Source organism: Microbacterium sp. CFBP 13617 (genome assembly GCF_014839445.1).
Classification (GTDB): domain Bacteria; phylum Actinomycetota; class Actinomycetes; order Actinomycetales; family Microbacteriaceae; genus Microbacterium.
This window is the reverse complement of sequence record NZ_JACYNW010000005.1, coordinates 170344-228014: the sequence shown is the minus strand read 5'-3', so window position 1 is coordinate 228014 and position 57671 is coordinate 170344. Positions and strand designations below refer to the sequence as shown.

Annotated in this window: 51 protein-coding genes (2 of these 51 only partly in view); 28 read left to right on the top strand and 23 right to left on the bottom strand. The window is 71.1% G+C overall.

All coding sequences use genetic code 11. The features are described 5' to 3' along the window. The 3 genes from IFU40_RS16390 to IFU40_RS16380 all read left to right on the top strand — a co-directional run. Positions 1–108: the 3' portion of a TetR/AcrR family transcriptional regulator gene (locus tag IFU40_RS16390; RefSeq protein WP_342343549.1), read on the top strand. The gene continues 639 nt to the left of window position 1, outside the view; 108 of the gene's 747 nt are visible here — the last part of the coding sequence; the start codon falls outside the window, past its left edge; it ends in the stop codon at positions 106–108. Between the two features lie 65 nt (positions 109–173). Further along, positions 174–851, top strand: coding sequence for a phosphatase PAP2 family protein (locus tag IFU40_RS16385; protein WP_070408647.1), 678 nt, complete (start codon positions 174–176; stop codon positions 849–851). A gap of 16 nt (positions 852–867) precedes the next feature. Continuing rightward, positions 868–1671 carry a DUF1206 domain-containing protein gene (locus IFU40_RS16380; protein WP_191926996.1) on the top strand — a complete coding sequence of 268 codons (804 nt, stop codon included), beginning with the start codon at positions 868–870 and terminating at the stop codon, positions 1669–1671. Between the two features lie 20 nt (positions 1672–1691). On the opposite strand, the gene IFU40_RS16375 is transcribed toward IFU40_RS16380, so the two are convergent. Beyond that, positions 1692–2321: a TetR/AcrR family transcriptional regulator gene (locus tag IFU40_RS16375; RefSeq protein WP_191926995.1), complete on the bottom strand. Its 630-nt coding sequence runs from the start codon at positions 2319–2321 to the stop codon at positions 1692–1694. Between the two features lie 172 nt (positions 2322–2493). On the opposite strand from IFU40_RS16375, the gene IFU40_RS16370 reads away from it, so the two are divergent. From IFU40_RS16370 to IFU40_RS16355, 4 genes are all read left to right on the top strand, one after another. After that, positions 2494–4068 carry an amidohydrolase gene (locus tag IFU40_RS16370; protein WP_191926994.1) on the top strand — a complete coding sequence of 525 codons (1575 nt, stop codon included), beginning with the start codon at positions 2494–2496 and terminating at the stop codon, positions 4066–4068. Positions 4069–4099: 31 nt separating this feature from the next. Then, positions 4100–5455 carry an APC family permease gene (locus tag IFU40_RS16365; protein ID WP_191926993.1) on the top strand — a complete coding sequence of 452 codons (1356 nt, stop codon included), beginning with the start codon at positions 4100–4102 and terminating at the stop codon, positions 5453–5455. Between the two features lie 126 nt (positions 5456–5581). Beyond that, positions 5582–6604: a zinc-dependent alcohol dehydrogenase family protein gene (locus tag IFU40_RS16360; RefSeq protein WP_191926992.1), complete on the top strand. Its 1023-nt coding sequence runs from the start codon at positions 5582–5584 to the stop codon at positions 6602–6604. Beyond that, positions 6601–7701 (top strand): PQQ-dependent sugar dehydrogenase, encoded by a 1101-nt coding sequence (locus IFU40_RS16355; protein ID WP_191926991.1) that lies wholly within the window; start codon positions 6601–6603, stop codon positions 7699–7701. The genes IFU40_RS16360 and IFU40_RS16355 overlap by 4 nt, the downstream gene beginning before the upstream one ends. 34 nt (positions 7702–7735) lie before the next feature. On the opposite strand, the gene IFU40_RS16350 is transcribed toward IFU40_RS16355, so the two are convergent. Beyond that, positions 7736–8542, bottom strand: a complete 807-nt coding sequence (locus tag IFU40_RS16350; RefSeq protein WP_055833427.1) for a DeoR/GlpR family DNA-binding transcription regulator — start codon at positions 8540–8542, stop codon at positions 7736–7738. Between the two features lie 233 nt (positions 8543–8775). Here IFU40_RS16350 and IFU40_RS16345 point away from each other — a divergent pair, with 233 nt between their 5' ends. From IFU40_RS16345 to IFU40_RS16325, 5 genes are all read left to right on the top strand, one after another. After that, positions 8776–10068 (top strand): ABC transporter substrate-binding protein, encoded by a 1293-nt coding sequence (locus IFU40_RS16345; RefSeq protein WP_055833430.1) that lies wholly within the window; start codon positions 8776–8778, stop codon positions 10066–10068. A 73-nt stretch (positions 10069–10141) separates the two neighbouring features. After that, complete coding sequence (locus IFU40_RS16340; RefSeq protein ID WP_055935870.1) at positions 10142–11071, top strand: carbohydrate ABC transporter permease; 930 nt, start codon at positions 10142–10144, stop codon at positions 11069–11071. A gap of 1 nt (position 11072) precedes the next feature. Continuing rightward, positions 11073–11945 carry a carbohydrate ABC transporter permease gene (locus IFU40_RS16335; protein WP_235561568.1) on the top strand — a complete coding sequence of 291 codons (873 nt, stop codon included), beginning with the start codon at positions 11073–11075 and terminating at the stop codon, positions 11943–11945. 33 nt (positions 11946–11978) lie between these two features. After that, entirely contained in the window at positions 11979–12842 is an 864-nt protein-coding gene (locus IFU40_RS16330; RefSeq protein WP_055833435.1) for a ketose-bisphosphate aldolase, read from the top strand. A 7-nt stretch (positions 12843–12849) separates the two neighbouring features. After that, a complete protein-coding gene (locus IFU40_RS16325) occupies positions 12850–14103 on the top strand; it encodes an ADP-dependent glucokinase/phosphofructokinase (RefSeq protein ID WP_342343548.1) in 1254 nt (417 codons plus the stop codon). Between the two features lie 65 nt (positions 14104–14168). On the opposite strand, the gene IFU40_RS16320 is transcribed toward IFU40_RS16325, so the two are convergent. Together IFU40_RS16320 and IFU40_RS16315 are read right to left on the bottom strand one after the other, a co-directional pair. Next, entirely contained in the window at positions 14169–15272 is a 1104-nt protein-coding gene (locus IFU40_RS16320) for an FUSC family protein (RefSeq protein WP_191926990.1), read from the bottom strand. Between the two features lie 99 nt (positions 15273–15371). Then, positions 15372–16337 carry an alpha/beta fold hydrolase gene (locus IFU40_RS16315; RefSeq protein WP_191926989.1) on the bottom strand — a complete coding sequence of 322 codons (966 nt, stop codon included), beginning with the start codon at positions 16335–16337 and terminating at the stop codon, positions 15372–15374. 79 nt (positions 16338–16416) lie between these two features. Here IFU40_RS16315 and IFU40_RS16310 point away from each other — a divergent pair, with 79 nt between their 5' ends. Then, positions 16417–16656 (top strand): DUF3072 domain-containing protein, encoded by a 240-nt coding sequence (locus IFU40_RS16310; RefSeq protein ID WP_055833442.1) that lies wholly within the window; start codon positions 16417–16419, stop codon positions 16654–16656. 40 nt (positions 16657–16696) lie between these two features. Here IFU40_RS16310 and IFU40_RS16305 read toward each other — a convergent pair whose 3' ends face one another. Beyond that, complete coding sequence (locus IFU40_RS16305) at positions 16697–17185, bottom strand: MarR family winged helix-turn-helix transcriptional regulator (RefSeq protein ID WP_055935875.1); 489 nt, start codon at positions 17183–17185, stop codon at positions 16697–16699. A 135-nt stretch (positions 17186–17320) separates the two neighbouring features. Between IFU40_RS16305 and IFU40_RS16300 the strand changes: the two genes are divergently transcribed. After that, the gene (locus IFU40_RS16300; protein WP_055833449.1) at positions 17321–17848 is read left to right on the top strand and encodes a MarR family winged helix-turn-helix transcriptional regulator; all 528 of its coding nucleotides are present in this window, start codon (positions 17321–17323) and stop codon (positions 17846–17848) included. Between the two features lie 63 nt (positions 17849–17911). On the opposite strand, the gene IFU40_RS16295 is transcribed toward IFU40_RS16300, so the two are convergent. Beyond that, positions 17912–18223 (bottom strand): DUF7882 family protein, encoded by a 312-nt coding sequence (locus IFU40_RS16295; protein WP_055833451.1) that lies wholly within the window; start codon positions 18221–18223, stop codon positions 17912–17914. Between the two features lie 112 nt (positions 18224–18335). Between IFU40_RS16295 and IFU40_RS16290 the strand changes: the two genes are divergently transcribed. Continuing rightward, the gene (locus IFU40_RS16290) at positions 18336–18653 is read left to right on the top strand and encodes a DUF7882 family protein (RefSeq protein ID WP_055833454.1); all 318 of its coding nucleotides are present in this window, start codon (positions 18336–18338) and stop codon (positions 18651–18653) included. Positions 18654–18693: 40 nt separating this feature from the next. Here IFU40_RS16290 and IFU40_RS16285 read toward each other — a convergent pair whose 3' ends face one another. Next, positions 18694–19032, bottom strand: coding sequence for a DUF7882 family protein (locus tag IFU40_RS16285; RefSeq protein WP_191926988.1), 339 nt, complete (start codon positions 19030–19032; stop codon positions 18694–18696). Positions 19033–19148: 116 nt separating this feature from the next. Here IFU40_RS16285 and IFU40_RS16280 point away from each other — a divergent pair, with 116 nt between their 5' ends. From IFU40_RS16280 to treZ, 7 genes are all read left to right on the top strand, one after another. Next, entirely contained in the window at positions 19149–19289 is a 141-nt protein-coding gene (locus IFU40_RS16280; protein WP_156458694.1) for a hypothetical protein, read from the top strand. 43 nt (positions 19290–19332) lie between these two features. After that, complete coding sequence (locus IFU40_RS16275) at positions 19333–20010, top strand: GTP pyrophosphokinase (RefSeq protein ID WP_055833460.1); 678 nt, start codon at positions 19333–19335, stop codon at positions 20008–20010. Between the two features lie 21 nt (positions 20011–20031). Next, entirely contained in the window at positions 20032–20883 is an 852-nt protein-coding gene (locus IFU40_RS16270) for a transposase (RefSeq protein ID WP_191926987.1), read from the top strand. Then, complete coding sequence (locus tag IFU40_RS16265) at positions 20880–21368, top strand: glutaminase (RefSeq protein ID WP_191926986.1); 489 nt, start codon at positions 20880–20882, stop codon at positions 21366–21368. The genes IFU40_RS16270 and IFU40_RS16265 overlap by 4 nt, the downstream gene beginning before the upstream one ends. A 79-nt stretch (positions 21369–21447) precedes the next feature. Further along, positions 21448–23670, top strand: coding sequence for a glycogen debranching protein GlgX (gene glgX, locus IFU40_RS16260; RefSeq protein ID WP_342343547.1), 2223 nt, complete (start codon positions 21448–21450; stop codon positions 23668–23670). 5 nt (positions 23671–23675) lie between these two features. Next, positions 23676–26081, top strand: coding sequence for a malto-oligosyltrehalose synthase (gene treY / locus IFU40_RS16255; protein ID WP_191916412.1), 2406 nt, complete (start codon positions 23676–23678; stop codon positions 26079–26081). Between the two features lie 85 nt (positions 26082–26166). Then, positions 26167–27918, top strand: a complete 1752-nt coding sequence (gene treZ / locus IFU40_RS16250) for a malto-oligosyltrehalose trehalohydrolase (RefSeq protein WP_191926985.1) — start codon at positions 26167–26169, stop codon at positions 27916–27918. Between the two features lie 143 nt (positions 27919–28061). Here the strand turns inward: treZ and IFU40_RS16245 are convergent, their stop codons facing one another. From IFU40_RS16245 to IFU40_RS16205, 9 genes are all read right to left on the bottom strand, one after another. Further along, positions 28062–28877, bottom strand: coding sequence for a tryptophan-rich sensory protein (locus IFU40_RS16245; RefSeq protein WP_191926984.1), 816 nt, complete (start codon positions 28875–28877; stop codon positions 28062–28064). 128 nt (positions 28878–29005) lie between these two features. Continuing rightward, positions 29006–29734, bottom strand: coding sequence for a glutamine amidotransferase-related protein (locus IFU40_RS16240; RefSeq protein WP_070408634.1), 729 nt, complete (start codon positions 29732–29734; stop codon positions 29006–29008). A 91-nt stretch (positions 29735–29825) separates the two neighbouring features. Then, positions 29826–30941, bottom strand: coding sequence for an ABC transporter ATP-binding protein (locus tag IFU40_RS16235; protein WP_191926983.1), 1116 nt, complete (start codon positions 30939–30941; stop codon positions 29826–29828). Beyond that, entirely contained in the window at positions 30938–31741 is an 804-nt protein-coding gene (locus tag IFU40_RS16230; RefSeq protein ID WP_191926982.1) for an ABC transporter permease subunit, read from the bottom strand. The genes IFU40_RS16235 and IFU40_RS16230 overlap by 4 nt, the downstream gene beginning before the upstream one ends. Beyond that, positions 31738–32655, bottom strand: a complete 918-nt coding sequence (locus IFU40_RS16225; protein WP_070408631.1) for an ABC transporter permease — start codon at positions 32653–32655, stop codon at positions 31738–31740. The genes IFU40_RS16230 and IFU40_RS16225 overlap by 4 nt, the downstream gene beginning before the upstream one ends. Further along, a complete protein-coding gene (locus IFU40_RS16220; RefSeq protein ID WP_191926981.1) occupies positions 32652–33791 on the bottom strand; it encodes an ABC transporter substrate-binding protein in 1140 nt (379 codons plus the stop codon). The genes IFU40_RS16225 and IFU40_RS16220 overlap by 4 nt, the downstream gene beginning before the upstream one ends. 157 nt (positions 33792–33948) lie before the next feature. Beyond that, positions 33949–35943, bottom strand: coding sequence for a CocE/NonD family hydrolase (locus IFU40_RS16215; RefSeq protein WP_191926980.1), 1995 nt, complete (start codon positions 35941–35943; stop codon positions 33949–33951). After that, positions 35901–37880, bottom strand: a complete 1980-nt coding sequence (locus IFU40_RS16210; RefSeq protein WP_191926979.1) for a CocE/NonD family hydrolase — start codon at positions 37878–37880, stop codon at positions 35901–35903. The genes IFU40_RS16215 and IFU40_RS16210 overlap by 43 nt, the downstream gene beginning before the upstream one ends. A 120-nt stretch (positions 37881–38000) precedes the next feature. Beyond that, complete coding sequence (locus IFU40_RS16205; RefSeq protein ID WP_191926978.1) at positions 38001–38723, bottom strand: LysR family substrate-binding domain-containing protein; 723 nt, start codon at positions 38721–38723, stop codon at positions 38001–38003. 34 nt (positions 38724–38757) lie between these two features. Between IFU40_RS16205 and IFU40_RS16200 the strand changes: the two genes are divergently transcribed. Continuing rightward, on the top strand, positions 38758–39147 hold the full coding sequence (locus tag IFU40_RS16200; RefSeq protein WP_191926977.1) for a DUF1304 domain-containing protein: 390 nt from the start codon (positions 38758–38760) through the stop codon (positions 39145–39147). A 105-nt stretch (positions 39148–39252) separates the two neighbouring features. On the opposite strand, the gene IFU40_RS16195 is transcribed toward IFU40_RS16200, so the two are convergent. The 4 genes from IFU40_RS16195 to IFU40_RS16180 form a co-directional block, all read right to left on the bottom strand. Next, a complete protein-coding gene (locus IFU40_RS16195; protein WP_055833497.1) occupies positions 39253–39660 on the bottom strand; it encodes a transferase in 408 nt (135 codons plus the stop codon). Positions 39661–39938: 278 nt separating this feature from the next. Continuing rightward, positions 39939–40715: a DNA-formamidopyrimidine glycosylase family protein gene (locus IFU40_RS16190; RefSeq protein WP_070408629.1), complete on the bottom strand. Its 777-nt coding sequence runs from the start codon at positions 40713–40715 to the stop codon at positions 39939–39941. Between the two features lie 167 nt (positions 40716–40882). Continuing rightward, entirely contained in the window at positions 40883–45571 is a 4689-nt protein-coding gene (locus IFU40_RS16185; RefSeq protein WP_191926976.1) for an ATP-dependent helicase, read from the bottom strand. A 128-nt stretch (positions 45572–45699) separates the two neighbouring features. Then, entirely contained in the window at positions 45700–46368 is a 669-nt protein-coding gene (locus IFU40_RS16180; protein WP_191926975.1) for an alpha/beta hydrolase, read from the bottom strand. A gap of 85 nt (positions 46369–46453) precedes the next feature. Here IFU40_RS16180 and IFU40_RS16175 point away from each other — a divergent pair, with 85 nt between their 5' ends. Together IFU40_RS16175 and IFU40_RS16170 are read left to right on the top strand one after the other, a co-directional pair. Continuing rightward, positions 46454–47068 (top strand): NUDIX hydrolase family protein, encoded by a 615-nt coding sequence (locus IFU40_RS16175; RefSeq protein ID WP_191926974.1) that lies wholly within the window; start codon positions 46454–46456, stop codon positions 47066–47068. A gap of 89 nt (positions 47069–47157) precedes the next feature. Beyond that, a complete protein-coding gene (locus tag IFU40_RS16170) occupies positions 47158–49080 on the top strand; it encodes a M3 family metallopeptidase (protein ID WP_191926973.1) in 1923 nt (640 codons plus the stop codon). Between the two features lie 57 nt (positions 49081–49137). Here IFU40_RS16170 and IFU40_RS16165 read toward each other — a convergent pair whose 3' ends face one another. Then, positions 49138–50205, bottom strand: a complete 1068-nt coding sequence (locus tag IFU40_RS16165) for a beta-eliminating lyase-related protein (protein WP_191926972.1) — start codon at positions 50203–50205, stop codon at positions 49138–49140. 119 nt (positions 50206–50324) lie between these two features. Here IFU40_RS16165 and IFU40_RS16160 point away from each other — a divergent pair, with 119 nt between their 5' ends. Continuing rightward, entirely contained in the window at positions 50325–53522 is a 3198-nt protein-coding gene (locus IFU40_RS16160) for a DEAD/DEAH box helicase (protein ID WP_198424695.1), read from the top strand. Positions 53523–53589: 67 nt separating this feature from the next. Further along, positions 53590–55125 (top strand): MFS transporter, encoded by a 1536-nt coding sequence (locus IFU40_RS16155; RefSeq protein ID WP_191926971.1) that lies wholly within the window; start codon positions 53590–53592, stop codon positions 55123–55125. 75 nt (positions 55126–55200) lie between these two features. Here IFU40_RS16155 and IFU40_RS16150 read toward each other — a convergent pair whose 3' ends face one another. Together IFU40_RS16150 and IFU40_RS16145 are read right to left on the bottom strand one after the other, a co-directional pair. Then, on the bottom strand, positions 55201–55899 hold the full coding sequence (locus IFU40_RS16150; protein WP_191926970.1) for an SDR family NAD(P)-dependent oxidoreductase: 699 nt from the start codon (positions 55897–55899) through the stop codon (positions 55201–55203). Positions 55900–55984: 85 nt separating this feature from the next. Beyond that, positions 55985–57382, bottom strand: coding sequence for a DUF6421 family protein (locus IFU40_RS16145; RefSeq protein ID WP_191926969.1), 1398 nt, complete (start codon positions 57380–57382; stop codon positions 55985–55987). Positions 57383–57489: 107 nt separating this feature from the next. On the opposite strand from IFU40_RS16145, the gene IFU40_RS16140 reads away from it, so the two are divergent. Continuing rightward, positions 57490–57671, top strand: partial view of an Lrp/AsnC family transcriptional regulator gene (locus IFU40_RS16140; RefSeq protein ID WP_181016003.1) — the beginning only. It continues 307 nt past the right edge of the window; 182 of the gene's 489 nt are visible here — the first part of the coding sequence; its start codon is at positions 57490–57492; the stop codon falls past the right edge of the window.

The window sequence follows — 57671 nt, the reverse complement described above, 5'->3', positions numbered from 1 at the left end:
GCGGCCGCGTTCGCCGCGCTCGTCGACGAAGATCCCGACGACCCGGTCGCCACCCGCGCGTTCGAGCTGGGGCTCGACATGCTCATCGCCTCGGCGCGTCCGCACTGAGGAGTGGTTCGACGCCGCGGAGCAAGACCTCGCCGTCACGGCATCGGACCTGCGACGATTCCGGGATGGATGCCACCACCGACGCCGCCCTGCTGCCCGACCGGCCGCGGGTCGATCACCGCCGTCCGATCGCCCTCGTGGTGGGTGTCGTCGCTGCGGTGCTCTTCGTCGGACTCCGCTTCGCCGTCGAGCTGAGCGGATCGGCGCCGCTGCCGATCGACCAGTGGTGGGACGACGCGATGGCGGACCTGGCGAACCCGGTCGCGGTCATCGTCGCCTGGATCCCCGCGATCGTCGGCGGCACGATCGGCATGATCGTCATCGGGGTCGCGACCACGCTCGTCTTCTTGCTGCGGCGGCGCCCCTGGGACGCGCTCGCCGTCGCGTCCTCCATCGCCCTGGTCGTGCTGATCGGGGCGCCGCTGGCCGCGGTGATCGCCCGCGCCCGGCCCGCGGATTCGCTGGCCGAGACCGTGGCCACCTCGTTCCCCTCGGGGCACACCGCCGTGGCGACCACCATCGCCGTGGTCCTCGGCCTGATCCTGCGCCGAGGCTGGGTGTGGGCGGCGGGGGTGGTGTGGGTCGTGGCGATGATGTGGAGCCGCACGTACCTGCACGCGCACTGGTTGTCCGACGTGACGGCGGGCCTGCTCGAGGGGATCGCGGTCTCGACCCTGGTGTGGGCGCTGGTCGAGGTGTGGCGCGTGCGTCGAGCGCAACGCCTGGTCGCGACGGGCGAGTGAGCGTTATCGTTCGCGGATGACCTCCGCATCCGCCGCTGCCGGCAAGGCCCAGGATTCCCGCGCTTTCGAGGCCGCCGCACGCGTCGGCTACGTCGTGCTCGGACTGCTCCACCTGCTCATCGGCGTGATCGCCGTCGGCATCGCCACCGGTGGGGGAGGTGACAGCGCCGACCAGAGCGGCGCCCTGCAGCAGGTGCGCGATGCTCCCGCCGGTCTCGCCCTGCTCTGGGTGATCGCTGTCGGTCTCGCCGCCCTGGCCGTCTGGCAGATCGCGGAGGCCTTCGTCGAGCGTGACTCGGATGCCAAGAAGCGCTGGGCGCATCGCGCGAAGTTCGTCGGCACCGCGATCGCGTACGTGGCCATCGCGGTGACCGCGGTGACGCTGGCGATGGGCGGCAGCTCCGACTCGTCGGAGTCGTCGCAGACTCTGAGCGCGCGCGTCCTCGCGATGCCGGGCGGCGTCGCCCTGCTGGTCGTCGTCGGCGTGGCGGTCGCGGCCGTCGGCGTCGCGTTCGTCGTGCGCGGGTGCACGCGCGCCTTCACGAAGAACCTGTCGATCCCCGCGGGGACCGCGGGTCGCGGCATCCGGGTCTTCGGCACGGTCGGATACATCGCCAAGGGCGTCGCCGTGGGGGTGGCGGGTGTGCTGTTCGTGGTGGCCGCCGTCACGCACGACCCGAACGCCGCGGGCGGGATCGACGCCGCCCTGCGCTCGCTCGCCGCTCTGCCGTTCGGCCAGGTCGTGCTGTGGCTCGTGGGCGCGGGGCTGATCGTGTACGGCCTGTTCTGCTTCGCCCGCGCGCGCTACGCGCGGATGTGACGGTCAGCTCCGCCGGCGCCTCACCCCCGTGAGGGGGGTCGGGCGCCGGCGATGAGCAGCGCCAGACCGCGCTCGAAGGCGCGGGTCGCCACGGGGTCGGACGGATCGTGGTCGGCGAGCGTCGCGTAGGCGGCGGCGAAGCGCGGCACCGTGTCTTCTTGACCCGTCGGGTCGAACATGACCGACGGCCCCGACATGTCGAGCACGCTGCCCAGGATGAAGGACTCGAAGGCCGTCAGCAGAGGCAGGATGTCGTCGCTCGTCCAGCCCACGCGTTCGGCCGCGACCGCGAAGTCCTCGTACTGCGACATGAGCAACGGCGTCGACGACCGGTGCGACATGAGCAGCGGGATGGTGCGCGGGTGGCGCCGGAAAGCGTCGCGGTAGGAGCGCGCCCAGAGCGCGAGGCCCTCTTCCCACTCGCGCTCCCGCAGGAACGATGAGTCGATGCGCGACGACACGAGGGCGCGCACGTCTTCGATGAGGGCGGCCAGGTTCGGCACGTGGTTGTAGAGCGACGTCGGGTGCACCTTGAGGCGGTCGGCGACCCTGCGGATGCTCGCCCCGTCGGCTCCGTCGCGGTCGACGAGCGCGAGGGCGGCGCGCGCGATGGCCTCGCGCGAGAGCTTGGGATGCGACGGCCGGGGCATGTCGACGCCTTCCGATGGGGGTCTGTCCACGCTACGCGACCCGTCGTGTTTCGGCCATGTAAGGCGTGAGTGACGAGTCTGCGAAACCGCCGTCGACGCGGCTCCGGACGCCGTAGATTTCGTAAAACCTACGCTGTATGTTTCATTCAGCTCAGGTCACGAGGAGGTTTCCATGGCAGTCGTCGTCTTCCGCGGCGGAACCGTGCGCATCGACGGGCACCAGCCCGACATCGACCGGCTCATCGTCGTCGAAGGCACGATCGCCGAGTCCTGGCATCCGGTGCCCGACGATGCCGAGCACGTCGACCTCGAGGGAGGGCTCCTGCTCCCGGCGTTCGGCGACGGTCACGCCCACCCGCTGCTCGCGGGACGCGAGCGCCGCGGCCCGGAGCTCCGCGATGCGGCGAGCGTCGCCGAGATCGTCGCGCGGGTCGGAGCATGGGCCGCGCGGTCCGAGGCGCCGTGGCTCGTGGGCGGGAGCTACGACGCCACCATCGTGCCCGGGGGCATGTTCGACGCCCGCTGGCTCGACGAGGCGGTGCCGGATCGCCCCGTGGTGCTGCACGCCTGGGACTACCACACGGCGTGGGTCAACACGGCGGCGCTTCGCGAAGCCGGAGTGGATGCCGACACCCCCGACCCGCCGCTCGGACGCATCGTGCGGCGCGACGACGGTTCGCCTCTCGGCACGCTCGTCGAGCGACCGGCGATCGACCTCGTGCTCGATCGCGCGCCCCACGCCGTCGTCGCCGCCGACGTCGAGGCGCTGGTCTGGGCGGGGGAGCAGCTGGCCGCCCGCGGGATCTCGTGGGTGCAGGAGGCGTGGACCGAAGCGCACGACGTGCCCGCGTGGGTCACCGCCGCGCGGAGCGGCCGGCTCCGCGTCGACGCCGACCTCGCCCTGCGTGCCGACCCCACGCGGTGGCCGGCGCAGCTCGCGGAGCTGCGACGCACCGCCGATGCCGTCGCCGGCGAACCCGGACTCACCTGCCGCACGGTGAAGTTCTTCGTCGACGGCATCATCGAGAACCACACCGCCCACCTGCTGGAGTGCTACCACGACGCCGAGACGCGCGGCCTGCCGAACTGGCAGCCCGAGCACCTGCGCGACGCGGTCGCCGCGTGCGATGCGGCCGGCTTCGACGTGCACCTGCACGCCATCGGCGATGCCGCCGTGCGCGCGGCGATCGACGCGGCCGAGGGGATCGCCGACAGCCTCCGCCGCGGCCGCCGACTGACCATCGCCCACGCCCAGGTCGTCGACCCCGCCGACCTTCCCCGGCTGGCCGACCTCGAGGTCACCTTCTGCTTCCAACCGCAGTGGGCGATGGCCGACGCGGTCATGACCGACCTGACCCTGCCGCGCCTCGGGCCCGGTCGCGAGCGGCAGTACCGCATGCGCGCGGCGCAGGCCGCGGGGGCGCGACTGAGCTTCGGCAGCGACTGGCCCGTCACCTCTCCCGACGTGCTCGCCGGGATCCGCACCGCCGTCACCCGCCAGGACGCCGACGGGGCGCCCGCCGGCGGGTGGCAACCCGACGAACGTCTCACCGTGGACGACGCCCTCGATGCCGCCACGAGCGGCGTTGCCTTCCAGGCCGGCGATCAGGACCACCGGGGGGCTCTGCGCCCCGGAATGACCGCCGACCTCGTCTGGCTCGACCGCGACATCCGTCGCGGTCCCGCCGACCGCATCGCCGATGCCCGTATCCGGGGCACCTGGCGCCGTGGCGTCCGCACCTTCTGAACCGCTCTTTCCGACTCGAACAGGAAATCGCATGTCCTCATCCGACACCTCGCTGCGGCGAGTCATGGGGGTCCCCTCCCTCGTCATCTTCGGTCTGGCGTACATGGTGCCCCTCACCGTGTTCACGACCTACGGCCTCGTCGCCGTCACCACCGGCGGTCACGTGCCGACCGCCTACCTGGTGACCCTCATCGCCATGCTCTTCACCGCCTTCAGCTACGCCGCCCTCGTGAAGGCCTTCCCCCGCGCGGGCAGCGCGTACACGTACGCCCGCCGAGCCTTCGGCGGCCACGTCGGGTTCCTCACCGGCTGGTCGTTGATGATCGACTACCTGCTGCTTCCGCTCATCAACTACGTGCTCATGGGCATCTACCTCAACGCGCAGCTCCCCGGCATCCCGCCGTGGGTGTTCGCCCTCGCCGGTGTCGTGCTGATCACGGGGCTGAACGTCGTCGGCATCACCGTGGTGCGCAACGCCAACCTGGTCCTGGTGGGTCTGCAGCTGGTGTTCGCCGCGGTCTTCGTCGTGTGCGCGGTGCTGCACGTCGCCCAGAACCCCGGCGTCTCGCTGCTGCAGCCCCTGCACGACGCCGGCCTCACCTTCCCCGGCCTGCTCGCCGGAGCCGCGATGCTCGCGCTGTCGTTCCTCGGGTTCGATGCCATCTCGACGCTGTCGGAAGAGGCCCGCGACCCCGAGCGCACCGTTCCCCGCGCGATCATCCTCACCACGATCATCGGCGGGCTCATCTTCACGGTCATCGCGTACGTGTCGACGCTCGTCATCCCCCGCGTCGCCGACCTCGAGAACCCGGATGCCGCCGCCAACCAGATCATGGAGGTCGCCGCCGGTCGCTGGCTCGAGGTCTTCTTCCTCATCGCCTACATCGCCGGCTGCATCGCCGCCGCCCTCGCCTCGCAGGCGAGCGTCGCGCGCATCCTGTTCGCGATGGGACGCGACGGAGTGCTGCCCGCGTTCTTCGCCCGTCTGAGCCCGCGGTACCAGACCCCCGTCGGCGCCGCGCTCTTCGTCGGCGTGGTCTCGCTGGCGGCGCTGGTGGCCGACCTCAACACGGTGGCCTCGCTCATCAGCTTCGGTGCTCTCGCGGCGTTCTCGCTCGTGAACCTGTCGGTCATCAAGCACTTCCTCATCGACGAGCGTCGCCGCGGAGGTGCCGCGATCCTCCGCTTCGGCGTTCTGCCGGCGCTCGGCTTCGCGCTGACCGCCTGGCTGTGGTTCAGCCTGTCGGCTCTGGCGTTGACGGTGGGCCTCGTCTGGATCGGCGTGGGGATCGTGTGGCTCGCGGTGCTGACCCGCGGCTTCCGCCGCCGCCCGCCCGAGGTCGAATTCGACGACGAGGCACCGGCGCCCGAGCGCATCGTCGCCTGACGCCCTCGACGAAGCGCCCGCCCCTCCCCGGGGGCGGGCGCTTCGCCGTGGGGGCGCAACCCCCGGGCCGTTTCCAGGTGCGGCGGGTATTCCGGAAGTCGAACCTTCCGATCGAGAGGAACCGCCATGCGGGGAGTCATCATGCACGCCGCCGGGGATGTGCGCGTCGAGGACCGCGCCGACCCGGTCATCGAAGAAACGACGGACGCCGTCATCCGCCTAGCCGCCTCCTGCATCTGCGGCTCCGACCTCTGGCCGTACCGCGGATCCGACGACGTGGATGCCACGCCCATGGGCCACGAGTACGTCGGCGTCGTCACCGCGATCGGCTCCGAGGTGAAGAACGTCGCGGTCGGCGACTTCGTCGTCGGGTCGTTCATGGCCTCCGACAACACGTGCGAGATCTGCCAGGCGGGCTACCAGTCGCGCTGCGTGCACGTCGTGCCGATGGGGCGCGTGGGCACCCAGGCCGAGTTCGCGCGCATCCCGCACGCCGACGGCACGCTCGTCGCCACCCCCGGTCAGCCCGACGACGACCTCATCCCCTCGCTCCTGGCCGCGAGCGACGTGCTGGGCACCGGCTGGTTCGCCGCGGTGGCGGCCGAGGTCGGCCCCGGCAAGACCGTCGCCGTCGTCGGCGATGGAGCGGTGGGACTGCTCGGCATCCTGGCCGCGAAGCAGCTCGGCGCCGAGCGCATCATCGCGATGTCGCGGCACGCCGATCGGCAGGAGCTCGCCCGGCGGTTCGGTGCGACCGACATCGTCGAGGAGCGCGGAGACGAGGGCATCGCCCGGGTGAAGGAGCTCACCGGCGGCCTCGGCGCGCACTCGGTGATCGAGGCCGTCGGCACGCAGCAGTCGATGGAACAGGCCGTCCGCTCCACGCGCGCGGGTGGTCACGTCGGCTTCGTCGGCGTCTCGCACGACGTGACCCTCGAGGGTCAGGAGCTGTTCCGCTCGGCCGTGCACCTGCACGGCGGTCCCGCTCCCGTGCGGCGGTTCCTCCCCGAGCTCATCCAGCTCATCTGGGACCGCGAGATCGATCCCGGCGCCGTCTTCGACCTGACCCTTCCGCTCGAAGAGGCGGCCGAGGGGTACAAGGCCATGGACGAGCGTCGCGCCACCAAAGTGCTGCTGACGATCCCATGACCACCGCGACGCGGGAACGTCGTGCGGGGGCGGCGGCGGGCCTCGCTCTCGCACTGATCGTGCTCGCCGGCTGCACGGGGGAGAGGACCGCGTCCCCCGCGGCGACGCCCGCGTCGACCCCGACGACCGGAACCCCGGGGTTCGTCGTCCCCGACGGGGGGCCCGAGGTCGTGGCATCCGGATTCACCACCCCCTGGTCGGTGGCCTTCGTCGGGGACACCGCCCTCGTCAGCCAGCGCGACACCGGCGAGATCCTCGAGATCGTGGGCGACGACACCCGCGTGGTGGGGGAGGTGCCCGACCTGGCGGCGCGCGGCGAGGGCGGGCTGCTCGGCATCGCGCACGCCGACGGCATGCTCTACGCCTACGTGACCACCCCCGACGGCAACCGCGTCTCACGCTTCGCGCTCGAGGGCTCGGCCGGTTCCTTCGCCCTGGGGGCGGCTCAGACGGTGGTGGACGGCATCCCCTCCGCGAACACCCACAACGGAGGCCGCCTCGCCTTCGGTCCCGACGGCATGCTCTACCTCACCGCGGGCGATGCCGGCGACCCCGACGCGGCGCAGGACCCGGAGTCGCTCGGCGGCAAGATCCTGCGCGTGACGCCCGAGGGTGACGTGCCCGCGGACAACCCCGTCGCCGGCTCGCCGGTGTGGAGCATGGGGCACCGCAACCCGCAGGGCCTCGGATGGGATGCCGAGGGCACGCTGTTCTCGTCGGAGTTCGGACAGAACACCTGGGACGAGCTCAACGTCATCGAGCCCGGCGCGAACTACGGCTGGCCCGAGGTGGAGGGCGCCGGCGGCGACGACCGGTTCGTCGATCCCGTGCAGCAGTGGGCGCCGGTGGATGCCAGCCCCAGCGGTCTCGCGGTCGTCGACGGCTCGGTGCTCATCGCGAACCTGCGGGGCCAGCGCCTGCGGGTGGTCCCCACCGCCGACCCCACGAGCGCACGGGAGTTCTTCGTCGGGGAGTTCGGTCGCCTGCGCGACGCGGTGCTCGCTCCCGACGGATCGCTCTGGATCGTCACGAGCAACACCGACCGCGGCGGGGGCGGCGACGACGCCGTGCTGCGGGTGCCGCTGACGGCGGGCTGAGCGGCTCGTCCGGTCACCGGAGTCGGAGCGCGCCCTACGGCGTCAGTACCGTGACCCCCGCGTCGGCCAACGCCGCCGCGAGGTCGGGAGAGGGCGGCGCGTCGGTGATGAGGTAGTCGGCCTTCTCGAGCGGGGCGACCTGGGCGAACAGGCGCCGGTCGAGCTTGGAGGAGTCGGCGAGGATCGCCGTGCGATCGGCGCGCTGGATCATCTCGCTCATCATCGTGGCGTCGCCGAGGTTGCTGGTCGAGAAGCCCGAGGCGTCGACCGCGCCCACCGCGATGAGCGCGTAGTCGCAGCGGATCTCGACCTCGGGGGTGTGCGAGTTCATCGCGAGGGTCACCGGCCCCGTCGTCGCCTGCGTGATGGTGCGCACCGCTCCGCCGAAGAGGAAGAGGTCGCGGAAGACGCTGGGGGAGATCTCGGCGGGGATGCGCAGGTTGTTCGTCGCGATGGTCAGGTTGCGGTGGTTGCGCAGGGCGCGGGCGACGGCGAGCGTGGTGGTGCCGGCGTTCAGCACCAGCACCGAGCCGTCCTCGATGAGGTCGGCGGCCAGCGTGGCGATGCGTTCCTTCTCGGAGATCTGCATCTGCAGTCGCACGTCGAGGCCCCGATCGCGGCCGGGAACCGACATGGCGCTGACGGCACCGCCGTGCGTGCGGACGACGATGCCCTCGCGGTCGAGCTGATCGAGGTCGCGGCGCACCGTGTCGATCGAGACGCCGAAATGCGAGGCGAGATCGACGACCGTGACCTGACCCGACTCGGCGACGTAGGCGGCCAGCTCGGCCTTGCGTCCCGCGGGCAGTCGCCTCTTCGTCGTGGCTGTGGCTGCGTCCATGCCGTCATCTCTAGCACAGAGCGGCAACCGAATCGGCACTCGTTGTGTGAAAACGGCATGGAAACGCAGTAAAGACGCGTTTTTTGCTGCTTGTCGCGCAGTTCGATGCGGCAATTGTCACGAATTTGCATCGAACGCTTGACCGACCCCGCAGGTGAGCGCATACTCGTGCTGAAAGCAGCAATAACGCGCACAACAGCGCTAAATACAGCAAATCTCAATGAGGAGAAACGATGGACAACAGCGGGCGCCGGCGTCGGAACGCCATCAAGCTCGTCGGTGTCGCAGCAGCGGCCTCGACCCTCCTGGCCATGGCGGGGTGCTCGTCGAACGGCGCCGCCACCTCGGCAGACGGAGACGTCACGATCGAATTCGCCCAGTGGTGGGAGCCCGAGCTGGGAGACGGCCAGTTCCGTGGCCTCATGGACCAGTTCGAGCAGGAGAACCCGGGCATCAAGGTCGACCTGGTCAGCGGACCGTACGCGTCGACCAAGGAGCAGCTCTTCGCCGGAGCCGCCTCCGGCACCATGCCCGATGTCGTCGGTCTCGACGGCGCATGGGTGAGCGACTTCGCCAAGCAGGGCGTCATCGCCGACCTGACGAAGCTCATGAGCGACTCGGGCTACGACGACAGCCAGCTGGCCAGCCAGATCCAGGTCGACGGCAGCACCTACATGATCCCCGTCGTGAACTTCGTCTACCCGATGTTCACGAACGACGGCATCCTCGCGGAGGCGGGTGTCAGCGCACCGCCGTCGACGCGCTCCGAGTTCGCCGACGCGGCCAAGAAGATCTCGGCGCTCGGCGGCGACGTCTCGGGTTGGGTGCTTCCGCTCTCGCTCGAAGCTCCCAACGGCGTGCAGAACGACGTCATGTCGTGGGCCTGGGCCTCGGGCGGCTCGATGCTGAAGGACGGGCAGCCCGACCTCACCAACGCCGACGTCACCTCGGCCACCGACTACATCCAGCAGCTGTGGAAGGACGGGGTCATCGCCCCCGGCTCGTTCACGATGAAGGAGCAGGACAAGGTCGAGGAGTTCACCAACGGACGCGTCGGCATGATGATCGACTCGCTCGCGCACATCAACCTCATCCGCGAGTCCAACCCCGACCTGACCTTCTCGATCTCGGCGATCCCCGCCGAAGACGGCTTCACCGGTGAGCGGGGCATCCCCTACGCCTCGTGGGGGATCGGCGTCGCCGAGAACTCCGAGCACAAGGACGCCGCGTTCAAGCTCGTGCAGTTCCTGATGGGCACCGACGTCAACAGCGAGCTGTCGACGATGGCCAAGGCCTTCCCCGGCAACACCGAGAGTGTGCCGACCTTCGTCGAAGACGACGCGCTGTTCAAGACGGCCTTCGACATCTACAAGGCCGGCTACCCCGCCAACGAGTTCACGGGCCTCCCCGTCGCCGAGGAACTCATGCGCCAGTTCGGCACTCAGTTCCAGTCGGCTCTGGACGGTCAGCAGTCGATGAGCGACGCGCTGAAGAAGACGCAGGACGAATGGACGTCGGAGTTCTGATCCGACCCCGAACCGGGATGCCGCACCGCCCCCACGCACGGTGCGGCATCCCGCTCAGCGAAAGCCGCACATCATGACCATGCGCACCCTCACACCCCCCGACACCGAGGTGATCGTCACCGGACGACCGCTCTCGCGCCGCACCCGCCAACTCCGCAAGGCCGGCGAGGCCTACGCGTTCCTGTCGCCGACCCTGATCCTGCTGTTCGTCCTGATGATCGTCCCGATCGTCATGGTGATCGGCTACTCGTTCCAAGACAACGTCATCCTGAACAAGAGTCCCGAGGTCGTGGGCGTCGACAACTACGTCGCGATCCTCACCGACCCGGGCTTCTGGAAGGCGACCGGCAACACCCTCTTCTTCACCCTCACCAGCGTCGCCGCACACCTCGTGCTCGGACTCTCGTTCGCGATGCTGCTGAACAGCCGGCTCATCGGCGCGATCCCCCGGGCGATCTTCCGCGGCCTGTACGTGCTGCCGTGGCTGTTCACCGTCGCCGTCATCGCCGTGCTCTGGCGCATGCTGCTCTCGCCGAACGGCATCGTGAACTTCCTGCTGAACACCGACATCGAGTGGCTCGCCTCTCCATCGCTCGCGCTCGGCACGGTGACCTTCATCAACATCTGGGCCGGCTACCCCTTCTTCATGGTGAGCCTGCTCGCGGGACTCCAGGGGATTCCGAGCGACCTGTACGAGGCGGCGACCGTCGACGGTGCCAGCCCCGCGCAGCGGTTCTGGAACGTCACCATCCCGCAGCTGCGCCCCATCATCGTCAGCCTCGTGCTGCTCGACCTGATCTGGACGTCGCAGCAGTTCGCCCTCATCTGGCTGACCACGGGCGGCGGTCCGATCGACGTCACCGAGATGCTCAGCACCTACACCTACAAGCTCGCATTCGCGAAGTACGACTTCTCGATGGCCTCCACCTCGGCGGTGCTGGTCCTGGCGATGTCGATGATCATCGCGGTGCTCTACGTCCGCCAGCAGAAGGCGAGGGACTGACATGGCCCTGACCACCCCCGCGCGCCCGCGCGCCATGAGCACCGTCGCACGCCGCCGGTTCGCCCAGACCGGCGTGTTCATCGGCCTCCTCCTCGGTGCGGTCTTCGCCGCGGGGCCGGTGCTGTGGATGCTGTCGAGCTCGTTCAAGTCGAACACGCAGATCTTCGAGCTCCCGCCGCGCCTGATCACCGAGACGTTCTCGTTCGACGCGTACATCTCGATCTTCACCAACCCCGAGACGGTGCGCTTCTTCATCAACAGCTACGTCGTCGCGGGAGCCGTGACGATCCTCACGCTCCTGGTGGCGATCCAGGCCGCGTACGCCTTCAGCCGCTTCGAGTTCCGCGGCAAGCGCATCGTCAACGTCATCATCGTCAGCGTCCAGGCCGTGCCGCCCATCACCCTGCTCATCCCGTACTTCGGACTCATGGTGGGACTGGGGCTGTACAACACCTACCCGGGCCTCATCTTCACCTACATGGTGTTCACGCTGCCCTACGCGATCATCATGATGACCGGGTACTTCAACACCCTGCCGAAGGAGCTCGACGAGGCCGTCCGCGTCGACGGGGCCGGATCCTTCACCGCCCTCTGGCGCGTGCTCGTGCCGATCTCGATCCCCGGGATCGTCTCGGTGGGCATCTACACGTTCATGATCGCGTGGAACGAGTTCCTCTTCGCGCTGACCCTCACGCGCACCATCGACATGCGCACGGTGCCGATCGGCATCCAGTTGCTCATGGGACAGCACTCGTACGAGTGGAACCAGATCATGGCGATGAGCATCCTCGGCTCGATCCCCGTGCTGCTGCTCTTCCTGTTCTTCCAGCGTTTCTTCATCAGCGGCCTGACGGCCGGCTCGGTGAAGAGCTAAGCCACCCGACCCCACCCAACAAGGAGAATCTCCGTGCTCTACACCGGCAAGTCCATCCTCGACGTGGCGAACGCCCACAGCTTCGCCATCCCGGCCTTCAACATCAGCGACTGGTCGATGTTCACCGGGATCATGGACATCAGCGAAGAGAAGTCCGCTCCGGTCATCATCGCCATCCACCCCGACGAGGTCTCGCACATCACGACCGACCTGATCGCCGCGATGCGCTCCCGCGCGCACCGCTCGAGCGTGCCCGTCGCCATCCACTGGGACCACGGCGGAACCTACGAGCAGATGATCGTCGCGATCCAGTCGGGCTTCACCTCGGTGATGATCGACGCCTCGCTCGAGCCCTTCGAGCAGAACGTCGCCCTCACCCGCAAGGTCGTCGAGGCCGCGCACGCCGTGGGCGTGCAGGTCGAGGGCGAGCTCGGCACCATCGGCGCGAACGACAGCTACGGAGAATCCGGCGCCGCCGAGATCATCTACACCAACGTCGACGACGCGGTGCGCTTCGTCGAGCAGACCGGTGTCGACAGCCTCGCGATCGCGATCGGCACCTCTCACGGGCTGTACCCGGCCGAGAAGAGCCCCGAACTGCGTCACGACCTGCTCGAGCAGATCAAGGCCGCGGTCGGCATTCCCCTCGTGCTGCACGGCGGCTCGAGCAACCCGGATGCGGAGCTCCGCCGTGCGGTCGAGCTGGGCGTGAACAAGATCAACATCTCCAGCGACATCAAGGTGGCCTACCACGACCGCATGCGCGAGATCCTCGGCACCGACCGGCGCCTGCGCGAGCCCAACGCGATCCAGCCCGAGCCCATCGCCGCGATGAAGATCACCGCGGCGGAGAAGATCGACCTGTTCGGCGCCGCCGGCAAGGCCGACCTGTACTGATCGGACGGTGACCGACGTCATGGCAGAAGACCTCGTCCTCGGACTCGGCGGCACCGTCGACTACGAGATCCGATGGGATGCCGCGGTGCTCTCCGCGCTCGCGCAGGAGCACGGCATCCGTCGAGACGAGCTGACCACCACGACGCCGATCATCGACGAGCGCTCGCTCGTGATCACGGTGCTCGCCTTCCTCGCCACCGGCGGGGGAGGCGAGCGCTTCGTCCTGTCGTCGCGGATCGTCGAGCAGTTCGCGTCCCACTTCGACAAGGAGATCACGCTCGGCGGCACGGGCGTGCGCGCGGGCATCGCGCTCGATCGCATCGGCGTCCCCACCGTGCAGCACCTCGTGAGCATCGACAACAACGTGCGGCGCCTGCTGCCGGCCTCGATGCGGGTGGTGTCGTCGGCGACGCGCGACACCCTCGACCCGCACCTGATCGTGCAGTACCCCGAGGGGACGACCGTGCACCTCGCGGACGCGGCGGTGACCGCTCCGGCATCCAATCGCCTGATCTTCGCCAACGACGCCCCCAACCGCGAGATGGCGATCGCCGAGGGACTCGGTGAGGTGCTCGAGGGAGCCGCGGCGTTCCTGATCTCGGGCTTCAACACCATGCAGGATGCCGACCTGCTCGCGCGTCGGCTCGACGACCTCGATGCGGCGATGGGCCACCTGCCCGCCGACGCCCTCGTGTACTACGAGGACGCGGGCTTCTACCAGCGGGAGCTGTCTGCCCTCGTGCGCGCCCGCCTGCTCGGGCGCATCGACGTGTACGGCATGAACGAGGACGAACTGCAGGAGTACCTCGCCCGGCCCGTCGACCTGCTCTCACCCGACGACGTGGGTGCCGCGCTCGCCGAGGTGCACGGCCTCATTCCCGCGCGCACTCTGGTGGTGCACACGAAGTACTGGGCGATCGCCGTGGGTCCCGCGGCCGCCGCGCACCTCGCGGGTCTCGACAGTGCGGTGCGCACCGCCGCGACCCGGTACCGGCTCGGCGATGCCTGCACGGCCGCCGACCTCAACGAGACCGCCCGTCTTCCCCGCCACGCGGGTGGGGCGGCTGTGGTGGCAGCGCTCCGCGAGCGCCTGGGGGCCATCGGTGTGCCCGCGTTCGTCGTCGACACCGCCCACCCCACCACGATCGGCCTGGGCGACACGTTCGTCGGCGGATTCCTGGCCGCCGTGCCGGCCGCGGCGCGCACGGCGACGGGGGCCGCCCTGGAGCGAGCGCTCGACGCGGCGGCGACCGCGTCCTGACCGGGGCGGACGAGCGCGCACTGCCTTGGGCGCTGCGCGCTCCGCGCGTGGCGAGCGACGCCCCGTCAGCACGTCGCGGTGTCGGCGTCGGGGTCGGAGAAGGGGCCGCACGCGGCGATCACGCGGCGCAGGCTCACCGCCGCCTCCCACGCGTCGAGGGGTTCCTCGTCGGCCGCGAGCTCACGCAGGCGATCGGTGTACCCCGTGAGCGCCGTCTCGGCCTCGTGCAGCTGCGGGCCCGTGCTCTGCGGGTCGGGCGGAGTGACGGCCAGGTGCGACACGCTCTCGATCGCCTGGGCGAGCGCGCGCCGGGCGTCCGGGGGCAGGCGCGTGTCGACGTCGGGTCCGGCGGTCAGGCGGCCGAGGGCGGCCGCCAGCTCGCGGGTGGCGTCGGCGATGCCGGTGAGGGCGTCGAGGCGGCGGCGGTTCAGGTCACGCGGAGCCTGCAGGCGCCGGCCGCGGGGGTTGTACCGGCGACTCTCGTCGGCGAGCTCGACCTCTTCTTTCACGTCGGCGAGGGTGCCGGTGAGACCCTCCGAGGCCGCGTCGGCGGCCGCGGGGTCGAAGGCGTGACCGGCGAGCGAATCGGCGATCGCGCGCAGGGCGTCGCCGAGAGCATCGCGCAGGTGGCCCAGCCGGTCGTCGGCCCGCTGCACCCGCAGCGGGGGCACCACCACGAGGTTCACCACCACGCCGACCACGACGCCGAAGGCCATCGTGATCAGGTACGACGACGAGTAGCCGTCGGGGTCGGCGCCGCCCAGCAGCAGCACGAAGAGTCCCGCGATGGCCACCCAGTCGCGGCCGACGCCGAGCGCGCGCACGCCGGCCAGCAGCACGCCGATCAGGATGACGACCGCGACCGCCACGATGCGCGGCAGGCCCGTTCCCACCACGGCGAGGCTCGCGAGGCCCAGCCCGATGCCCAGCGCGAGACCGACGACCGCCTGCACCCCGCTCGAGGCGGAGCGGGCGACGGTGGGGTACATGCTCACGAGCACGCCCAGCGGGGCGTAGTACGAGTACTCGCTCTGCGCGAAGGGCACGAGGGGCGCGAGATACCAGGCGAGGGCGGCCGCCGCAGCGGTCTTGGCGGCCAGCAGAAGGCGGTCGGGGGTGACCGCGTCGGACCACCACCGTCGCGGATCGAGGGACGGGGACAATCTCATGAGCGATGAGTGCGCGGGCGAGTCGACACCGAACCCATCCTGCGGGCGGCGCGACGCGCGGTCGCGGGGGTTGCCGTGGCGCGGCGGGCGAGGTACCCCTCAGCGGCGCGGGCGGTAGGCCTCCCACAGCACCCGGGTGTGGCGCGCCTTGGCCTTCTCCACGCCCGTCTCGTCTTTGCGTGCCGCGCTGACCCACTCGGCGGCGCGGCTGGCCATGGCGCCGAGCACCATGCGCACGTCGGCGTGCGAGGCCGGGGGAACCACGGCGTCGGCCGCCGGCATCCGGCCCTTCGCCGCCAGCTCGTCGCGCACGTGCCGCACGACCAGGTCGGCCACGCCGACGGCGTGACTGTTCACGACGCAGTGCGCGGCCCCCTCGATCTCCCACCGGCGCGCGGAGCGGGAGCGGGCGACCAGGCGCGAATGCAGCCGGCGCGGCGAGGGGCGGTCGAACTCGCCGCGCACGAGCAGCAGGGTCGCGTGAGCCGCACCGATGCGGTCCGAGATGCGGTAGCGCAGCATGTGCGGCAACGTCTCGAAGAAGTAGAGGAACCCGCACAACAGGTAGGCCGACACCGCCAGCAACGCGATGTGCACGGACTCGCGCAGTGTCGACTGCACGAAACGCACCGCTTGGGTGAGGGCGTGGGCCTCGCTCTCGTCGACGACGGGACTCACGAGCACCGCGTGCGAGAGGTCAGGCCGCCGCGCGAGCACCTCGGTGACCACCTGCGTGCCCATCGAGTGCCCGATGAGCACGGGGTCGTCGAGGTCGTAATGGTCGAGCACCCCCTCGACCTGGTCGGCGAAGAAGGAGGCGGTGGGCTGCTCCCCCGACGCGGGGACCCCGCCGAAGCCCGGCAGGTCGAGGGCGAAGACGTCGCCCTCGTTCGCGAGCAGCGGTGCGAGGAACTCGAAGTACGTCGACGCCACCCCGATGCCGGCCACGAGCACGAACGAGCGCCCCGTCGTGGCCCCGCTGGATACGCGGGTGACCCTGGTTCGCGCGTCGCCGCGCCGATAGGTCTCGACCTGGACGTCGGCGGGTCTCGGGTCGCGGGGCATCGATCCAGGATGCCGTACTCGCCTGGGCGCTCTGTCAATCCCGGGGGCCGTGTCGACCGCGTCGGCCTAGCCTCGACCCATGAGCGATTCCTCCCGAGAAGAAGAGACCCTGGGTGCCGTCCGCGACAGCGACAACCCCGCCGAGAAGGACCCCTCGGACTGGGTCACCGGCGACGAGCCGATGACCGCCCCGCAGCGCAGCTACCTCGACACGCTGGCACGCGAAGCCGGCGAGGAGATCCCCGCCGACCTGAACAAGGCCGAGGCGTCGGAGCAGATCGAGCGTCTGCAGGCCGAGACCGGCCGCTCCACCAACTGACGGTCGCCTCGCGACCCGGGCGTCCCGTCCGACCTGCTGGTCAGGTCGTGCGGGACGCTCTGTCGTGGAGCCGCAGCTCGTCGATGTCGTGGGTCTCACCGCGGGCGATGTCGTCGAGGAAGTCGGCCACGATGCGCCGCTCGGCGGCACCCAGACGCCCGGCGGCCGCGGAGGCCGAGGAGTGGCGCACCGCCAGCACGCGGCGGGCGGGGGAGTCGGCGTCGATGGTCTCGCGCACGACGATCGAACGACGGTCGCCCGGGTACGGTCCGCGCTCCACCCATCCGGCCTCGGCCAGTCGATCGATGAGGGCGGTGGTCGCCGCCGACGAGATGCCCAGCATCTCGGCCAGCAGGCGCGGGGTGACGGGGGCGTCGTCGGCGTCGCGCTGCAGCAGGAACCGCAGCACCTTGGCGTCGTTGGGGCCGATGCCGAGCGACTGGAGTGCGGCCCGCTCGGAGGCGACCCCGGACTCGGTGAGGTCGGTGAGGGCCTTGACGACGTCGTCTGCCGACGTGGTGTCTTCCATCTCGCCTCCCGCGATCTCTCGGCGGCCTAGTGTCTCCGAGGCCGATCAAGTAGACAGCCTCGCTACTAACCATGGTAGCTGTCCGCCTCGCGCAGGGGCAGGGGGCTGGGCGTTTCCCTGTCATAGGATGCCCAGGTGGAGAACGACTCGGGCGAAACGCGCTATTGGTACGGCGCCGCGGACGAGGATCGTCGCCGACGCGCCATCGAGGTGCTGCAGGCGTTCCGCGTGTACCGCGCCGCCGAGGTGGCGATGCGCCGACGCACCCGCGAGTCGATGTCGATGGGCGAGAACGAGCTCCTCGTGCTGCGCTACCTGCTGCGGGCCGCCGGACAGCAGCGTCAGGTCTCACCGAGTGAGCTGACGCGGTACCTCGGTGTCTCGACGGCGTCGACGACCGCCATCGTCGACCGTCTCGAGAAGTCCGGCCACGTCACCCGCACGCCCCACCCCACCGACCGGCGCAGCATCTTCATCGTCGCCACCGCGGCCAGCGACGACGAGGTGCGCGCGACGCTCGGGACGATGCACTCCCGCATGATGAGCGCCGTCGTCGACATGACGCCGGAAGAGAGCGCCGCGGTCATCGCGTGCCTCGGCCGCCTGCAGGATGCCGTCGACCAGGTCGATCCGCACCCGGAACCGGTCGACTCCGAGCGGTGAGTCGCCGACCGACGTCAGCGGGGTGACGCTCGGGGCATCCGGGCGGCAGTCCGCCGGTCCGGGTCAGGACCCCGGGTGCTCCGGCTCGGGCACCAGCAGGAGGCCGCCCGAGGAGTTCGCGGAGTTCGCCAGGTCTTCGACCCACGCGCGGCTCAGCAACGCCGGCTCCGGCTCGTCGAAGACGAAGCGCAGGGGGATCGACGGGTGCAGCCACACCGTGCTGCGACCCACGTCCTGCCCCGGACCGTGCGTCCACGACAGCGTGAAGCTCTCGCCACGGCGGAGCTTGGTGGCGATGACCACCTTGAGGTGCGCGAGCGCGCGATCCTCGATGTCGATCGGTGTCGCGGCGTCTCCGTAGTAAAGCGTTCCCACACGCTCACGCTAGTCGTGTGGAGCGTGGAGCCCGTCGGGGTTGCCTCACCGCCCCGCGCCGTGGCACCGGATGGCGGATGCCGCTCTGCGTTCCTCGGCTAGGCTCGGACGCATGGGCAGATTCATCTACGACACCGTCGCGAACGCCGTCGACATCGATGACCGCACGCTCGCACACCTGCGCATCGTCGTGATGAACAAGCTGCGCCGCTCGGAATCGTTCATGTTCGACGTCGAGGTCGGTGACGGCAGTGGCCGCCGCAGCTTCTGGATGCACCCGTCGGTGCCCATCCAGTTCCACTTCTACGGGAGCCGTCAGCCCCGCATCAACCGCGTGTGGGTCGAAGACCTCATGCTCGCGGCATCCGGACCCAACGGCCTGGCCATCACGCCCGAGCCCAGCGAAGACGCGGGCGTCGAAGAGGGCTGATCGTCGGCGCGGCGCCGAGAGTGCCGCGGGTCGGGCGCGTTCAGTGCGCCGATGACGAGGCGTCGGCCTCGGCGGACGGCGCGATGTCTTCGGCGACGAGCAAGATGCCGCCCGAGGAGTTCGCCGATTCGGCCAGCCGCTCGATCCACTCGCGACTCAGCATCGTGGGTTCCGCCTCGTCGAAGACGAAGCGCAAGGGAATGGCCGGGTGCAGCCACAGCGTGCTGCGGCCGCGCTCCTCGTCGTCGCGGTGACGCCACGAGAGCGTGAAGCTCTCGCCACGACGGAGCTTCGTCGAGATCACGACCTTGAGATGCGCGAGCGCGCGATCCTCGATGTGGACGATCGTGCCGCTTCCGCCGTAATGAATGGTCCCCATGCGGCCCACGATACGCGAGGGTCTCGCCGGATACGCCGAGGATTGCCCGGTGTCAAGACCGCCGGACGGGACGGGGTGCCCCTGAGATCGTGGGACCTTCACGGAAGGAGGGCGCCATGACTCATCCCCCCACGCCTTGGCACCCGGAACCCGGCGACGAATCCGACGATCTCCCCCACGTCTTCGACGGACTCATCGGCATCGACGTCATCGACGGCGAGCTCGTCCCCCGCGCCTCGGAGCCGCCACGCCGCTGATGCTCCCAGGGCCCTCGTAGGCGCGCTGGATAACGTCGAGGTCATGACGGACTCGCTGGACGAACAGCAGATCACCGTCTCGGGTGCGGCGTTGCGAGCCCTGAGGGACGATTTCCAACGGTTCCTCATGGAGTACCGCTTCGGGCTGGCCGAGGTCGAGACAAAGATCTCGATCTTGCGCGAAGAGTTCCAAGAGATGCACGCCTACAACCCGATCGAGCACGTGTCGAGCCGGGTGAAGTCACCCGACAGCCTGGTCGACAAGGTGCGGCGCAAGGGCGTCGAGACCGACTTCGACTCGATCCGCGCAGCGATCACCGACATCGCCGGCATCCGCATCACCTGCAGCTTCGTCGATGACGCCTACCGCTTGTCCGACCTGCTCACCCGGCAGGACGACATCACCGTGCGCGAGGTGAAGGACTACATCGCCGAGCCCAAGGCCAACGGCTACAAGAGTCTGCACGTGATCGTCGAGGTGCCCGTGTACCTCTCGACCGGCCGGGTCGACGTTCCCGTCGAGGTGCAGTTCCGCACCATCGCGATGGACTTCTGGGCCAGCCTCGAGCACAAGATCTACTACAAGTACGACCGGCTCGTGCCCGACGATCTGCTCGCCGAGCTGAAGAACGCCGCCGACACCGCGGCCGAGCTTGACGCGCGCATGGAACGGCTGCACCGCGAGATCCGCGGAGCGCAGCCGGGGGTGGTCTCGCTCTGACGAGCCCGTCAGAATGGAACGATGAGCGACGACGCCGGCCTCCTCGACGAGGTCGCAGCCGAACTGCTCGTCCTGCCGCCCGCGCGATTCACCGCGGCCCGTAATGCGCGAGCCGCCGACGTGGCGGGACCGGTCGGTCGCCGCATCGCGCACCTGCGCAAGCCCACGGTCGCCGCGTGGGCGGTCAACCTGCTCGTGCGCGACGGGCAGCTGGGCGAGGCCGTGGAGCTCTCCCGCGCTCTGCACGAGGCGCAGGACGACCTGGATGCCGCGGAGCTCGCCCGCCTCGGACGTCAGCGGCGTCAGCTCGTCACCGCCCTCGCCCGGCGCGCGGGAGAGCTCGCCGCCGCGGAGGGCACGCCGCTGAGCGGCGCGATGATCGACGCGGTGCAGAAGACCATCAACGCCGCCGTCGTCGATTCCACGGTCGCGGCGGCCGTACTGACGGGACGGCTCGTGGCGCCCGTCGACCTGGCCGATCTCGAGGCCGATGCCCTGGGGGCCGCGGTCGCCGGGTCGGTCCCCGGCGTGGTGCCCGCCGCCGCTCCCCACGACGATCTCGCGGCCCGACGCGCGCGCAAAGCCGCCGAGCGGGCCGTGCGCGAAGCCGAGCGTGCGCGCGCCGAGGCCGATCGCGACCTGGCCGGCGCCGACAAGCGGCTGGACTCGGCGCGAGAGAAGGCCGATCGGGCGAACGAGCGGGTCGACGCGCTGCGCGCCGACCTCGAGCGGGCGGAGGGCGACGCCGCGGCCGCGGCCGCCGCGGTCGATGCGCGTGAGGGCGAGCGCGCCTCGGCCGTCGAGACCGCTCGGTCGGCGGCCCGAGCGCTCGAACGGGCGGAAGCTGCGAGCGATGACGGAGAGGGCGCATGACCGAGTCCACGGTGACGGCGATCCTCGACGCCGCGCGTCGGCGCCTGACCGACGCCCCGCGCGAGCGCATCGGCGAACTGCAGGAGGGGCGGCGGTTGCTCGGCATCCCGCGTGCGGCGCGCATCGCGCAGCGCGGGACGGCGTGGCACCTCGGGGTGCTGCTCGTGATCGACGACGGCGTGCTCGCCACGGGCGACATCGTGCGCGCGCACGAAGAGGTGCGCCGCGGTTTCGCCGCCGAATCGCAACGCCGCCGCGCCGAGCTGTCGGCGGCGGCGGCGCGCGGCGGAGTGCCCGAGGGTGAGACGGTGCACATCGGGTGGCACCCCATCGACCTCGCCGCCCTCGACGCGGCATCGAGCCCCCTCGCCGTCCGCGGGGGAGAGGCGCTCGTGCGCTGGAGCGCGGCCGGGGGATACCAGCCGCTCGCCCGATACCTCGAGGAGCGCATCGAGCTGCTGCGTCATCCACCTGAGCGCGCGTGACGTCCCGCGCATAGTCGGGGGTTCGCCGGGTGTCAACTCTCGCGTCCCCGGTCTGTTCCGCGAGCGACGCTGGTCTATCGTGAGCGACGTGCAGCAGGTATGGCCAGGATCCAGTTATCCCCTCGGGGCCACTTACGACGGTAACGGGACGAACTTCGCCCTGTTCAGTGAAGGAGCGGAGCGCGTCGAGCTCTGCTTCTTCGAAGAAGACGGAACGGAGACGCGCTTCGAGCTCGTGGACGTCGACGCGTTCGTGTGGCACGGCTACCTCCCCAACATCCAGCCCGGACAGCGGTACGGCTACCGCGTGCACGGGGAGTACGACCCGGCCAGCGGCAAGCGCTACAACGCGAGCAAGCTCCTGCTCGACCCGTACGCCAAAGCCGTCGAGGGGCAGATCGACTGGGGCCAGCCGGTCTTCAGCTACGAGTTCGGCGACCCCGACTCGTTCAACGACGAGGACTCCGCCCCGCACATGATGAAGGGCGTGGTCGTCAACCCGTTCTTCGACTGGTCGGGCGATCGCCAGCCCAAGATCCCGTACGCCGAGAGCTTCATCTACGAGGCCCACGTGCGCGGTCTCACCCAGCTGCACCCCGACGTGCCCGAGGAACTGCGCGGCACCTACGCCGGCATCGCCCACCCGGCCGTCATCGACCACCTGAAGAAGCTCGGCATCACCGCCATCGAGCTCATGCCGGTGCACCAGTTCGTCAACGACTCCACTCTGGAAGAGAAGGGTCTGTCGAACTACTGGGGCTACAACACCATCGCGTTCCTCGCTCCGCAGAACACCTACTCCTCGACCGGTGACCACGGTCAGCAGGTGCAGGAGTTCAAGGCCATGGTCAAGGCACTGCACGCGGCGGGCATCGAGGTCATCCTCGACGTGGTCTACAACCACACCGCCGAGGGCAACCACATGGGCCCCACCCTCTCGATGCGCGGCATCGACAACGAGGCCTACTACCGCCTCGAAGACGACGACAAGCGCTACTACACCGACTACACCGGCACCGGCAACAGCATGAACGTGGGCAACCCCCACACGCTGCAGCTGATCATGGACTCGCTGCGCTACTGGGTACTCGAGATGCACGTCGACGGCTTCCGCTTCGACCTCGCCTCGACCCTCGCTCGCGAGTTCTACGAGGTCGACAAGCTCGCCACCTTCTTCGAGCTCGTGCAGCAGGATCCGGTGGTCTCGCAGGTCAAGCTGATCGCCGAGCCGTGGGACGTGGGCCCCGGCGGGTACCAGGTCGGGAACTTCCCGCCCCAGTGGACCGAGTGGAACGGCAAGTACCGCGACACCGTCCGCGACTTCTGGCGCGGCGAGCCGCAGGCCCTCGCGGAGTTCGCCTCGCGCCTCACCGGTTCGGCCGACCTGTACGAGCACTCCGGTCGGTTCCCGGTGGCGTCCATCAACTTCGTCACCGCGCACGACGGCTTCACGCTCCGCGACCTCGTGTCGTACAACGAGAAGCACAACGACGCCAACGGCGAAGACAACAACGACGGCGAATCGCACAACCGCTCGAGCAACATGGGTGTCGAGGGGTCGACCGACGACCCCGATGTGTTGAAGCGTCGCGCGCAGCAGCAGCGCAACTTCATCGCGACGCTTCTGCTGAGCCAGGGTGTGCCCATGCTGCTGCACGGCGACGAGCTCGGTCGCACGCAGGGCGGCAACAACAACGGGTACGCCCAGGACAACGAGATCACGTGGGTGGACTGGTCGAACATCGACACCCCGCTCATCGAGTTCACCGCCGCCCTCGCGCGTCTGCGTAAGCAGCACCCCACCTTCCGACGCAGCCGGTTCTTCGACGGCCGCCCCGTGAAGATGGAGGAAGGCGCTCCCATCCCCGACGTGGTGTGGCTGCGTCCTGACGGCTCACTCATGCAGCCCGAGGACTGGGACAACGGCTTCGGGCTCGCGGTCGGCGTGTTCCTCAACGGCCAGGGGATCCGCGAGCGCGACCGTCGCGGCGAGTCGATCAGCGACGACCACTTCCTCGTGCTCTTCAACGCGGGTGACGACAAAGTCGACTTCCAGCTTCCCGACTTCGAGTACGCCCCCAAGTGGGACGCCTACGTCGACACGGCGGGCGAGCGGGCCAACACCGAGCCGCTGAGCCCCGGCGAGACGCTGCCGCTGGAGCCCAAGTCGCTCATGGTGCTGCGCGAGCACCACCTTCCCGAGCCCGAGATCGACCACTCGGTCGCGGCCTCGCTCACGGCGCAGATCCAGGTCATCGGCAACGACGACCTGCCAGGTCAAGCACCCAAGCCGGAGCTGTGAGCGAGATGCGGCATCCGCTTTCGACCTACCGCCTGCAGATCCGCGAATCGTTCACCCTCGACGACGCCGCCGAGGTCACGGGATACCTCCGTGACCTCGGGGTCTCGTGGGCGTACCTCTCGCCGATCCTCGAGGCCACCCCCGGCTCCGACCACGGCTACGACGTCGTCGACGTCACGCGCGTCGATCCCGCCCGCGGAGGCGCGGAGGGTCTCGACCGCTTCGCCGCCGCGGCGCGCGCTGAGGGGCTCGGCATCCTGATCGACATCGTGCCCAACCACATGGGCGTCTCGGAGCCGCGCTCGAACGCCTGGTGGTGGGACGTGCTGCGTCAGGGGCGCGCCTCGGCGCACGCGACCGCCTTCGACATCGACTGGGAGTTCGGTGGCGGCAAGGTGCGCGTGCCGGTGCTCGGCGACCACCTCGACGCGGTCATCGACGAGATCTCGTACGACCCCACACCGGCCGACGACGCACCCGACGGGCTCATCCGGTACTACGACCACGCCTTCCCGGTCGCACCGGGAACGGGGACGGATGCCGCGGCCTCGGGCTCGCGCGATGCCATCGAGGCGCTGCTCGACGCGCAGAACTTCGAGCTGCGGTTCTGGCAGGACGAGGCGGCCGAACTCAACTACCGCCGTTTCTTCGCCGTCACGACCCTCGCGGGCGTGCGCGTCGAACGGCCCGAGGTGTTCCAGGCGACCCACGCCGAGATCCTCCGCTGGGTGCGCGAGGGCCTCGCCGACGGCCTGCGCGTGGACCACCCCGACGGTCTCGTCGACCCGGGCGGTTACCTCGACCAGCTCGCGACCGCTCTCACCGAGGCCGGCGGCCCGGATGCCGGGTACGTGCTCGTGGAGAAGATCCTCGAGCACGGCGAAGCCCTGCCCTCGTGGTGGAAGACGGCCGGGACCACCGGATACGACGCCCTCGCCGAGATCGACCGCGTGCTCACCGACCCCGCCGGAGAGGCGGCGCTCGACGCGCTCGACGCGCGACTGCGCGCCGCCAGCGATCTCGCACCGCTGACCGGCTGGCACGACCTCATCCACGACACCAAGCGCAAGATCGCCGACTCCATCCAGGTGTCGGAGATCCGCCGGATCGTGCGCGGCCTTCCCGCGTCGCTCCGCGAGGAGTTCGAGGTCGAGGTGCTGCAGGACGCCCTGGCCGAGATCCTCGCGTGCTTCCCGACCTACCGCTCGTACCTCCCCGCCGGTCGCGCGCACCTCGACGCCGCCGCGGGCGAGGCCGAGGTGCGTCGCCCCGAGCTGGGGGACGTGATCGAGAAGCTCGTGCCCGCGCTCGCCGACACCGCGCTCGAGATCGCCTGGCGTTTCCAGCAGACCACCGGGCCCGTGATGGCGAAGGGCGTCGAAGACACGGCGTTCTACCGCTTCACGCGTCTCGGCTCGCTCACCGAGGTGGGCGGCGACCCCGGGCAGTTCTCGCTCGACGTCGACGGCTTCCACGCGGCGCAGGCCGCGCGGCACGCCTCGTGGCCGACCGCGATGACGACGCTCTCGACCCACGACACCAAGCGCGGCGAGGACACGCGTGCCCGCATCGCGGTGCTCGCCGAGATCCCCGAGCGCTGGGCCGAGGTGCTCGAGGAGTTCCGCGGCATCGCCTCGACCGGGCACGGGCCCTTCGATGCCCTGCTGTGGCAGGCCATCGTCGGAGCGTGGCCCGCCACGGCGTCCACGCGTCACGGGCTGTCGGAGTACCGCGAGCGTTTGCACGCGTACGCCGAGAAGGCCGCGCGCGAGGCGTCGGAGGTCACCGGCTGGTGGGAGCAGGACGAGGCCTTCGAGGAGCGCATGCACGCCGTGGTCGACGCGGCCACCGGTCGCGCTGCCGACCGCGTGCGCGCGTTCGTCGACGAGATCTCGGCCGCGGGCTGGTCGAACGGCCTCTCGGCCAAGCTGCTGCAGCTCCTCGGCGCGGGTGTGCCCGACGTGTACCAGGGCTCGGAGTTGTGGGAGCAGTCGCTCGTCGACCCCGACAACCGCCGCGCGGTGGACTTCGCCGAGCGTCGCCGACTGCTCGCCTCGATCGACGCCGAGGGTGCCGCAAGCCCCGCGGTCGATGAGACGGGCGCGGCCAAGCTGCTCGTGACCTCGCGCGCCCTGCGCGTGCGGCGCGAGAAGCCCCTCGACGTGTACCGGGCGCTCGAGGCTGCGGGAGTGGCATCCGATCACGTCGTCGCCCTGGACCGCGGCGGAGTGTTCGCCGTGGCGACCCGTCTGCCGTGGGGCCTGGCCGAGCGCGGAGGCTGGGGCGACACCGTGTTGCTGCTGCCCGAAACGCCGGTCACCGACGTGCTGACCGGCCGCGAGTTCCCCGGCGGCCCCACCCCTCTGTCGGCCCTGCTCGCGACGTACCCCGTCGCCCTCCTGGTCTGCTGACCTTGCGCGTGAGGCGCCGAGAATCGTCGCCTTACGCGCCCCCGAAGCGACACTTCTTGGCACCTCACGCGTAAGGAACGACCTCATGAGCATTGCCGTCTGGGCACCGAAGAGCACGCGGGTGCGGCTGCGCCGGCTCGACGACAGCGGCGACACCGTCGTCGAAGACATCGAGATGGCGGCCGGTGACGGCGGCTGGTGGACGGCTTCGACGCGCCTCGCCGACGGCGAACGCTACGGGTTCGTGCTGGGCGACGGCGACGACCTGCGTCCCGACCCGCGCTCGCGCCGCCAGCCCGGCGGCGTGCACGAGGCCTCGGCATGGTTCGACCCGTCGGTCTACACGTGGAACGACACCGCCTGGACGGGCAAGCAGCTCGCGGGCGGTCTGATCTACGAGCTGCACCTGGGAACCTTCACCCCCGAGGGGACCCTGGATGCCGCGATCGGCCGCCTCGAGCACCTCGTCGACCTGGGGGTGACCCACGTCGAGCTGCTGCCGGTCAACGGCTTCAACGGCACCTGGAACTGGGGATACGACGGGGTGCTCTGGTACACCGTGCACGAGGCCTACGGCGGACCCGAGGCGTACCAGCGCTTCGTCGACGCGGCCCACGCGGCGGGGCTCGCCGTCATCCAGGACGTCGTCTACAACCACCTCGGCCCCTCGGGCAACTACCTGCCCGAGTTCGGCGAGTACCTGCGCGAGGGCAGCCGTAACACGTGGGGAGACTCGGTCAACCTCGACGAAGACGCGGTCCGCTCCTACATCGTCGAGAACGCCCTGATGTGGATGAGCGACTACCACGTCGACGGCCTGCGCCTGGATGCCGTGCACGCGCTGCTCGATCACCGCCCGGTGCACGTGCTGCAGGAGATCGCCGAGCGCACCGACGCCCTGTCGGCGCACCGCGGTCTGCCGCTCACGACCATCGCCGAGAGCGACATGAACGACCCGAAGCTGATCCTGCCGCGCGAGGCCGGGGGCTACGGCCTCACCGCGCAGTGGTCGGACGACTGGCACCACACCGCGCACGTCGCGCTGACCGGCGAGACCATCGGGTACTACGAGGACTTCGCGGCGCTCGACGCGTTCGAGAAGGTCTCGGAGGGCGGCTTCTTCCACGACGGCAGCTACTCCACTTTCCGCGAGGAGAAGCACGGACACCCCATTCCGGATGCCGTGCCCAACTGGCGCCTGGTCACCTTCGCCCAGGACCACGACCAGATCGGCAACCGGGCCGCCGGTGACCGGCTGTCGCAGTCGCTGCCCTACGACCGCCTCGCGGCGGCCGCCGTGCTGACGCTGACGGCGCCCGGCACGCCGATGCTGTTCATGGGCGAGGAGTGGGGCGCGACCACGCCGTGGCAGTTCTTCACTTCGCACCCCGAGCCCGAGCTCGGAAAGGCCACCGCCGAGGGGCGCATCGCCGAGTTCGAGAAGATGGGCTGGGACGAATCCACCGTCCCCGACCCGCAGGACCCGTCGACCTTCGAGAACTCGAAGCTCGACTGGGACGAGGTCGGCGAGGGCGATCACGCGCAGCTGCTGGGCCTGTACCGCGAGCTGGCGAAACTGCGCCGCGAGCGCCCCGAGCTCACCGACCCCTCCCGCGAGGGACTGTCGGCGTCGACCCGCGAGGCGTCGGGCGGTCGCGTCTACGAGCTGCGGCGCCACGACCTCTCGGTGATCGTGAACCTGTCCGAGGTCGAGATCACGGCATCCGTGGCCCGCGAGGCCCGCGTGCTGCTCGCGACGACCGAGGGCGTGGTGCTCGACCGCGACACGCTGACGGTGCCCGCGGGAGCCAGCGCGATCGTCGCCCCCGCGCGGTAAGACGCGACGACGGCCCCATCCCCGCGCGGGATGGGGCCGTCGTCGTGCGCGGCTCAGACCTCGAGCGAGCTGCGGCCCGTGTGCCCGGGCGGGAGGCCGAAGCGATCCCCGACAAGGCGCACCGCCCGCCCGCGGCCGCGGTGTCAGTCGATGCTCGGACGCAGCAGTCGCATGCCGCTCACGGCCACCGGCACCAGCAGCACGACGACGGCCACGATGATCGCCGTGATGCCGATCGGCGTGCTCTGCGGGGAGCCCGAGAAGCGCTCGACCGCGAGCCAGCCGAGACCCCAGGCCAGGGCCAGGGCCGGGGCCACGCGCCAGGAGCTGCGCCACGCGATGGCGAGCCCGATGAGGGCCACCACGATCAGAACGGTGATGCCGATGGCATCCGCCCCCTGCTCCCAGCTCGGCGGGACCACGGTGGTGAGCCAGGCGGCCGTGTTCGCGGCGGTGGCGAGAGTGACCCAGCCCAGGTGAAGGCCCGTGACGCCGTCGATCAGCACGGAATCGACCACTCCGCCGCGGGGCTCGCGCGTGGCGACGGCCACGCGGAAGGTCCACCCGAGGGCGGCGAGCAGCAGCACGATCACGACGACCGTGAGGAACAGCGTGCCGAAGCGCGCGGTGACCAGCCACAGCCCGTTCAGCGTCATGGTGAGGGCGATGAGCCAGCCGAGCGCCCGCTGGCGCGGATTCGCGCGCTGGCGGGGGAGGGCCTGCCAGATCGCGTAGACGATCAGTCCGAGGTAGATGAGCGACCAGATCGAGAAGGCGGGGCCGGCGGGGGCGAGATACGAACCGTCGGTGTCGAGTGCGCCGCCCTGCTGGTCCTCGACGGCGGAGTTGCCGAAGGCCCCGGCTCCGATGACCGCCGCGATGAGCATGAACGACAGCGCGGAGAGGACGACGATCTGGCGTGCGAGGTCGACCCCGCGTGATGGTGTGGAGGCGTTCATGTCTAGAAGACTAGATAAGCTAGCGAGTTTTATGCATCGGGCTTGACATCACGGCATCCGGTATCGACGCGGGGCGGCACGGCTCGACCGCGCGGAACGGGATGCCGAGGAGCTCGGGTGCGGCCGGGTCAGGCCGAGACGACGCGGGCGGCGAAAGAACGCAGAAGCCGGGTGGGCTGCTCGACCGAGGCGGTGCGCACGTGCGCCGAGACCTCGTCGAAGGCGTCGGCGTCGAAATAGCCCGCATCGCGGTAAACGACCATGCGCGCCACGAAAGCGTCGGCCGTGGGCTCGGGGTGGAACTGCGTCGCCCACAGCCCCGCGCCCGCGCGGTAGGCCTGCACGGGGCAGGCGTCGTTCTCGGCGAGCAGAGTGGCGGTGGGCGGCACGCTCGCGGTTCCCTCTTTGTGAGCGGTCAACGCCTCGAACCGCGGACTCAGGATGCCGAAGAGCTCGTCGTCGCGACCGGCCGCGGTCAGGGTGATGTCGGTCGGTCCGGTGCCCTCGGGGTGCATCAGCGTGACCTCCCCGCCGAGCAGGCGCGTGACCACTCCGATGCCGAAGCAGGTGAACAGCGCGTTCGTGCGCCCCTCGATCGCCGTCGCGGCCAGACGCTCGAGGTCGCGTTCGAGGCGGCGCTGCGCGTCGGTCTTGTCGGGGTCGGTGACGTTGAAGGGGCTGCCGCCCACGACCACGGCAGCGAAGCGGTCGAGGTCGTCGGGCAGGGGATGACGCACCAGGTCGTGGTGGATGAGGTCGTCGTCGCCGACGCCCAGGCCGTCGCGGAACGACGCCCACTCGGCCACAGCCGCCGTGCGCTGCGGCCGGGCGCAGACGTAGAGCAGGCGTGCGGTCATCCCGAAATTGTATGCGGGTGAGTGCGCGGCGGGCAGGCCCTGGACATACGGCGACACGCGGTCGCGGTGCCCGAGTCGTGCGGCGCGCGCGTCAGCCGCCGGCCGGCGACGTGACGGGTCGGGTCAGTGCGGGCACCGCGTCGACCCGGATCCGCACGCGGTCGCCGGGCGTGAGACGCACCTCGGCGGGGTGCTGCACGTGCACGCCCGTCCCGTCGTCCACGCGTAGCATCGAGCGCCGCATGCTCCCGAGGAACGTGCTGGATTCCACGACCGCGTCGACGCCGGAGTCGCCGGGCGACACCACGCGCACGTTCTCGGGGCGCACGAACACCTCGCACGGGCCGTCGGGGGCGGGGGCGAGCAGCGGCAGCCGCTGACCCCAGACCGACACCGTCCCCGCGGAGACGATCCCGGGCACCACGCTCGACGCTCCCACGAACGCCGCGACCTCGGCGCCGGCGGGCCGCGAGTAGAGGTCTTCGGGGCTCCCCACCTGCAGGATGCGACCGGCGCCCATCACGGCGACCCGGTCCGACACCGCCAGGGCCTCCTCCTGGTCGTGCGTGACGAAGACGGTCGTGGTGCCCAACCGCAGCTGGATGCGCCGGATCTCGTCGCGCAGCTGCACCCGCACCTTGGCGTCGAGGGCCGAGAGGGGCTCGTCGAGCAGCAGCACGCGCGGCTCGGTCACCAGAGCGCGGGCGAGGGCCACGCGCTGCTGCTGACCGCCCGAGAGTTGGTGGGCGTATCGATCGCCGAGGTGGCCGAGCCCGACGAGGTCGAGGGCATCGCCCGCGCGCCGGCGGGCCTCGGTCGCGCCGACCCCGCGGCGGCGCAGTCCGAACGCCGTGTTGTCGAGCACCCGCAGGTGCGGGAACAGGGAGTACGACTGGAACACCATGCCGATGTCGCGCTTGTTCGTGGGTACGCGCGACACGTCGCGCCCGCCGATGCGCACCTCGCCGCCGTCGGCGTGCTCGAGTCCCGCGAGCACGCGCAACGCCGTGGTCTTGCCGCAGCCCGAGGGCCCGAGCAGCGAGACGAACTCCCCGGGGGCGACGTCGAGGTCGACGCCGTGCAGCACGCGAGTGGATCCGTACTCCTTGACGACGCCGCGCAGCTCGACCCCCGCGCGGGTGCCGGTGGCGAGGGTGCTCGCGGCGGTGTCGGGGAGCGCCCGGATGGGGGTGTCGGCGGCGGTCATGTGGTCTTCCTTCCGGCGCCGATGCGTCCGACGCGGCCGATGACGAGGAGCAGCACGAACGCGAACGCCAGTGCGAGCAGGGTGAAGATGGCGGCGACCCAGCCGTCTTGCTTGTTGACGACCACGAGGGCCGTCTGCAGGGTTTGACGGTTCAGCAGCGAGGCGATCGTGAACTCGCCCAGCACCACCGCCACCGAGATGAGCGCGGCGGCGAGCAGGCCCTGCCGCAGGTTCGGCACGATCACGCGCAGCAGCACGGAACCCCAGCCGGCGCCGAGGGTGCGCGCGGCCTCGGCGAGGGTCGTGACGTCGATGGCGTCGATCGAGGCCTGGATCGAGCGGTAGGCGAAGGGGAGCACGAGGATGCCGTACGCGAAAGCGAGCGTCCAGGCCCCGGTCCCGAGCGTGCGACCGATCTGCAGATAGATGGGGGTCAGCCCCACCACGAGCACGATCGCGGGCAGCGAGATCGGCAGCAGGGCGACGAACTCGAAGACGCGTCGCAGGCGCGGGAACGCGAGCGCCACCAGCACCATGGTCGGGGTGAACAGCCCCACCACCAGCAGCACGGTCACCCCCGCGAGGAGCAGGGAGTTGCCGAGGCCCGTCCAGACGGGGCGGTACTTGGCGGCGTTGGCGGGGTCGAACAGGCCGGCCCACCGGTCGAGAGAGAGGCCCGAGCCGCCCGGCAGCGGGGTCAGGGTGAAGAGCACCGTGGCCACGAAGGGGACGGCGAACACCACGCCGACGACGAGGCCGATGATCACGCGCACCGCGCGCGGGGGAGCGAGGGGGGTCACGACTGCCACCTCGCCGCGCGACGCTGGACGAGCGAGTACAACGCCATGGCGATGGCCACGACCACGATCATGCCGAGCGCGAGGGCGCCCGCGAGGTTCTCGCGCCCGAGGACCGTCTCGCTGGTCAACGCGGTGCGGATCTGCAGCGGGACGATCTGCGACCCCTGGCTGGCGAGGGCGGCGGCGGTCGCGTACGACGAGAAGGCGTTGGCGAACAGCAGCAGCAGGCTCGCCAGGAACGAGGGGGCGAGCACCGGCATCCCCACGTGCCGCCAGAAGCCGGCGCGGGTTCCGCCGAGGGTCAGGTGCGCCTCCACCCACTGCGGCTTCAGCGCGGCGAGGGCGGGCATGAACGTGATGATCATGAGCGGCACCTGGAAGATGAGGTAGGCCAGCGCGACGCCCGGCAGGTCGTACAGCCACACGCCGTTCTCGTAGAACGCGATGCCGGTCAGCTGCCGCACGAACACCGTCACCACTCCCTGCGCCCCGATCGCGGCGATGAGCACGAAGGCGAGCATGACGCCGCCGAACTGGGCGAGGACTCCGGATGCCGCGTCGACGGCCGTGCGGATCGCCCCCGTCTCGGGAAGCCCCAGCAGGGCCAGGCACACCAGCGCTCCCACGATCGCCCCCACGATCGCGGTGACGAGCGACAGCGCCGTGGAGTTGACGAAGGTCGTCACCACCAGCGGGTCGCCCAGAGCGGCGAGGTTGGCGAGGGTGAACGCCCCGTCGCCGTCGACGAACCCCGACGCCACGGCGAGCACCGTGGGCAGGGCCAGGAACAGCGCGACATAGGCGACGAAGGGGAGCAGCCCCAGCCAGGCCCAGCTGCGGCGCGCCGCACCCCGCGGCGCCGGAGCGGAGGGCTCCGGCGCCGCGGGGGCGACGACCTGGTGAAGGACCGTCACTGCAGCGCCGTCGCCCACTTCTGCCCGAGCGTCTCACCGGCGGCCGTGGACTGCGCCTCGGTGGGCACGACGGTGTCGTCGGGGGCGGCGGGCAGGGCTGCGGCGAGCGTCGCGTCGATCGTGCCGGCCGAGGTCATGGCCTCCATGCGGGCCGGACGCGCGCCGCCCTTGAGCCACAGGTTCTGCACGTCGTCGCTGTACAGGAACTCCTGCCACAGACGTGCTGCGGCCGGGTTCGGCGCATCTTTGTTGATGGCCTGGTTGTAGTAGCCGGCGTAACCGGTGCCGGGGAGCACGACGGTCTTCCAGGTGGGAACGGCCGAGGCCTGGGCGGCGTTGAGGTAGTCCCAGTCGAAGACGACCGGGGTCTCGCCGCTGGCGATGGTGGCGTCGGTCGGGTCGACCTTGAGGAAGTTCCCGGCGGCGTTGAGCTGGCCGAAGAAGTCGATGCCGGGCGTGAAGTCGTCGAGCGTTCCCTTCTGCTGAACCGTCGCCAGGCCCACGGCCGCGAAGGCCGAGCCCGCCTGCGTCGGGTCGCCGTTGATGGCCACGGCGCCCTTGTAGGCCGGCTTGAGCAGGTCGCTCAGCTGGCTGGGCGCGGGGAAGCGGGCGGAGTCGTAGCCGACCGACATGTACCCGCCGTAGTCGCCGACGAACAGGCCCGAGCTCTCTTTCAGCGCGTCGGGGATCTCATCGAAGGTCGCGACCTTGTAGGCGGCGAAGGAGTCGGTGTTCTGCAGGGCGACGGCGAGACCGAGGTCGAAGACGTCGGGGGCGGTGTCGAGGCCCTGGTTGGCCGTTGCCGCCTGGATCTCCTCGGCGCTGGACACGTCGGGCGACTGCTCGTTGATCGTGATCTCGGGGTACCGCTCGGCGAACAGGTCGAGGATCTCGCCGTAGTTGGCCCACGTGCGCGGCAGCGCGATGACGTTGAGCTGGCCCTCGGCCTTCGCGGCCGCCTCGAGGTCGGTGAGGGTTCCGAAATCGGCGAGGCTCGTGGCCGTGGCGGCGTCGACGCCACCCTCGGCGGAGGAGGCGGAGCTGCCGCCGGCGCACCCGGCGAGCGACAGAGCCGCGACCGTGACGAGGGCGATACCGGCGATGGACCGGCCGGGGGAAAGGCGCGGGAATGACATGGATTTCCTCTCGTGTCTCTCGGGGGATCGACGGGGACGCCGATACGAGACGGAGGAAAGCTATGGGCGCCCCGTGACCATTCGGAGCGGGACGGGTGAACTCGGCTCATCCGCCGTCGAAACGGATGGGGGACGAGGCGAGGGCGTGGGGCGGTGCTCAGCGGGAGGAACGCGTCGCGCGACGGCGCACCAGCGCGGCGCCCAGTGCGAGGGCGGCGATCGCCCCGAGCGCGGCCGCCGACGAGAGCTCCCCACCGGAGCGGGCGAGTTCCCCGCCCGTGGCCGCCGTGGGGGAGGGGACAGGGTCCGCCAGCGAGAAGCTCGGTGCGACCGCGCCGATCGCCACCGGCCACCGGGCGTCCGCGAGGTAGGCGTCGAGGAAGGGCGCCCGTTCCCCGGCGGTCGGCACATCGGCCGACGTGCCCTGCGCGTGCAGGGTCAGGGTGCCGCCGTCGATCGTGACGGTGCTGTCGCGCGGGGAGGGCCGCCAGAGGAGGGAGTCCGTCGTCCCCACCGTCAGCAGCGCGGCGTGCCCCGGGGACAGCGTCCAGTCGATGGCGCGAAGGGTCACGAATGTCGTGCCGCCGGCATCCACCGGGGTGAGGGTCTCATCGATGAGGGTCGGGATGCCGTCGGCGCCGACGTCCCACAGCCGCACGTGCGCCGCGCCCTCGCCGCGGGTGTGGAGCACCACCGCGGCGCTGCCGGTCAGGCGCGTCTCCTCGGCGACGGGGACCGACAGCGTCTGCGAGGCGCCGAGGGTCTCGGCGGTTCGCGGCGCCGTTCCGAAGAACGACCCGTCGCCGTCGTCGCCGTCGGGCAGGGCGCCGGCGCCCTCGCCCGTGTCGACGTACTGCGCGGGGGAGAGGGCGGACGTGACCTCGCGCGTCGCCCCGGGCCACTCCGCCTGGGTCCGCCAGCGTCCGAGGTTGTCCAGCAGGGCGAACGACGGCGCGGGACCCTGCTCGTCGCGAAGGTGGGCGTCGAAGAACGCGCGCACCTCGCCGAACCAGTCGGCGCGCCCCATCTGCAGGCGACCGGCGGAGTCGACGTCGTTTCCGGCGACGTGGTCCCACGGCCCCGCCCAGGCCGACACCGGCCCTTCCAGGCCGTCGATGACGTCGACCAGTCCGTCGGCGCGGGTGTTGCGCTCGGTCCAGCCCTGGGTGAACAGCAGCGGCACCGTCGACCCCTCCGCCCGGCTCGCGAGATCGCGCGCGGCCCACTCGGGTGACGTGCGCTCGGCGACGAGGGTGTCGGAGAGCAGTGACGTCGCGCACTCGGGGTGACGTTTCTCGTAGGCGGCGTTGTCGCGGTAGCGGTCGGTGTCGGGCGGGATGACGAGGTCGTCGACGTGTCCCGGGGTCGCGATGCCGGGAAGGGCGGCCATCTGCAGGTACGCCTCGGGCGTGGCCCGGTTGTTCTCGGTCGGGATGCCGTTCTCCCACAGGTACGAGTACGGATCCCACACCGGTTCCTGACTGACGACGGCGGCGAGGCCGGCGGGACGCGCAGCCACACCCATCAGGCCCGTCATCGCGTCGTAGGACTTCCCGTACATCCCGACCCTGCCCGTCGACCAGGCGGCGCTCGCCGCCCACTCGACGGCCGCCGTCACGTCGGCCTGCTCACCCGGACCGGCGAAGTCGAGGCACCCGGTGCTGCCGCCGAAACCGCGCAGGTCGACGAAGACCACCGTGTACCCGGCGGCCAAGAGGTCGCCCTGATCGATGAGCGCTCGATGGCGCTGCGTCGGACCGGTGAAGGGCCGGTGCTCGTCGCTGGCGGCGCCGCTGTGCGAGAAGTAGGGACCGATCGAGAGGATGACGGGGGTGCGCGCATCCGGAGGCAGGTGCGCCGGCCGCAGCACGTCGGCGTGCAGCTCGACGGGGTCGCCGTCGGTGGAGGCGGCGGGCGAGGGCAGGTACTGCTCGGTCCACACGGCCCCCTCGGGGACGGAGGGGTTCTGCGCGTGCGTGATGCCGGAGGCCACGTCCGGGCTCTTCTCGGGCGACGGAGCGGCCGCCGCGGCCGCCGATGCCCCGCTCGGGCCGACGAGGCTCGTCGCCAGCGCGAATGCCGCGGCGGCGAGAACCGCTCGACGACGGGTCACGCCGTTGGTTCCGGCCGCGCGGGCGAACGTCGTCGCCACAGGGCGACCGCCGCGCCGGCCCCGATCGCGAGGGCGCCGGCCAGGGCCGCGGCCGACGCGGGAGAGTGGCCGGAATGCGCGAGCTCGGCGGGCGCGGGCGCGGACTCTTCCAGGCTGAAGGTGGCGGGGACCGACGCGACGGACAGGGCGAAGCGGGCCTGGTCGAGGTAGACGTCGAGGTACGGGGCTCTCTCGCCCGCGCTGGGCACGTCGTCGTTCGTGCCCTGCACGCGCAGGTTCAGCGCGCCGCCGTCGATGAAGACCTCCTGGTTCGAGGGGGTCGGCGACCAGGCGTAGGAGTTCGTCGTGTCCACGCTCAGCAGCAGCGCGTGACCGGGGGTGAGCGTCCAGTCCAGGGGTGGAAGGGTCAGCGCCGTCGTCCCCGTGGGCGAGGCGAGGGTGACGCCGTCATCGATGAGGGTCGGGACGCCGTCGGCGTCGACGTCCCACAACCGCACGTAGACGGTGCCGGTGCCGCGCGTCTGCAATTCGACCGGTACCGCACCCGTCAGTCGCGTCTCGCGGGTGACGGGCGTCGACAGCGTCAGCGCCGTGCCCAGCTCGGGTTCGAGCGGCGGCGCCTCGACCGCGGCACCGCCCGTGTCGGGCCCGGCGCCCACGGAGTCGTCGAGGTAGCGGCCCGGTTGCACGGCCGCGGTGACGGCACGGGCGGTTCCCGGCCACGAATCCTGCACACGCCAGCGGCCGAGGTTGTCCTGGATCGCGAACGAGGCGGGGGGCGCCGCGGCATCGCGCAGGTGGGCGTCGAAGAAGGCCCGCACCTCCGCGGCCCAGCCGGGGCGGCCCATCGCGAGTCGCCCCTGAGCGTCGACGTCGTCGCCGGTCACGTGGGCCCACGGCCCGATCCACGCCTGGACCGGACCTTCGATCGCATCGAGGAACTCCGTCATCCGGTAGGGGCGCGTGTTCGGCTCGATCGTCCCCTGCGTGAGGAACAGCGGGACGTCCGACCCCCGTGCCGGCCCGACCAGGTCGCGCTCGCGCCAGACGGGTGCCTGCGGATCGGGCTCGAGCGTCTCGGCGTACAGGCGTTCCGCGCACTCGGGGTGGTCCACCTCGTAGACCGCATTCGCACGGTAGCGCTCCGTGTCGGGCGGAATGACGACCTCGTCGACGGTGCCGGTGCGGTCCACGCCGGGGAGGGCCGCCGTGCGGATGTCCGCGCGCAGGGTGCCGCGGTTGTTGATCGTGGGCACCTCGTTCGACCACAGGTACGAATACGCATCCCACGAGGGTTCCTGGGCCACCACCGCGCTCAGCCCCCGGGGACGTTCCCCCATCGCGACCAGACCCGTCGAGGCGTCATAGGACTTGCCGTACATTCCGACGCGGCCGCTCGACCAGGCAGCGGATGCCGCCCACTCGACCACGGCTTTCACGTCGGCCCGCTCGTCGGAACCCAGGTGGTCGAGGCACCCGGTGCTGCCGCCGAAGCCGCGCAGGTCGGCGAGCACCACCGTGTACCCCGCAGCGAACAGGTCGGCGGCGTCGATGAAGGCGCGGTGACGAAGGCTCGGACCCGCGAAGGGCACGTGCTCGTCGGCGGTCTGCCCGGAGTGGGAGAAGTACGGACCCATCGACAGCACGACCGGTGTCCGTGCGGCGGAGGGAAGGTGCGCGGGTCGCAGCACGTCGGCGTGCAGCTCGACCGCACCGCCGTCGAGCGAGGGTGACGGCGCGGGGATGTAGTGCTCGGTCCACACGGCCCCCTCGGGGACGGAGGGGTTCTGCGCGTGCGTGACGCCGGAGGCCACGTCCGAGGCGGAGGTCGTCGTCGTCGGCGCCGCCGGGGCGATGGATGCCGCGGGTGTCGGCGCGATGTCGAGGTCGGGGGTCGCCGCGGACGCACCGCCCGCCCAGAGCAGCGCCATCACGACGCTCGAGGTGACGATGAGTCCGGCCGTTCGACCCCGCATTTCCCACTCCCTTTTTCCCCCGCAGGTTACCGCGCGGCGGACGCGGGACGATCACGGGAGATGTCGGGCGCGAGGGCTCGATGCGTCTCGAGCGGATGCGAGACCGCGAGCGGCCTCGGCTCAGCGGGAGGAACGCGCCGTGCGGCCCCGCACGACGCCCACGAACGCCTCGACATCGGGCGTCGTGTTCTCCCGCAGCCAGGCCAGCGCGACCGTGGACACGGGTCCGTCCCGCAGGACCCGGTACTCCACGTCGCGACGACGGTGCGCGCGAGCGAGGGACATCGGCACGATCACCACACCCACGCCGGTGGCGACGGTGGCGATCGCCTGGGCGGTGTCGCCCGGGGGCGCGAACGCGGGGGGCACGGCATCCGGGACGATGACGTGCAAGACGTCATCGGCCGCGGCGATCACCACCTGCCCCGCGAGGTCGGCCAGTGCGAGCTCGTCGGCGGCGGTGAGCTCGGAATCCGTGGACATCACCACGACCGGCTGCTCCTCGTAGAGCTCGATAACGTGCAGGTCCTCGAATGCCGCCAGAGGCAGGCGCACCAGGGCGGCATCGAGGTCGTCGATGGCCGCGCGCTGATGCTCGACCGTGATCTCTCGAAGCTCCAGCGAGACGTGGGGCATGCGTTCACGCCACAGATCGATCCACTTGCCGGGCGTCGCGCCGGGGACGGCGCCCAGGACGAAGGTGCGCGGCTCCTCCCGAGGGGGCGGGGTCGGGCGGGCGACGCTCTTCTTCGCGGGTCGTGCGCGGCCCGCGGCGACGGGACGGGCGGGTCCGCCGCGCCGGGGCGCGCCGCCGCGTCCCCGAGAGCCCTTGCCGTTCACCATGACTCCAGGCTAGCCGCGGGAGTAACGTGAGAGCATGATCGGCATCCTGGCGCTCGTCGTCGCGGGACTCGCGGCCCTGCTGCACGTGTACATCTTCGTGCTCGAGAGCGTGCGCTGGACGAACCCCCGTACGCGGAAGGTCTTCGGCATTCCCGACCAGCAGACCGCCGAGATCACGAAGTCGATGGCCTACAACCAGGGCTTCTACAACCTGTTCCTGGCGATCGGCGCGATCATCGGGATCATCGTCTGGGTCGTCAGCGGAATCGGCGACCCGGTCGGACGCACCCTGCTGGCCTTCTCGCTCGCCTCGATGCTGGCCGCGGCCCTGGTGCTCGTGAGCACGGGCCGCAAAAACCTGCGCCCCGCGGTGATGCAGGGCACCCTGCCTCTCATCGGGCTCGTGCTGACGTTCCTCGCCTGAGCTCTCGCCCGCACGGAGCCGACGGCGGCCGCGCCTGTCGGACACACGAAAACCCGCACGCTCCGAAGAGTCGTGCGGGTCGTGGATGCCGATGAAACGGCGGAGTCAGGCGGCCAGGCGCAGCCCCCGACGGTCGGTGGCGACGGCTTCGCCGTCGTTGATGATCTCGTCGTCGCCGATCAGCGAGCCGGTGGCGATGCGGGCGTTGTGGCCCACCTGCGTTCGCACGCCGATGTGAGCACCCGCGCCGATCACCGCGCCCGCGCAGATGTGCGCGTGCGGCTCGATGTGCGCCTCGGGTCCGATGACGGCGTCGGACTCGATCCAGACCCCGCGACCGACGCGAACGCCCGCGGCGATCTGCACGCCGGGTTCGACGTAGGCACCGTTCTCGACCAGCGCCGACGGGTGGACCTTCGCGCCGTGCGCGACGAGTCCGCGACCGTTGACGTGCTTGCGGTAACGCAGCGTCTCGCCATGGTCGTTTTCGATGTCGATGTAGTTCTTACCCACGATCCCCTCCGGACGGCTATCGGGTCAGCCGACATGTATGACAACGGGTGCAGAATCGGCTTCATTCCCTCGAATGCTTCTTCGTCGCCCGTGCCATGATCGGTTTGCTCGACGTCGAGAGAAAGTGCGGCACGGTTCCCGGCGTCGGTGTCTTCCCCCGTTCTCCCACGGGGAAGCGAAAGGCGAGGGCGGGTTGACACGCGGGGCGTGCGGGTGGGGTGACGTGGCGTCGGCGTGCGCGGGTCGGTCCGCTCCGCTGCGTCACGCGGCGGGACACCTCACCCGGGCTGGCAGGTGGGGCACCAGTACACGTTTCGCTCGCTGGTGGACGAGGCGCCGAGGCTCGTGGCGCGGATGGGCGTGCCGCAGCGCCGGCACGGGGCTCCGTCGCGGCCATAGACCCAGAACCGTCGCCCGGGGCGACTGTCTCCGGTGAAGGTGCGTTCGGGGCGGGGGAGGTTGGCGCGGATCATGCGCTCGCCGAGGGCGATGGTGGCCTGCACGTCGATCTCGTTCGCCGGGGTGGTCGGCGCGATTCCGCGTACGAAGAGCAACTCGTTCGCGTAGACGTTGCCGAACCCCGCGACGTTGCGCTGGTCGAGGAGTGCGACATGTGCGGCGCGATCGTCGGCCGCGACGCGGCGGACGGCCTCTGCCTCGTCCCAGTCATCGGCCAGCAGGTCGGGTCCGAGATGCCCGATCACGGTGTGCTCGTCGACCGTGCGGAGGACCTCGACCATCGCGAGGTCGAAGCCCACGGCATCCGCCCCGCTCACCCCGACGATCGCGCGTGCCTTGAAGGCTTGACGTCGCCACCGTTCGCCGGGGCGGTAGACGTCCCACCGGCCCTCCATCTTGAGGTGGGAGTGCAGCGTGTAGCCGCCGATGCGGTGCAGCAGGTGCTTGCCGCGCGCGGCGACCTCGTGCACGGTCTCACCGCGCAGATCGGCGGTCGCGCTGCCGGGCACGCGGATGTCGAACCGCGTGACGACCTTGCCGGTCAGGGCCGCCGACAGCTTCGCGGCGGCGCGGTAGACGGTGTCGCCCTCAGGCACGGTGCGCTCCCGGGTCGTGGGGCGTGGAGGGGTTCGCCCGGGTCTGGGTCTGGGCCGAGGACGCCACGGCGTCGGTCGCGCCGGATCCGCGTTCGGGCCGGCGCGGCCGGACGAACGGCGCGGGCGACGTCGGTGTGGGGGCGGTGCGGGTCACCGGCCCGCCGCGCTCACGCACGAGCGGCCTCGCGAATGGCGTCGCCGGCGGTGAGTTTGCGCAGGGTCAGCCCCTTCGGGGACTCGACGAAACCCGCTTCGCGGAGCGCGCGTCCGACCGCGGTGCCGTACACGAACTCGCCGTTGACCTGCTCGACCGTGAGGGTCTCGAGGCGACGTCTCTTCGCCGTCTCGGCGAGGTCACGTGTCGCGGCCTGCAGCTGCGCCTCGTCGTCGGTGAAAGCCAGCGCGCTGCGGCCGCCACGCTCGAGGTACAGCGTCAGGTCGCCGTCGACGAGCACGACGAGTCCGCCGGCCTTGCGTCCGGGGCGGTGCGTGACGCCCTCGATCGACGGCCACCCGAGGGCCGCACCGTAGGGATTGGCCGGGTCGGTGGCGGCGAGGGTGATCGCGCGTCGCGGTGGGGGGTCGGCGACCGCCGCGAACTCGCGCAGACGGTCGACGGTGGCGGAGGCGGCGAACTGCGCCGCCCCGAGCTTCTCGATGACGTACCCGCGGCGGCAGTGTCCCGCCTCTTCGAAGCCCGCCAGGATGCGGTACACCTGCGCGAAACCGCCGGGGACCCCCTCGGATTGCACCGCCCCTCGCGTGACGACGCCGTACCGATCGAGCAGCAGGCTGGCGGTGGCGGTGGCCCGGGCGGCGGGGTCCGGCTCGCGTTCGGGGAGCAGCGACCATCGGCCGCCCAGCGACGGCGGGCGAGGAGCCGAGGTTGCGCGCGGCATCGTCGCGCCCCGGTACATGCGTGCGCGCGGAGCCCGACGGGCGACGCGGTGGGACTGCCCGCCGCCGCTCAACAGGGTGCGCACCGGCGCGAAGGTGTCGTTCGTGACGCGTCCCGCCCAGGTGAGAGCCCACAGGGCGTCGTTCACCGACTGCTCGTTCTCGGCGCCGGCCAACTGCCTGAGCTGGGCAGCGAAGTACGCGCCCCCGCCGTCGAGAGCGCCGAGGATCCGCGCCTCCAACGAATCGGGCGCCGGATCGTCGGCGTCATCCGGGTCTTGACGCGTGAAGGGGGCGGCCTCCGCCGGGTGCAGGGCGATCCAGCCGTCGCGGCCGGGCAGGGTGCCATGTCCCGACCAGACGACCTCGCCCGTCGCGGTCAGCTCGTCGAGCAGGGCGGGGGAGTAGTCGGCGACGCGCGACGGCAGCACCAAGGATTCCCACGCGCTCGCGGGGAGGGGAACACCCGCGAGTTGCTCGATCACCGCGAGCACGCCGTCGATGCCCTCGAGCGGGCGACCGAGGTGCTGCCAGACCGGCAGGAACCGCGCGTAGGCGGCGGGAGGGACGGGTTCCACGCTGCCGCGGATCGCCGCCAGCGAGCGCATGCGCAACCGGCGCAGCACTTCGACGTCGCACCACTCGGTGGCGTCGCCGCGGTTCCCGCCCGACGCCTCGGGAAGGAAGAAGCCGCTCGCGAGGCGCCCCTGCGACTCGAGGCGCTGCAGCGTCAGTCGCGCGACCGCGATCCCCACGCCGAGGCGAGCGGCCACCGCGTCGGTGGTGAACGGCGCGTGCGTGCGCGCGTATCGGGCGACCAGGTCGCCGAGCGGGTCGGCAAGGGGCTCGAGGAAGGCGTTCGGGATGCCGACGGGAAGCGCGGCGCCCAGCGCGTCGCGCAGACGCCCGGCGTCTTCGATACCGGCGACCCGGGCGATGCCCGCGATCGTCAGGCGGATCGCGCGGCGGTCGTCGACGAGGGTCGCGAGGTGGCGTTCCGCCTCGGCCAGGGCGTCGGTCTCGGCGTCCAGTCGCGCGGCCACCTCGCTTGCGTCGAGCGGGCCGAGGATGCGCAGCAGGTCGGCGACGCCCTCGACGCCTTTCGCGCGACGGTCCGGGTCGAGCCGCTGGGCCTCGCGCTCGAACTGGGCGATCACGTCGGGGTCGAGGAGCTCGCGCATCTCGACCTTGCCGAGCAACTCGCTCAGCAGAGCAGGGTCGACCGACAGCGCGGCGGCGCGGCGCTCGGCGAGGGGCGAATCGCCCTCGTACATGAACGCCCCGACGTACCCGAAGAGCAGATCGCGGGCGTACGGCGAGGGCTGCGAGGTCGTGATCTCGACGAGGCGGATGCGCCGTTCGCCGATCTGCCGGGTCAGGCGCAGCAGCGCGGGAAGGTCGTAGACGTCTTGCAGCACCTCGCGGAGCGTCTCGAGGATGATCGGGAAAGCCGGGTGGCGCTTCGCGACCTCGAGCAGCTGAGCCGAGCGTTGGCGCTGCTGCCACAGGGGGGAGCGACGGTTCGGATTCAGTCGGGGCAGGAGCAGGGCGCGTGCCGCGCACTCGCGGAAGCGCGAGGCGAACAGCGACGAGCCGCCCACTTCGTCGGTGACGATCTGCTCGAGCTCGTCGGGCTCGAAGACGAAGAGGTCGGCCCCGGGCGGTTCGGCGGCGGCATCCGGAACCCTCGCGATGATGCCGTCATCGCTCGCGACGGCGGCCCCCTCGACGCCCAGGCGCTCGCGGATGCGGGCGTTCACCGCGAGGGCCCACGGGGAGTGCACCTGCATGCCGTACGGGGAATGCAGGATGATGCGCCAGTCGCCGACCTCGTCGCGGCTGCGCTCGACGGTGAGCGTGCGGTCGGTGGGCAGGCTGCCGGTGGCTTCGCGCTGTTCGGCCAGGTAGGCGAGCAGGTTGGAGATGGCGTTGTCGTCGAGACCGGATTCGCGCAGGCGCTTCTCGGCCTTGGACCGGTCGCCCCCCGCCAGCTCTCTCGAGAAGGCGCCGAGTGCCTCACCCAGCTCGGCGGGGCGGCCGATGCCATCGCCGTGCCAGAAGGGCAGCTTGCCCGGTTGGCCGAAGGCGGGTACGACGTTCACCCGGTCGTGCGTGATCTCGACGATGCGCCAGCTGGTCGTGCCCAGGGTGAAGACGTCGTTGACGCGCGACTCGTAGACCATCTCTTCGTCGAGCTCGCCCACGCGGGCGTTCTGCGACTCGCCCGCGACGAAGACTCCGAAGAGGCCGCGGTCGGGGATCGTGCCGCCGCTGGTGACCGCCACCCGCTGCGCGCCCGGCCGACCGGTGAGCGTGCCCGCGTCGCGGTCCCACACCAGGCGTGGGCGCAGCTCGGCGAACTCGTCGGACGGATACCGCCCGGCCAGCAGGTCGAGGGTGGCCTCGTACGCCGAGCGGGGGAGGGATCGGAACGGCGCGCTGCGCTTGACGGTCTCGAACCACTCCTCGACGTCGATCGAGCCGAGGGCGGAGGCGGCCACCGTCTGCTGAGCGAGGATGTCGAGCGGGTTCTGCGGCACCGAGATGGCCTCGATGCGCCCCGCCAGCATGCGCTCGGTCACGACGGCCGTGTGCAGCACGTCGCTGCGGTGCTTGGGGAACAGTGCCGCGCGGCTCACCTCGCCCACCTGGTGGCCCGCGCGTCCGACGCGCTGCAGCCCGGAGGCCGCGCTCGGGGGCGACTCCACCTGGATGACGAGGTCGACCGCGCCCATGTCGATGCCGAGCTCGAGGCTGCTGGTCGCGACGACGCAGCGCAGGACGCCCGACTTCAGTTCGTCTTCGACCTGGGCGCGCTGCTCCTTCGAGACTGAGCCGTGGTGGGCCTTCGCGAGGATCGCGGCGACGCCCGCCGACGAGCCGGCCTGCGCCATTTGCGCCGCCGGCACGGTCGGATCGGGCACCTCGATGCCGACCCGCTCGGCGTAGATCTCGTTCAAGCGCCCGGTGAGCCGCTCGGCCAGGCGGCGGGAGTTCGAGAAGACGATGGTCGATCGCCGCTCGAGGATCCGGTCGACGATGGCCTCTTCGACGTGCGGCCAGACCGACCCGGCCATCTCGGTACTCTCGGGGCGATCCGAGAACCACTCGCCGTCGGCGGCCTCGTCGGGGGCGGGGCTGCCCGGCGGCGGAGGCGGGTTGAGCATGTCTTCGATGGGCACGACGACCGACAGGTCGAACGCCTTGGTGGCTTTGGGGGCCACGATGTCGACCGGCTGAGCACCGCCGAGGAACCGCGCGACCTCGTCGATGGGTCGAACGGTCGCCGACAGGCCGATCCGCTGCGCGGGCTTGTCGAGCAGCGCGTCGAGGCGCTCGAGACTCACGGCCAGGTGGGCGCCGCGCTTGGTCGCGGCCACCGCGTGCACCTCGTCGATGATGACCGTGTGCACGCCGCGCAGGGTCTCTGCCGCCTGGCTGGTCAGCATGAGGTACAACGACTCGGGGGTCGTGATGAGGATGTCGGGCGGGGCGGTGACGAGCTTGCGGCGGTCGCTGGAGCTCGTGTCTCCGGAGCGCACGCCCACCGTGACGGACGGCACCTCGATGCCCAGCCGGCGGGCGGACTGACCGATGCCGACGAGCGGGGAGCGGAGGTTGCGCTCGACGTCGACGCCGAGCGCCTTCAGCGGCGAGATGTAGAGGACGCGGGTGGTGGTCGGTGGGGTCTTCGCGAGGGTGGTCTTCGCGGCGCCGCGCGGACGACGCGGCGGGGGAGCGGCCTCGGGCCCGTCGGGAGCCTTTTCGCGGAAGATGCGGTCGATCGCGAAGAGGAACGCCGAGAGCGTCTTGCCCGAGCCGGTGGGGGCGACCACGAGCGCGTTGCGCCCCGACGACACGGACTCCCACGCGCCCTTCTGCGCGTTGGTCGGAGCGGGGAACGCACCGCGGAACCAGTCCCGCGTGGCGGGCCCGAATCTGTCGAGTACGTCAGCCATGCCGCCATCCTCTCTCGGACCTCCGACATCGGGTCGGGGTTGACGTTCGCCCGTCGCGGAACGGCCGCTGCCCTCGGGTGTCCGTCCCGTGCTTCGCGGCCTCTCGACCGAACGATCGACCCCTGTCGTCACCCCTCGGTCGGGGTGCCCCCCTCGGCCAGACGCGCCTCGAGGAACGCGCGCACGTCGTCGAGTTCGTCCTGCGAGACCGAGTGGGTCAGCCCGGGGTAGACGCGACCGCTCAGCTCGCTGTGGGCCGGCAACCACTGGGCCGTCACGTCGACGAGGTGCGCGGGGATGACGTCGTCGCGCGAACCGCGTCCCCAGAACACGGGCGGTCGCCGCTCGGCCAGCACGGCGTCGCCCGGCAGCTCGCCGGCGGCGGCGTACCCGGCCAGCACGACGGTGAAGGCCACCGCGTCGGGGTCGACGCGCAGGGTCTGCACCGCGACGGCGCCGCCCTGCGAGAACCCCAGCAAACCGACCGGCCGCGGCCCGACCTCTTCGCGGATCCAGGACAGCAGCCCCTCGGCGGCGCGCGTGATCGCGACGGGGTCGCGGCCGTCGAGACCCTCGATCGGGTACCACGACGCCCCGGGGGTGGGCCACGGCGGGGTGAGCGGCGCGCGCACGCTGGCCATCACGAAGTCGGCGGGCAGGTGCGGCACGAGCCCGAAGAGGTCGTGCTCGTCGGACGCGTAGCCGTGCAGCAGCAGGAGCACCGGCCGATCGCCGCGTTCCTCCGGCGGCGCGGACCAGCGCACGAGGGTGGAGTCGAGGGGAGGATGGGTGCTCATGCGGCCCATTGTCGCAAAGGCCTCCGACATCCGCTGTGGGCGAAGACACGCGGCATCCGGGGCGGACGGTTGATATACAGGGATCATGCCCGTACGCACCCCCGACCCCGATTCCGGCGACAACGGCGACGAGAACGAATCGTTGTCGGCGTCCTTCTCGGGCGCCCCGGGGGGCCCGAACCCCAACCCGGGGTGGTTGAGCGAGGTGGAGCTGGCCGAGGCCCGCCGCCGCCTGCCGATGCTGTACGTCGAGGCGCTCCCCGTGCGCACCGACGGCATGGGGGCCGTCACCCAGGTCGGCATCCTGCTGCGGGCGACGCCTCTCGGCGAGATGACCCGCACGCTCGTGTCGGGGCGCGTGCGCTACGGCGAGACCGTGCGCGACGCACTGTTCCGCCACCTCGAGAACGACCTCGGCCCCATGGCCTTTCCCTCCCTGCCCCCGTCGCCGACGCCGTTCACCGTCGCCGAGTTCTTCCCGATCCCAGGCGTCAGCGCGTTCCACGACGATCGCCAGCACGCCGTCGCGCTCGCCTTCGTGGTCCCCGTCACGGGAACATGCGAACCGCGTCAGGACGCCCTCGAAGTGACGTGGCTGTCGCCGCAGGAAGCGGCATCCGAGGCCCTCTCCGACGAGATGGAGGGCGGGCGGGGCACGCTCATCCGCCTGGCGCTCGCCTCGGTCGGCGCGCTGCGCTGATCCCCTCGCGGATGCCGTTCCGCGGCCTGGCGGCGGTGGCGTCGGTCCTCGACGTTGCCGGTGTCGGAGGTCGTCCCTAGGGTCGGAGGATGCCGCATCCTCCCCTCGAACCCCTGTCCCTTCCGCTCGACCGCGCCGGCTGGTTGAGCTTCGCCGGGGAGCGCCCGGCCGAGCGTCTCGCCCGCGTGGCCGAGATCGACCGCCGTCTCGTCGCCGAGACGGCGCTGACCACGAGCGAGCGCCTCGACCTCTGGAACGACGCTGACATCGCGCTCGCCGAGGCCGCCGCGCCGTCGCACCTGCTCAGCGAGTGCCACCCCGACTCCGACGTGCGCGCCGCCGCCGAAGCGCAGGCCCAGGCGATCGACGCGGCGCAGGCGCGCCGGCTGCTCGATCGCGACCTGTGGCACGTGTTCTCCGACGCCGACGCCGCGGGCCTCGACGCCGCGCAGCAGCGCCTGCTCGACCACCTCCGGCGCGATTTCCGCCGCGGTGGTGTCGACCTCGACGACGCGGGCCGCGCGCGCGTGCAAGAGCTCGCCGACCGCGACACCGCTCTGTCGCAGACGTTCTCGCGCCACATCCGCGAAGGACGCCGCGAGGTCCGCGTCCCGGCCGCCTCGCTCGACGGACTCCCGGCCGACTTCCTGGCGGAGCACCCCGCCGACGACGAGGCGATGGTGACGCTGACCACCGAGTACACCGACCTCATGCCGGTGCGCGAGTACGCCCGCGACATCTCCGTGCGTCACGCCCTCGTCGGGGCTTACAACGATCTGGCGTGGCCCGAGAACGAGGCCGTGCTCGCCGATCTGCTCGCCGTCCGTGCCGAGCGGGCCGCCCTCCTCGGCTACGGCGACTGGGCCGATTACGAGACCGAGACGCGCATGATCGGGTCGAGCGCCGAGGTGCGCGCGTTCCTCGATCGGGTGGCCGAGGCCGTCGCCCCCGCCGCCGCGTCCGAGTACGCCCGCGTGCTCGAGCGCCTCCGCCGCGATGAGCCCGACGCCACCGAGGTCACGATCGCCGACTTCTGGTATCTGCTCAGCGCGCTCAAGCGCGAGGAGTACGACGTCGACGCACAGCTCGTCCGTTCGTACTTCCGCTTCGATCGCGTGCTCGACGGCGTCCTCGCCACGACGGCGCGCCTTCTCGACGTCGAGTACGTCCCCGTCGACGCGCCCTCGTGGCACGACGACGTGCGCACCTACGACGTCGTCCGCGCGGGCGAGCGGCTCGGCCGCATCCACCTCGACCTGCATCCTCGCGACGGCAAGTACAACCACGCGGCGTGCTTCGGGCTCGTGCCCGGCATCACGGGGCACGCGCTGCCCGAGGGGGCGCTGCTGTGCAACTTCTCGCGCGGTCTGCTCGAGCACGACGAGGTCGTCACCTTCTTCCACGAGTTCGGTCACCTCGTGCACGACATCCTCGGCGGTCATCACCGCTGGGCGTCCTTCACGGGGATCGCCACCGAGTGGGACTTCGTCGAGGCGCCGAGCCAGCTGCTCGAGGAATGGGCGTGGGATGCCGAGGTCCTGGCATCGTTCGCGGTGAACGACGAGGGCCGGGCCATTCCCGCCGACCTCGTCGCGCGCATGCGCACCGCCGACGCGTTCGGCCGCGCCCTCGAGGTGACCCGGCAGCTCGGACACGCCACGACGTCGTACCGCCTGCACGTCGAGCGTCCGACCGACCTTCAGGCTGCGGTCGACGGCTACTACCGGTCGGCGAGCCCGGTCACACCCCTCCCCGGGTCGCACTCGTACGCCGGCTTCGGCCATCTCACGGGCTACGGCGCCTGCTACTACACCTACCAGTGGAGCCTCGTTATCGCGCGCGACCTGCTGTCGGCCTTCGCCGGCGACCTGTTCGACGTCGAGACGGCGCTCCGCTACCGGCGCGAGATCCTGGAGCCCGGCGGAACCCGCGACGCGCGCGACCTGGTCGAGGCCTTCCTGGGCCGCGAGAGCACGTTCGACGCCTACCGCGACTGGCTGGCGGGGGCGTGATGCGGTGAGGGCCACGGCATCCTGGATCGGATGCCGCGGCCCTCACTGCATTCGGGGTCAGGCCGTCGTCTCGCGGGCGATCGCGGCGACGAACGCGTCGATGTCCTCGGCGGTGGTGTCGAACGAGCACATCCAGCGCACCTCGCGGCGCAGCTCGTCCCAATCGTAGAAGCGGAAGCTCTGGCGGAGGCGGTCGGCGACACCGGCCGGCAGTGTCGCGAAGACACCGTTCGCCTGCGTCGGCTGGGTGAACTGCACGCCCTGGATCGAACCGTCGGCGAGCCCCGCTTCGACGCCGGCGCGCAGGCGCTGCGCCATCGCGTTGGAGTGGCGGGCGTTGCGCAGCCACAGGTCGTCCTCGAGCAGAGCCACCAGCTGTGCCGAGACGAAGCGCATCTTGCTCGACAGCTGCATGTCGAGCTTTCGCAGGTAGGTCAGGCCGGTCGAGGCCGCCGGATCGAGAACGACGATGGCTTCGCCGATCATCGCTCCGTTCTTGGTCCCGCCGAAGCTCAGCACGTCGACGCCGGCATCGCGGGTGAACGCCCGCAGCGGCACGTCGAGGGCCGCGGCGGCGTTGGAGATCCGCGCGCCGTCCATGTGCAGGCGCATGCCGTGCCCGTGTGCGTGAGCGGCCAGCGCGCTGATCTCGTCGACGGTGTACAGGGTGCCGAGCTCGGTCGACTGGGTGATCGAGACCACGAGCGGCTGGGCGCGGTGCTCGTCGCCCCAGCCCCAGGCTTCGCGGTCGACCAGTTCGGGGGTGAGCTTGCCGTCGTCGGTGGGGACGGTCAGCAGCTTGATCCCGCCGACGCGCTCGGGGGCGCCGCCCTCGTCGACGTTGATGTGCGCGGTGGATGCCGTGATCACGGCACCCCAGCGGGGGAGCATCGACTGCAGCCCGACGACGTTGGCGCCCGTGCCGTTGAAGACCGGGTAGGCCTCGACGCCGTCGCCGAGCAGGCCGATGAACAGCTCCTGCAGGCGGGCGGTGTAGACGTCTTCGCCATAGGCCACCTGGTGGCCCTCGTTGGCCGCGGTGATCGCGGCGAGGACGTCGGGGTGGATGCCGGAGTAGTTGTCGGAGGCGAAGCCGCGCACCGATGCGTCGTGGAGGGGAGTCACCGCTCCAGCGTAACGACCAGGGGGCCAACCCCTCCTCCCCAGGGCGCGAAGTCGGACTCCGCTCCCCATTCGGCCCGGCGCGCCGACCGGAGGTCGTCGGACCCGACGAGAATGAAGGGATGCACATGGACCCCGAGGCGCTCAGCATCGCCGGCGAGTTGTTCTCGCCGTCGGCGATGGCACGTGCCGACCGGCTCCTCGTGTACGGCTCCGTCGAGGTTGGCGAGGTCAGGACGCTCGACGGTGTCCTCGTGGTGACGGCGCAGTCGTTCGGAGCCGCGGGCTACGAGCACCTCGAGCTGCGGGTGCCCACCGACCTCTCGCGCCTCGCCGGGTGGTGCTCGTGCGGGCGCGGACCCGAATGCGAGCACGGGTGCGCGGCCGCGCTCGTGCTGTTCGACCGCGTGCTGTCGGCGGGGCGCCCGACGCGCCCGGAATGGCAGCGATCGCTCGACGAGCTCTTCGCGGTCGCGCCCGCGGCGGCCACCGACGAAGACCCCGTCGAGCTCTGCCTGTTCCTCGCCGTCCGTCGCGGGGGTGGGCATGGCCGCAGCACAGCCCTCACCCTCACGGCGCGTCCCGGCATGCGCGGAACGCGCGGAACCTGGATCAAGGGGCGGGCCGGCTGGGCGGCGCTGTCGTCGCTCCCCGCCGATCCGCGGGCGCGCGCCGCCCTCGACAGTCTGGGCCGAGTCGGTCGATCCGGCCCCGCCGCCTTCCTGTCCGACGAGTGGATGCCGTTGTCCGCCGTTCCCCCGCACTCGCTGTGGCTGCACCTCGAGAACGTGCTCGCGGCCGGGGTGCCGATCGTGTCGAGCGCGGGCGCCCACCACCCGGTTCACCTCCCCGACGACCCGGCGGTGCCCGCGATGGCCGTCGATCGCCGTGGCTCCGCGGTGCTCCTGCGGGGGATCATCGAGGGGATGGCCGACGAGGTCGCCGCGCGGCCGTCGTGGGTCGTGGGAGACCCCGCCGTGGCGGTGGCCTTCGTCGCGGATCGCGACGGAGACGACGAGCGCATCACCCTCGCTCGCCTGTCGACGCCGGTGACCGACCCGCTGCGTGGTCTGCTCGCGCGCACGGGAGCCCTCACCATCGACGATGGCGGGTCCGAGACCTTCTTGCGCGAGTATCTGCCCCGGCTCCAGCTCGAGGCGCCCGTGGTGTCGCCGCGCGGCACCGTCGAGCTCCCCCCGGCGCCGCGGCCGGTCCTCGAGGTGCTCGTCGCGCACGGCTCGGGCTCGGCGACGCTCGCCACCCGGTGGGACCGTTCGGCGACGCGCGGACGCCGCGACGACGAGCACGAGCGCGGGGTGATCGCCGCCGTCGACGCCATCGGCGCCGACCTGCGCATCGCCCTTCCCCGTCCCCCGGCGACGGGTACGACTCCCGCCCGGGCGCTGACCGCGGCCGATGCCGCGATCCTCGCCGTCGAGGCCGCACCGCGCCTCGAGGCGCTCGACCACGTGCGGGTGCTCGTCTCCGGCGACGCGCTGACCTACCGGATCGCGTCGGAGGCCCCGTCCGTGCAGTTGAGCACGGGAGCCGACGACGGGAGCGACTGGTTCGACCTCCACGCCCGCGTGACCGTGGGCGACGCCGAGGTCGACTTCACCGATCTCTATACGGCCCTCGCTCTCGGCGATCGGGCGCTCTTCCTCGGCGACGGAACGTACGTGCGGCTCGACACCCCCGAGTTCGACCGACTGCGCGCGGTCATCGACGAAGCGCGCACCCTCGCCGATCGCCCCGAGGCGGGGATGAAGCTCAACCGCTACAACGTGGGACTGTGGGACGACCTGGCCGAGTTGGGCATGATCGCCGCGCACGAGGCCGAGTGGTGGCTGCGCGTCCGGGGCCTCACCGACGAGGCCGCCCTCGCCTCGATCGACCCGCCGGCCGGACTCCGCGCCACGCTCCGCGACTACCAGCGCGCGGGCCTCGACTGGCTGCACTTCCTACGCGCGCAGGGGCTGGGCGGGATCCTGGCCGACGACATGGGCCTCGGCAAGACGGTGCAGACGATCGCGATGATGCAGGCGGCGCTCGAAGCCGATCCGCGGATGCCTCCCTTCCTCATCGTGGCTCCCACCAGCGTGGTGGGCAACTGGGCGCGGGAGTGCGCCACGTTCGCCCCCGGGCTGCAGACGGTCACGGTCACGGCCACGCGGGCGCGACGGAAGACGAGCATCACCGAGGCCGCCGCCGGGGCGCACGTCGTGGTGACCAGCTACGCGCTGTTCCGTCTCGAGCAGGAGCAGTACGCCGAGGGGGAGTGGTCGGGCCTGGTGCTCGACGAGGCGCAGCAGATCAAGAACCCCGCCTCGCGCGGGTACCGTGCGGCACGGGCCCTGTCGGTGCCCTTCACGCTCGTGGTCACGGGCACGCCGATGGAGAACAACCTCCTCGAGCTCTGGGCCCTGGTCTCGCTCGTCGCTCCCGGTCTGCTGGGCACCCGCGAGTCGTTCACGACGCTGTACCGCACGCCGATCGAGAAGCACTCCGATGGCGCACGGCTCGACCTGCTGCGCCGGCGCATCCGCCCCTTCCTGCTCCGACGCACCAAAGAGCTGGTCGCCGCCGAACTCCCGCCGAAGCAGGAGACGATCCTCGAGGTCACCCTGCACCCCGCGCATCGCAAGCTTTACGACCGTCGCTTCCACCGGGAGCGTCAGCGGCTGCTGGGGCTGCTCGACGACGCCGACGGCAACCGCTTCGCGATCTTCCGCTCCCTGACGATGCTGCGCCAGCTCGCCCTCGACCCGGCCCTCGTCGACGAAGGAGAAGCGCCGTCGGCGAAGCTCGACGCGCTCGAAGAGCTCCTCGTCGAGGCCGCCGCCGAGGGGCACCGGGTCGTGGTCCTCAGCCAGTTCACGCGGTTCCTGCGCGCGGCGCGGCAGCGGTGCACAGACGCCGGGCTCGCGTCGGGCTACCTCGACGGCACGACGACACACCGTCAGGCCGAGATCGACCGCTTCCGCGACGGCACCGATCCCGCCTTCTTCGTCTCGCTCAAGGCGGGAGGCGTAGGGCTCAACCTCGTCGAAGCCGACTACGTCGTGCTGCTCGACCCGTGGTGGAACCCCGCGGTCGAGGATCAGGCCATCGACCGCGCCCACCGCATCGGGCAGACGCGCCCGGTGATCGTGTACCGGCTCGTCTCGTCCGACACCGTCGAAGAGAAGGTGGTGGCGCTGCGCGAGGCCAAAGCCGACCTGTTCTCGCGCGTGCTCGACGGGGGCTCCGACGAGGGCGACGGCGTCTTCGCGGGTGGCCCGCGCCTCACCGCCGACGACATCCGCAGCCTGCTCGACTGACCGTCCCGCCGGCGGCGCCGAGCGCCGGGGTCTGGCCGATGTCGGAGGTCGGGTCTACCGTGTGGCTATGTCCGCATCGCCGCCCTCCGCCGCCGCCCCGGCCGGCGCTCCGACGACCGGGAACCGCACCTTCCTCGCGGTGCTCGTCAACACCGCCGCGGCGAACGTCACGACCAGCTTCCTGTGGTTCGCGCTCACGTTCTGGGTCTATCTCGAGACCCGCTCGGTGCTGGCCACCGGAATCGTCGGCGGGGCGTACATGCTGCTGCTCGCCGTCTTCGCGATGTTCTTCGGGTCGCTCGTCGACCGCCACCGCAAGCATCGGGTCATGGTGTTCTCCGGGCTCGTCACCCTGACGGCGTTCCTCGTCGCGGGCGCCCTGTGGCTGGCCTTCCCCGAGGCGGCGCTGCTCGATCTGGGCGGTCCCTGGTTCTGGCTCTTCGCCGGCGTCATCCTGGCCGGAGCGGTCGTCGAGAACATGCGCAACATCGCGCTGTCGACCACGGTCACGCTCCTCGTCCCCGTCGAGCGCCACGCGAACGCGAACGGTCTGGTCGGCACGGTGCAGGGTCTGGCCTTCGTGGTCACCAGTGTCTTCAGCGGCTTGTCGGTGGGCTTCCTCGGCATGGGCGGCACCCTGGCCATCGCCATCGCGCTGACACTCGTCGCGCTGGTGCACCTGTTGACCATCCGCATCCCCGAAGAGCGCCCGGCCGCGGGCGCCGAGCCCGGCCCCCTGGTCGACGTGCGCGGGGCCATCCGCGCGGTGCGGGCGGCTCCGGGACTCTTCGCGCTGCTCATCTTCTCCACCTTCAACAACCTCATCGGCGGCGTCTACATGGCCCTGATGGACCCCTACGGTCTCGAGCTGTTCGACGTGCAGGTCTGGGGCGTCGTCCTCGGCGTCACCGCGACGGGGTTCATCATCGGCGGCGGGCTCGTGGCGCGGTTCGGACTCGGCCGAAACCCCATCCGCACGATGCTGTGGCTCGTCATCGCGATGGGGGCGCTCGGCGCGATCTTCACCCTGCGCGACTGGTGGTGGCTCTACGTCGCCGGCATCTGGGTGTACATGGCGCTCATCCCCCCGGTCGAGGCCGCCGAGCAGACGATCATCCAGAAAGTCGTGCCGTTCGAGACGCAGGGGCGGGTGTTCGGTTTCGCCGCCGCCTTCGAGTCGGCGGCCGCGCCCGTCACCTCGTTCCTCATCGCCCCGATCGCCGAGTTCGCGATCATCCCCTACATGCGGGGCGGTGAGGGTCGAGCGACGTGGGGCTGGCTGGTCGGCGACGGAGCGTCGCGCGGCATTGCGCTCGTGTTCGTCTTCGCCGGACTGTTCATGGTGGTGGCCGCGTCGCTCGCGTTCCTCACCCGCTCCTACCGCACCCTCTCGCGGCAGTACCGCACGGCCGAGGTCAACGCCGACGTGGCGGACGGGCCCTCTCCCGTCGATGACCGCGAGGTGTCGGTGCACAACGCCGCCGCCCCGCCGATCGCAGACGCCGCAGCGTCGACTGCCGCGTCGACCGCGGACTCGCCCGCGTGGACCGCCGATGCCGCAACGCCGCCCGCGCACGCGACGCCGGGCGACGCGCGCGGCTGACGCTGTCCGCGACGCCGGGAGACGCGCGCGGCTGACGCTATCCGCGACGCCGCGAGACGCGTGCGGCTGACGAGGTCAGGCGGGAGCGTCGATACCGATCGTCACGTCGTTCCAGGCGGTCGCGTCGTCATCCCACAGGGCGACGAACGACGCGGCGAGGGCGTCCTCGAGCCCCGACAGGCTGGTGACGCGGAAGATGACCGCCGCGGCCGTCGGCTCCCGCCCGGCGTCGCGGGCCGCTTTCGCGTAGCCCTGTGCAACCGCACGCACCCAGGTCTCCGATGCCGCCTTGGCCGTCGCGTAGTTCGCCCCACCCGCGAGCGGACGTTCCACCGCGTTCGACGACACGATCGCCAAGCGCCCCGCGGGGGAGGCGCGCAGGTCGTCGTCGAACGCGCGGCTCACGTGTCGGAGCGCTGTCACCGACTGCAGCAGGAAGGCGAAGTCGTCGTCGCTCTGTCCGGCCAGGCCCCCGCCGCCCCGCCAGCCACCGACCAGGTGCAGCAGGCCGTCGATGCGACCGTGCTCGGCGCGCACGCGATCGCGCAGTTCACCGACGGCGCGCTCGTCGGTCAGATCGCAGCGTTCGACGGCGATGCCGGGCAGGTCCGCCGCCATCGTCGCCAGACGTTCGTCGGAGCTTCCCACCACGACGACGCGCGCCCCGGTGTCGAGCAGTGCGCGCGCGCAAGCGTGTCCGGCGGCGCTCGTTCCGCCCGCGAGCAGCACCGTGCGCCCCCGCACTCCCTCGTCGTCGTTCCGTGCGTCGGTCATCGTCATCCCCTCGCCCCCGGCCGGCCCCGTCGCCCGCGTCGTCGTTCCCGCGAGAGCCAGGGTACGGCCGTACCCCGCTCCCGCGTCAGTCCGTTCCGCGGATCCCCTCGGTCGATGCGATCACGGGCCGCATCTTCTTCTCGAGCGCTTCGAAGAACATCGACAACGGGAACTCGTCATCCAGGACGGCGTCGGTGTACCCCTTCGGGAGCCCGGCGAGTACGTCGTCCGAGAGTCCCCGCGCCCACACCGAGGCGGGGTGCGGGGTGACGACCGCGCGCACGAGGTCGTACGCGGCGAGCCAGTGCGCGACCTTGGGGCGGTCGATCGAGCGCCAGTACAGTTCGTCGATCGCGTCGGCCAGCGCGATGACCGCGGCGGGCACCTCGTCCCAGTCGAACGCGAGCGAGGTGTCGGTCCAGTGCAGCACGCGGTGCTGGTGCAGCCAGGCGAAGAGCAGCTGTCCGCCGAGGCCGTCGTAGTTGCGCACGCGCGAGCCGGTGATGGCGAAGCGGAAGATGCGGTCGAAGATCACGGCGTACTGCACGAGGCCGGCGTGCTCGCGCATGGCGATCTCGGCGGCATCCAGGTCGTCGCGGGCCGACAGTCGGGCCTGCAGCGACACGCACTCGCGGAACGCCGTGAGGTCGCAGCGCAGCTCTTCGAGCGAGTAGAGGAAGAACGGCATCCGCTGCTTGATCATGAACGGGTCGAACGGCAGGTCGCCGCGCATGTGCGTGCGGTCGTGGATGAGGTCCCACATGACGAACGTCTGCTCGGCGAGGTCCTGGTCATCGAGCAGACGCGCGGCCTCGGCGGGCAGCTCGAGTTTGGTGATGTCGGCGGCGGCGCGGGTGACGCGACGGTAGCGCGCGGCCTCGCGGTCCTGGAAGATCGCCCCCCACGTGAAGGTGGGGACCTCGCGCATGGCGACGGTCTCGGGGAAGAGCACCGCGGAGTTCGTGTCGTACCCGGGTGTGAAGTCGATCAGCCGCAGCGAGACGAACAGGCGGTTGGTGTACTCGGTCTCGAGACGCGCGATGAACTCGGGCCAGATGGCCTCGACGAGCACGGCTTCGACGTGGCGGTTGCTCGAGCCGTTCTGGGTGTACATCGGGAAGACGACGAGATGACGGATGCCGTCGACCCGGTGCTCCTGCGGCTGGAAGGCGACGAGCGAGTCGAGGAAGTCGGGTGTGCCGAGGCCCTCGTCCTGCCAGCGCCGGAAGTCGGCGACCGAGGCCGTGAGGTAGGCGTCGTCGTGGGGGAACAGCGGGGTGAGGGCGCCGATGGCGTCGACGATCTCGTCGACGAGGGGACCGGCGGCGGCGGTGTCGTCGATCGAGCCGTCCTTCGCCTGCAGCGTGTGCAGCGCGGTGGCGGCTCGCTTGAGCTGAGCCCACGCGGGGGTGTGTTCGACGTCGTCGACGGCTCGGCCGTCGAGCAGATCGTGCGCGGCACGGGAAGGCGTGGCGATGGTCATGGCATCCTCCGATCGGGCTGTAAATATTCCTGCTGAAGTGGCATGGTAACGGAAAACTTACGGACACCGCCAGGGCGACCCCCGTACACCCTGATACTGTCGAGCGCATGACCGAGGCCCCTGCCCGCGCCGCGCGCCTGGAGGACTCCGTCGACGCCGCGATCGTCCGCGAGATCTCGCTCGACGCGCGCGCCACGCTCTCGCACCTCTCGGAGCGCGTCGGGCTGTCGGTGTCGGCCGTGCAGTCCCGACTGCGCCGACTGGAGTCGCGCGGCATCGTGCGCGGATA

Bases quoted from the DNA above. Each gene is read 5' to 3' on its own strand.
- IFU40_RS16340 (WP_055935870.1), top strand. From the start codon at position 10,142: ATGACCATGCGCACCCTCACACCCCCCGACACCGAGGTGATCGTCACC.
- IFU40_RS16235 (WP_191926983.1), bottom strand. From the start codon at position 30,941: ATGACCGCCGCCGACACCCCCATCCGGGCGCTCCCCGACACCGCCGCG.
- IFU40_RS16385 (WP_070408647.1), top strand. From the start codon at position 174: ATGGATGCCACCACCGACGCCGCCCTGCTGCCCGACCGGCCGCGGGTC.
- IFU40_RS16370 (WP_191926994.1), top strand. From the start codon at position 2,494: ATGGCAGTCGTCGTCTTCCGCGGCGGAACCGTGCGCATCGACGGGCAC.
- IFU40_RS16365 (WP_191926993.1), top strand. From the start codon at position 4,100: ATGTCCTCATCCGACACCTCGCTGCGGCGAGTCATGGGGGTCCCCTCC.
- IFU40_RS16160 (WP_198424695.1), top strand. From the start codon at position 50,325: ATGCACATGGACCCCGAGGCGCTCAGCATCGCCGGCGAGTTGTTCTCG.
- IFU40_RS16185 (WP_191926976.1), bottom strand. From the start codon at position 45,571: ATGGCTGACGTACTCGACAGATTCGGGCCCGCCACGCGGGACTGGTTC.
- IFU40_RS16245 (WP_191926984.1), bottom strand. From the start codon at position 28,877: ATGAACGCCTCCACACCATCACGCGGGGTCGACCTCGCACGCCAGATC.
- IFU40_RS16290 (WP_055833454.1), top strand. From the start codon at position 18,336: ATGGGCAGATTCATCTACGACACCGTCGCGAACGCCGTCGACATCGAT.
- IFU40_RS16310 (WP_055833442.1), top strand. From the start codon at position 16,417: ATGAGCGATTCCTCCCGAGAAGAAGAGACCCTGGGTGCCGTCCGCGAC.
- IFU40_RS16170 (WP_191926973.1), top strand. From the start codon at position 47,158: ATGCCGCATCCTCCCCTCGAACCCCTGTCCCTTCCGCTCGACCGCGCC.
- treZ (WP_191926985.1), top strand. From the start codon at position 26,167: ATGAGCATTGCCGTCTGGGCACCGAAGAGCACGCGGGTGCGGCTGCGC.
- IFU40_RS16275 (WP_055833460.1), top strand. From the start codon at position 19,333: ATGACGGACTCGCTGGACGAACAGCAGATCACCGTCTCGGGTGCGGCG.
- IFU40_RS16355 (WP_191926991.1), top strand. From the start codon at position 6,601: ATGACCACCGCGACGCGGGAACGTCGTGCGGGGGCGGCGGCGGGCCTC.
- IFU40_RS16320 (WP_191926990.1), bottom strand. From the start codon at position 15,272: ATGAGATTGTCCCCGTCCCTCGATCCGCGACGGTGGTGGTCCGACGCG.
- IFU40_RS16335 (WP_235561568.1), top strand. From the start codon at position 11,073: ATGGCCCTGACCACCCCCGCGCGCCCGCGCGCCATGAGCACCGTCGCA.
- IFU40_RS16180 (WP_191926975.1), bottom strand. From the start codon at position 46,368: ATGAGCACCCATCCTCCCCTCGACTCCACCCTCGTGCGCTGGTCCGCG.
- IFU40_RS16265 (WP_191926986.1), top strand. From the start codon at position 20,880: ATGACCGAGTCCACGGTGACGGCGATCCTCGACGCCGCGCGTCGGCGC.
- IFU40_RS16350 (WP_055833427.1), bottom strand. From the start codon at position 8,542: ATGGACGCAGCCACAGCCACGACGAAGAGGCGACTGCCCGCGGGACGC.
- IFU40_RS16205 (WP_191926978.1), bottom strand. From the start codon at position 38,723: ATGGTGAACGGCAAGGGCTCTCGGGGACGCGGCGGCGCGCCCCGGCGC.
- IFU40_RS16305 (WP_055935875.1), bottom strand. From the start codon at position 17,185: ATGGAAGACACCACGTCGGCAGACGACGTCGTCAAGGCCCTCACCGAC.
- IFU40_RS16210 (WP_191926979.1), bottom strand. From the start codon at position 37,880: ATGCGGGGTCGAACGGCCGGACTCATCGTCACCTCGAGCGTCGTGATG.
- IFU40_RS16155 (WP_191926971.1), top strand. From the start codon at position 53,590: ATGTCCGCATCGCCGCCCTCCGCCGCCGCCCCGGCCGGCGCTCCGACG.
- IFU40_RS16345 (WP_055833430.1), top strand. From the start codon at position 8,776: ATGGACAACAGCGGGCGCCGGCGTCGGAACGCCATCAAGCTCGTCGGT.
- IFU40_RS16285 (WP_191926988.1), bottom strand. From the start codon at position 19,032: ATGGGGACCATTCATTACGGCGGAAGCGGCACGATCGTCCACATCGAG.
- IFU40_RS16315 (WP_191926989.1), bottom strand. From the start codon at position 16,337: ATGCCCCGCGACCCGAGACCCGCCGACGTCCAGGTCGAGACCTATCGG.
- IFU40_RS16360 (WP_191926992.1), top strand. From the start codon at position 5,582: ATGCGGGGAGTCATCATGCACGCCGCCGGGGATGTGCGCGTCGAGGAC.
- IFU40_RS16280 (WP_156458694.1), top strand. From the start codon at position 19,149: ATGACTCATCCCCCCACGCCTTGGCACCCGGAACCCGGCGACGAATCC.
- IFU40_RS16145 (WP_191926969.1), bottom strand. From the start codon at position 57,382: ATGACCATCGCCACGCCTTCCCGTGCCGCGCACGATCTGCTCGACGGC.
- IFU40_RS16200 (WP_191926977.1), top strand. From the start codon at position 38,758: ATGATCGGCATCCTGGCGCTCGTCGTCGCGGGACTCGCGGCCCTGCTG.
- IFU40_RS16380 (WP_191926996.1), top strand. From the start codon at position 868: ATGACCTCCGCATCCGCCGCTGCCGGCAAGGCCCAGGATTCCCGCGCT.
- IFU40_RS16220 (WP_191926981.1), bottom strand. From the start codon at position 33,791: ATGTCATTCCCGCGCCTTTCCCCCGGCCGGTCCATCGCCGGTATCGCC.
- IFU40_RS16150 (WP_191926970.1), bottom strand. From the start codon at position 55,899: ATGACCGACGCACGGAACGACGACGAGGGAGTGCGGGGGCGCACGGTG.
- IFU40_RS16240 (WP_070408634.1), bottom strand. From the start codon at position 29,734: ATGACCGCACGCCTGCTCTACGTCTGCGCCCGGCCGCAGCGCACGGCG.
- IFU40_RS16375 (WP_191926995.1), bottom strand. From the start codon at position 2,321: ATGCCCCGGCCGTCGCATCCCAAGCTCTCGCGCGAGGCCATCGCGCGC.
- treY (WP_191916412.1), top strand. From the start codon at position 23,676: ATGCGGCATCCGCTTTCGACCTACCGCCTGCAGATCCGCGAATCGTTC.
- IFU40_RS16270 (WP_191926987.1), top strand. From the start codon at position 20,032: ATGAGCGACGACGCCGGCCTCCTCGACGAGGTCGCAGCCGAACTGCTC.
- IFU40_RS16175 (WP_191926974.1), top strand. From the start codon at position 46,454: ATGCCCGTACGCACCCCCGACCCCGATTCCGGCGACAACGGCGACGAG.